This window comes from Rhizobium rhizogenes NBRC 13257 (assembly GCF_000696095.1).
Lineage (GTDB): Bacteria > Pseudomonadota > Alphaproteobacteria > Rhizobiales > Rhizobiaceae > Rhizobium > Rhizobium rhizogenes.
Genome location: NZ_BAYX01000021.1, coordinates 1 through 56,020, shown reverse-complemented (window position 1 = coordinate 56,020; position 56,020 = coordinate 1). Strand labels below are relative to the sequence as shown.

Here is a 56,020-nt window from a genome sequence, read left to right as displayed (position 1 = left end):
CATAGCTGGCAGACAGCAGGCAATCGTCGCCGACAAGGGCGCGGGCGGCTGCGATCCAGTCGCCCTCGGCATCCTCCATGCCCTCGACATACATGGCGCCATGCATGGCGAGATAAAGCCCGTCGAGCGGCAATAACGGCTTCAGGCGCTCGAGGAACTCCGCTTTGAAAGCCTCATAGGTATGGCGGGCGACCGGGCCGCCGGCAATCGCCCGGGCGTGGATCGTCGGTAGGAACTCGGCGTCGTAATCTCTCAGGAAAGCGAAATACGGCGCTGCAGTCAGCGCCTCGCCGCGCACGATGCGGAAATCTTTTTCTTCGGCCAGGACCGGATTATACGTGCTGCACTCGGTATGAATGCCGCCGACGGCGATACGCATGGGAAACCTCTAATTCGGGTTGGAACCAATCAGGAAATTATGGGCGGCGATGCTGGCGGCGCCTCGCGCCCAGACGTCACTGTCGACGCGCCGGGTGCGGATCGGCGTCTGGCCGGCATAGCGGGGCAGCACATTGGCTTCGATCGCCTGCTGCATGACGGTGCCGAACACGCCGTCGAAATTGCCTTCGACATGGGTGATCAGGATCAAGCCGGGATCATTGAACTGGATCAGGTGGGCGATCGCGAGGCCAAGTGCGCCGCCGGCGCGATGCAGGATGCGGATGGCGGTGGCATTGCCGACCGAAGCCTCTTCTTCCAGCTCGGTCAATGACGTGCAGGCAAGGCCTGCCGCCTTCGACATTTCCTTGATTGCCTTCATCGAGGCGACCGTGTCGAGGCAGCCGCGCTTGCCGCAGCGGCAGGGCGAACCCTCTAGCTCGATGGTGCAATGGGCGATTTCGCCGGCGCCGCCGTGATTGCCGCGATAAAGCTTGCCGCCGATGAAATGGGCGCAACCGATGCCATCGCCAAACGAGACGACGCTGAAATTCAGAATGTCGCGCGCGCTGCCAAACAGTTTCTCGCTGACGGCCACCGCCTTGGCATCGTTCTCGATGAAGGTCTCGATGCCGGTCTTCTCACGAATGATCCGGGCAAGCGGCACGTCCTGCCAGCCGAGCAGGGTGGATTGCACGCAATTGGCTTGCTTCTCGTCGACGAAACCGGAGAGGGCGACGCCGAGACCTGACAATTTGGCGGCCGCGTCCGGCTGCCCGGCAAGCAGTTTCGGTAGTGCATCGGCGACCAGGACCGCAATGATCTCCGGATCACGCGATAGCGGCATGGTCTCTCGTGCAATAATCTTACCGTTGAAGTCGCTCAAGACCATCGGCGCCGGGTCCTCGAGCAGCGAGATACCGACGAAAAAGGCGCCTTCCGGATACAGGTCGAGCAAGATCGATGGCCGGCCCTGGCCGTAGACCGTCTCGGTCTCATGGAGAACGCCGAGGCTGATCAGATCGCGGGCGATGCCGCTCATCGCCGCCTTGCTGAGCCCCATTGATGCGGCGAGAACCGTTCGGCTGAGAGGGCCGGATTCGCTGATGACGCGTAGAAGCTGCCGCTGCGAGGAGGTGAGCAATTCGATGTTCCGCCTGCGTATTTAGTCTGACAGTAAGTTCGGCAAGTGAACAAATCAATCGTAATAGCTTGCGCTGAGGACCTAAATCCATAGTGCGGCCGATGGGCGGGAGGCCTGCAGGGTGGGATTGATTTTCTACAAGAAACCCTCGGTCAAACTCATCATTGCCGCTATCGGCTCTGGTGGTAATACAAAATATTCACCCATATGGTTGACTATCGCGCATGATTTTGTATATTCAACCATATGGGTGAATAAATGGACGAAGACGCTCTGTCACGAATTCTGAAGGCCGCCGGCGATACCACCCGGCGACAAATCTTGACGCTGCTTGTTCAGGAGGGCGCGTTGAGAGTGACGGCGCTCGCCGCGCATTTCGAGATGTCCCTGAACTCCGTCTCCAAGCACATCAAGGTGCTGGAGGAGGCAGGTCTCGTCACCCGCAGGACCTTGGGCCGCGAGCATTTCATTGCCGCGGAGCTCGAACCGCTGAAGCTGACGGAGGGCTGGTTCGTGCAACTGAAGTCGATTTGGGAACTGCGCCTTGCGGCGCTGGAGAATCTACTCGTTTCGAAGGATGAAAGAGATGACTGAGCTTGAATTGACAGTGAACCGCACGATTGCGGCCCCGCGCGAGAAAGTGTTCAATGCCTGGCTTTCGCCTGAAATGCTGGCGAAATTCATGCGAACGCCGACGGGCGGTGAGGCGTCCAGGGTCAAGACCGATCCGGTCAAGGGCGGGCGTTTCTCGATCGTCATGATAACCGCCGAGCGGGAGATCCCGCATGCGGGCACCTATCTTGAGATCGCCCCCCATTCCCGCCTCTCCTTTACCTGGGAGTCGCCATACTCGCTCGACGACAGCGTGGTGACTATCGATCTCGCTGAACTGGGTCCCGATACAACGAAAATCACCTTGAAGCAGGTGAAATTCCGCAGCGAGGAGGCAAGGCAAGGCCATACGAAGGGTTGGAACGCGATCCTGGACAATCTCGAAGAAAGCATCGCCTGAGATCAATCCACGGTCGGGCAGTCGTTCTGCCCGGCCGTGGATTTCCGCGCGCTGCCCTGAATTAGCGACTTGTCAGCCGGATGAGCATCGCGCAAGTTGCGATATCGCGTTTCATCGCAGGGCAGGGACCATGACCGCACCTCTTAACGACGAAGTCTTTTTGCGCCGTTCCTTCGAGGTGGCGGCGCGGGCGCGGTTGAACGGCAACCATCCTTTCGGCGCCATTCTGGTCGGACCTGACGGCACCGTGCTGATGGAGCAGGAAAACGCCTATAATCCGACGCAGGATATGACCGGTCATGCCGAGCGCGTGCTGATGACCAGGGCGTCGCAGCAATACTCTCCGGGCTTTCTCGTACAATGCGCGATGTATACCTCCGCCGAACCCTGCGCCATGTGCGCCGGCGCCGCCTATTGGGCTGGCGTCGGCCGCGTCGTTTATGGTCTCAGCGAAAGCCAGCTCAAGGCGATCACCGGCAATCATCCGGAAAATCCCACGCTCGATCTGCCCTGCCGCGTCGTTTTCGAAGCGGGCCAGCGCAAGGTCGAGGTGGTGGGGCCGATGCTGTGCGAAGAGGCGACGGCGCTGCACGACGGTGTGTGGTGATCCGCCAACCTTTGTTAAACGGTTGACATCCGCAGGCGTAAGTATGCAATGCTTACCATAATGATTCAGCGGGCAATGCCCCTGGAGCTTCTAGCCCTCCGACGTCGATCTCAGGAATTTATCGTTCCCCCCATGGCCGTATTGACGGCCTATACGCGTCTGCGGTCGGGTGGACTTGTCAGAAAGGAATGTCATGTCCAGCACGGCCGATCGATCGAGACGTCCGTTGGTCATTGTTTCGATCATGCTGGCGACCTTCATGGTTGCGATCGAAGCAACGATTGTCGCCACAGCCATGCCGCACATCGTCGGCCAGCTCGGCGGCTTTACCTATTATAGCTGGGTCTTCTCCGCCTTTCTTCTGGCGCAGTCCACGACAACGGTGATCTACGGCAAGCTGTCGGATATTTTCGGCCGCAAGCCGATGTTGATCGGCGGCATTCTGATCTTTCTTGTAGGGTCAGCGCTGGCGGGCTTTGCCTGGTCGATGGCCTCGCTGATTGCCTTCAGGCTGCTGCAGGGCCTCGGCGCCGGCGCAATCCAGCCGGTAACGATGACCGTGGTCGGCGACCTCTACAAGCTGGAGGAGCGTGCCAAGGTGCAGGGGGCGCTTGCCAGCGTCTGGGCGGTGTCGGCCGTCGTTGGGCCGCTTGTCGGCGGCATCATCGTTGACAATGTCTCCTGGGCCTGGATCTTCTGGATCAACCTGCCGATCGGCGTGCTGACCATCATCGGCTTCACGTTCTTCCTGCATGAGCAGATCACGCCGCGTGAAGCGAAGATCGACTATCTCGGCACGATCCTGTTTTCGATCGCTATCATCTCGCTGCTGGTGATCCTCACCGAGACCGACTCCGGCCTCAGCGTCCTCGGGCCGCTTGCAGCAGTCTTCGTCGTCACCGGGGCGCTGTTCATCTGGCAGGAGCGGCGCGCCCCGGAGCCGATCATCTCGATCGAACTTTGGAGCCGACGGCTGATAGCGACCAGCAATGCGGTCACGCTTCTGGCCGGCATGGCGCTGATCGGATTGACGACCATCCTGCCGATCTATGTGCAGGGCGTGCTCGGCCGCTCGCCGCTGGTGGCGGGGTTTACGCTGACCATGCTGATCGTCGGCTGGCCGTTGGCCGTGATGCTGTCGAGCCGTTTCTTCCGCGCCTTCGGCATCCGCAGGACGCTGCGTGCCGGCAGTTTCATGTTCCCTTTCGGCGCGATTTTTCTCGTGTTTCTGACGCCGGAAAGCAGTCCGATCCTGGCCGGCCTCGGCTCTTTTCTGATGGGCTTCGGCATGGGTCTCATCAGCTTGACCAGTATCGTCTTGGTGCAGGAAAGCGTCGAATGGTCGATGCGCGGCAGCGCCACGGCGTCGATCATCTTTTCGCGCAGCCTCGGCAACACGCTCGGCGCGACCGCCCTCGGCGCCGTGCTCAATATCGGTATCGTTCATTTTGGCAGCGGCGATCTGGCCGCCAGGCTGCATGAGGTGTTGAACCAGCCGACCGGTCTTTCCGATCTCGCAGCCGATCCGGCGATCCGCGGCGTCTTCGACGCGGCGCTGCACTGGAGCTTTTGGGGTGTCGTCGTGCTCGCCATCCTCGCGTTTGCGACCACCTGGCTCATTCCGGTGGCGCATGATGCCGGCCGCCGGCAGATACCGAAGACAGATGCGCAGGAGGCGATGACGCATTAGCAAGGAATGAATGAGCGCTACGGCTCTTGCGACGGTTGCGCCTCAGAAATCGTAGTCGTTGCCGCCCCAGGAATCGAGCAGGTGATGCGAGGCCTTGAGTGCGGCCTCGGGGTCGCGGGCGGCGATCGCGTCGAGAATGGCCTTGTGGTAGGGCAAAGCCCGTTTTTGGCCTTCGGCCACTTCGTCATGGCTTGAAAGTGTGCGGTTGGCGTAGATCGCGATGGCGATCAGGTCGATGAGCTGCGCGTAGACCATGTTGTGCGTGGCGGCGAAGATCGCAGTATGAAAGCGCAGATCGGCATCGGCATTGATGTTGATGTCGCCGAGAGTGGAAACCATGTCCTCATAGGCGGCGGCGATAGCGGCAATATCCGCGTCACTGCCGCGTGTGGCGGCGCGCGCTGTTGCTTCCGGCTCCAGCACGCGCCGGAGGTCTCTGATCGAGCGCATGATCTCGGCCGATGGCCCGGTCTCGTAGTACCAGACCATGACGTCGGTATCGAGATGATGCCAGTTGGCGCGTTCCTTGACGCGGGTGCCGACGCGGGTCTTGATTTCCACCAGTCCCTTGCCGGCCAGGCATTTCATCGCCTCGCGGATGACCGTGCGGCTGATGCCGAACTGTTCCACGAGGTCGGGCTCGTTCGGGAGCGTCGCCCCGACCGGATAGCTGCCGCCGACGATGCGGCGGCCGAGCTCGTGGACGAAATAACCGAAGACGCCGCGGCGGGGGATGGTGCCGTACTTGCGGACATAGGCATCGAATGGCGATTGCGTGACGATCATTTTCGAAATCGGGGTCGCCGGAGCAATCATTGCATCAATGCCATGTTTCATTCGTTGGACTCTTATGTCTGATTGGAAGGCGATGCGAGTGAAATCGCCAACTTATAGTGGCTCTAGCTCATAGCGGCTCTAGCTGGCTTCACGCTGGTGCGTACAGGCTCGCTCGTGGTGGTTCCATAGTTGTTCGTTGTCGGTTTGGCCGTTCTCGTTGCGCCATATCTTGACGAAAACTTTACCATGTCTTGTATGGGCCTGCCTACTGGTCTCACATTGATCGGATTGTTCGATAAACGAGGGCGACGATGCGGGGGCATCGCGATCAAATTCTGATCCGGCGATTAAGCGAAATGTGATCGCTTCATCGAATGGTGTGACGATTTCAGCCTATCGGTAACGGCGGGAAACCGTTTAGATGGCTGGGGATACGAGGCGGATTCGGAGCAGTTTTGGAATGAATGATATGTCCACGCGCAAGCGGGAGGAGGCAATGCAGACCTCCGGCTCCCGACCGTTGTTGATTGCGCTGCTCGTGGCTGGCGCCTTTTTCATGGAAAACCTCGATGGCACCGTTATTGCCACTGCCCTGCCGCAGATGGCAGCGTCCTTCGGCGCCCGGCCCGTCGATCTCAATATCGGCATGAGCGCCTATCTCCTGACGCTTGGTATCTTCATCCCGATCAGCGGCTGGATCAGTGACCGGTTCGGCGCGCGCCTGGTGTTCACCACGGCTGTCGTCATTTTCACGCTCGCCTCCGTCCTATGTGGTCTGGCGAACGGTGTCGGTTCCTTCGTCGCCATGCGGATCCTGCAGGGTATCGGCGGCGCGATGATGGTGCCGGTCGGCCGGCTTGTGGTCCTCAACAACACGCCGAAGGACCAGTTGATCTCGGCGATTGCGACGATCACCTGGCCGGCGCTGGTGGCGCCCATTCTGGGGCCGCCGCTCGGTGGCTTCATCACCGACCATGCGAGCTGGCGCTGGATTTTCTATCTCAACCTGCCGCTCGGCATAGTGGCGTTCATCTTCGCGCTCGTATTGATCCCGGAAACGAAAAGTGCGGCCCGCCCTCCTTTCGACTGGATCGGCTTCGTCATCAGCGGCTTTGGCCTCGCGAGCCTGATGTACGGGCTGGAGCTTATCGGCCGTCCCGATCCGGTCTGGCTGGAAGCCTGGGCCTATGTCATTGCCGGCTTTGTGCTGCTTGCCGTCGCTATAGTCCACTTCCGCAGAAGCGAGCATCCGCTGATCGACCTCTCAGGATTGAAGCTGCCGACCTTCGCCGTGACCATCTGGGGTGGGTCGCTGTTTCGCACTGCTATCGGCGCGGTGCCTTTCTTGCTGCCGCTGATGTTCCAAGTCGGCTTCGGGTTGAGCGCCTTTCATGCAGGCATGCTGACCTTGGCGGTCTTTGCCGGCAATCTGGCGATGAAGCCGGGTACGACACCGATCCTGCGGCGTTTCGGTTTCAAGCCGGTGTTGATCGTCAACGGCATCCTCAATGCGATCTTCATCGCCGCCTGTGCGCTGTTTTCCCCGGATACGCCGATCTGGTTCATCATCCCCGTGCTGTTCATCGGCGGCATGCTCCGCTCGATGCATTTCACGGCGCTGAACACCATCGCCTTTGCCGACATCCCGCCGCGGCAGATGACGGGCGCCAATACGCTGTTCAGCACGGCCTTTCAGCTGACGATGGGAATGGGGATTGCCGTCGGCGCCATCGGCATCCGCATCGGCCAGGCCATCAGCGCGCCGCTCGGCATGAGCGGGATCACCGCCATCGAATTTCGCCTGGCTTTCCTCATGCTCGGCGTCATCGCGCTCTTGGCCGTTCTCGATTGCCTGCCGCTCGATCCGAAAGCTGGGGATAACGTCTCGCGCAAGCGGAAGCCGAACGCCAAAAGGGCCGCCTGATCAGGGGTGGCCAGCCGAAAGCAATCGTCGTCCGGCGACTCAATAAGGATACTGAATGAAGTTGTAATGCAGCAGTAAAACGGGGACTGTGATCAAAAAGAGAAGAAATAGTGCGATGCTCGCTGCGCGCAGCACCTTCGTCCGGCGGGTGCGCTGGCCGGTCCAGTCATATACCATTTGAGCGTCCTCCTGTTCCGTACCTGCTAAAAGGACAAGAAATGGAGCACTAGTCAATATTGCCAATATGATTAGTCCTGGGGCGTCTCTTTAAAATGATATTCTAATATTAATATACTAATGGGCGGTTCGCGCCATTTTCCCTCATATTGAGCCAAATTGGTCTGGTTTTCGCGGAAAGGTCATTTTGTGATGCAAGTCATGGCTATATAACGAATGAGGATGTCCTTGCGGCCGTGCGGGGGCGGAATGACTTCTGAAAGAGGAAAGACGTGATGAGCAAGGTGCGTGCCCTGGTACTGGAGCGTCAGCATGAGTTGGCGCTGCGCGACATCGACCTGCCACAGGAGGTCGGGCCGGGCGAAGTGAAGATCAAGATCCACACGGTCGGCGTCTGCGGATCGGATGTGCATTATTACACCCATGGCCGTATCGGCCCGTTCGTCGTCAATGCGCCGATGGTGCTTGGTCATGAGGCGGCCGGCACGGTGGTCGAAGTCGGTGCCGGTGTTTCTCATCTGAAGGTCGGCGACCGCGTCTGCATGGAGCCCGGCATTCCCGATGCCAATTCGAAGGCGAGCCGCCTCGGCATGTACAATGTCGATCCCGCCGTCACCTTCTGGGCGACGCCGCCGATCCATGGCGTGCTGACGCCCTTTGTCGTGCACCCGGCCAATTACACCTTCAAGCTTCCGGACAATGTCAGCTTTGCGGAGGGTGCGATGGTCGAGCCTTTCGCGGTCGGCATGCAGGCGGCGGCCAAGGCGAAGATTACACCCGGCGATACCGCCGTCGTGCTCGGCGCAGGGCCGATCGGCACCATGGTCGCCATCGCAGCCCTCGCCGGCGGCTGCGCCCGTGCTATCGTCGCCGATCTCGCCCAGCCGAAGCTCGATATCGCTGCGCAGTATCAGGGCGTGATCCCCGTCAACATCCGCGAGAAGAACCTGATCGAGGAGGTCAGGCGCCTGACCGACGGTTGGGGCGCGGATGTCGTCTTCGAATGCTCCGGTTCGCCGAAGGCTTGGGAGACCGTGATGGAGCTGCCGCGTCCGGGCGGCGTTATCGTCGCCGTCGGCCTGCCGGTCGCCCCGGTCGGCTTTGATGTCTCGACCGCCTCGACGAAGGAAGTCCGCATCGAAACGGTCTTCCGCTACGCGCATCAATATGAGCGCTCGATCGCGCTGATCGCCTCCGGCCGCGTCGACCTGAAGCCGCTGATCTCGGAGACGTTTACATTCGAGCAATCGATCGAAGCCTTCGATCGCGCCGTGGAAGCACGCCCGAGCGACGTCAAGCTGCAGATCGTTCTCGATCAGTAACCGCTGCTTTCGCCGTCGCCTTATTTCGGCAAGGCGGCGGTTTGTCTTTTGTTTCGCATGATCCCGTAGACGTCCCCGCAAATGCGATGCTAGCGTAGCGCGAAACAGCAGGAACACGGCGGCAACGCCGGAAAACGGGAAGGGTCGCGGTGCCGCACGACGTCGCATTGATAGCATTGATTGCCGCCGGTTTTGGCTTTGCCGCCATTTTCGGCTATCTCGCCGACCGGCTGCATTTGCCGCCGCTGGTTGGATACCTTGTCGCCGGTGTGATGATCGGCTCGGCGACGCCGGGCTTTGTCGCCGATATGGCGCTCGCTTCGCAATTGGCCGAGATCGGCGTCATCCTCCTGATGTTCGGCGTCGGGCTGCATTTTTCGGCGGCGGACCTGCTCGCCGTGCGCGGGGTCGCCATTCCAGGTGCGATCGGTCAGATCGCCATCGCCACGCTTCTGGGCATCGGTCTTGCGTCGCTGTGGGGCTGGGGCATCGGCGCCGGCCTGGTCCTCGGCTTGAGCCTTGCCGTCGCCAGTACCGTCGTGCTCCTGAAGGCACTGGAGGAGCGCAATCTGGTGAGTTCGACCAATGGTCGCGTCGCCGTCGGCTGGCTGATCGTCGAGGATCTGGCGATGGTGCTGGCGCTCGTCCTGCTGCCGGCCTTTGCAGGAGCGCTCGGGGGACATGCCGATGCGGGCGGCCATGCCGCCACGGGGTCGATCTGGCTGACCATCGGCATCACGCTCCTCAAGGTGGCCGCTTTTGCCGCCGTTGCGATCTTCATCGGCCCGAAGATCGTTCCCTGGCTGCTGACCTCGGTGGCGCGCACCGGTTCGCGCGAGCTTTTCACTCTGTCCGTTCTCGCCATCGCGCTCGGCATTGCCTTCGGAGCGGCGGAGATATTCGGCGTTTCCTTTGCACTCGGCGCGTTCTTCGCCGGCCTGATCATGAGCGAGTCCCATCTCAGCCACAGGGCGGCCGCCGATTCCCTGCCGTTGCAGAATGCCTTTTCAGTGCTGTTCTTCGTCTCCGTCGGCATGCTCTTCGATCCCTCGGTACTGGTGCGCGAACCGTTGATGATCATCGGCGTGCTCGCCCTCATCATTCTCGGGAAAGCGCTGATTGCCTTCTGTGTGGTGGTGCTGCTGCGCTATCCCGTTAGCATGGGCCTTGCCGTCGCCGCCGGGCTTGCCCAGATCGGCGAGTTTTCCTTTATCCTGGCGGGCCTCGGCGTTTCGCTGGGGCTGTTGCCGCGCGAGGGGCAGGATCTGATCCTTGCCGGCGCGATTTTGTCGATCACGCTCAATCAGTTGGTTTTCGCCGGCACTGGGAGGCTGGAGGCATGGATCTTTTCCCGATGGCCTGCCTTCGCGTCCAATTATGGCACGGCGAAGCATGATAGCCTGTATCGCGAATTGGCCGTCATCAGCGAGCAGCGCGAAGAGCGCGACCGGCAGCATCATCTCGAAATCGAGCAGTTGATCGAGACCTTTCCGATGTTCGCCGAGCTCGACGAGGGCGCGCAGGAGGAACTGCTGCTGCTCTTCCGGCCACGATCGGCATTGCCGGGCGATCGGGTTATCCGCACCGGTGACCGGGGCGACAGCATGTTCTTCGTTGCTTCCGGCGCGGTCGAAGTGCAGCTCGAGGACGAGGAAATCCCGCTCGACGCCGGCTCTTTCTTCGGCGAAATGGCGGTCTTGACGGGCGCGCGACGAACAGCCGATGTGGTCGCCGTCGACTTCTGTCAGTTCCTTGTCCTGGAACGTCGCGATTTCAACCTGTTCATGTCCCGCCACCCGCAACTGCGCGCCGCCGTCAGCAGCCTGGCGCAGGAACGGCAGGAGATGAACGTCTCGCGCAACCAGAGGCGGGACCAATCGCGCGACGCCGGCTGATCGATTTCGCCGAACAGCTCTATCCTCTCGTTTTGACGCAATTCCGGACGGAAACCGCTGCGTACTTTTCCTGGAATTGCTTTAGCGCCGCGTCAGCCAGCTCTTGGATACGCGGCAGGCCATGGTATAGGCCGGATCGAAGACATTGCCGACATCGTAGCGCACGACCTGGCCGAGCAGGTGGCTGGCGGCGGTCTTGTCGAGGCCGTAATCGGCTTCAAGCCAGCGCAGCATTTCGCTGGTCGCATGCTGTAGCGCCTGGTCGAGCGGCCGGGCGTTGCCGATGGTGAAAATATCATCCGCCGTCTCGCCGCGCGGCCAGACGATCGTTTTCTTCTTTTCGACGCTGAGCCGCACCGTCACCTCGAAGGTGGTTTCGATACCGGTCCCGACGATCTCGCCGTCTCCTTGTACCGCGTGGCAGTCGCCGAGAAAAAAGAGCGCGCCGGGTGCGGAGACCGGAAACCAGATGGTCGTGCCGGGGCTGAGCAGGCGATAATCCATATTGCCGCCGAACTCGCCACTGGTGGCGGTCGAAATGGCCTGGCCGAGGGATGGAGCAACGCCGAAGCAGCCGATCATCGGCGATAGCGGCAGCACGAAAGCTTCCAGACCGGCAACCGGCTCGGAAAGCCGGGTCGTCAAAGCTTCGCGATCGATCTGCCAGATCGCCTTGTCGCCTGCCGGCAATGTCCTGATGTCCGAGGGATCGACAACATTGCCGGCAACGACACTGCGGGTAAAACCTGTGTCGCGCGTCGGGACCATGCCAAGAATTTCGACCTTGAGAGAATCGCCCGGCTCCGCACCTTCAACGAAGATTGGGCCGTTCATCGGGTTGGGGCCCGGGGCCTGCCGAACCTCGTCTTTGTCATAGCCGGCGGCATCGATCGTCTCAGTGATGACGGTGTCACCATCGGCAATGCGCAATGCCGGGGAAAGGGAGCCGATGACATTGTGATAGGTGGTCGGAACGAAGCGATGCGTTGGCATGGAGCGTCAGCCTTGTCTGGAGTTCGGTCTCCTAACCTAGGCTGGGTTTAGTCCCTGTGAAAAGAGCGGAATGGCCGCAATTCCTCATGGTCCGACGAAATATCTCCGGCGCTTGGCTTTGTAGCTCCGTTCGTCGAACTGACCGCGCAGCCAGTCCTCCGGGTTCGCCTTCAGATATCCGGCATCCGGATCCTGCTTGTTGGCATCGGTGAGCTTCTTGACGACATAGCGAGCGTAGTGATGGTCGAAAATGCGCATGAATTCGCCGAAATATATATCGGCGACACGCGTATCGCCCCGAATGACGATCATGTTCTCGTCATTGATGCGCTGCGAGGGCTGGCTGAAATTCGCCGAGCCGCTGACGACAAGCGGGTCGTCGCTCAACGGATCGACCAGCATGAATTTGTCATGGATGTAGTCGTTGGTGTTGAGCGGGTTGTCGCGCTCGGCCAGAAAATTTGCCAGAGCACCAGCCTCCAGCCGTCCGCCGGCGGCGAACAGGACATCGCGGTCGCGGCCGATGATCTCGCCGTCACCAAGGTCGTCGTCCTTGACGATATAGCGCAGCACGTCATTGTCCTGGGCGATCACCTTGCTGAAGACCTTGTCGAGGTTGAAGGCGAGCGTGATGCAGGAAATCTCCTGCGCCTCGCCCATCCGGTCGGCATACCATTGCAGCGATTCGCTGCTGTCTTTCGCATCGCGGGCGCTAAAGACCGGCGTGACGCTGTTTGGCTGGGTGCGGCCAGGGGGAAGGGGCGTCAAGTCGCGATTTTTCGGCCGCAACTTGGTCGGCGTCAGGTTCTGCGACAGCAGCGTCCAGTATTCGAGATAGGTCTCCGCGATCGCCGGGCTCCAGACGATGTGGCCGACATTCGAGTGGCCGAAGATGCCGCCGTCGGAAATATTCGTTGACCCCGTCCAGACCGCGATCGGCTTTTCATCCTCAAGCAGGATGATGAACTTGTTGTGGCGGATGCCCTCGGTCACGGTGCGCGGGATGACTACCTTCATCTCGTCGAGCCGGGCATTGTGGATGACCGCTTCGTTTGCGGCCTTGTAGGTCTTTTCGTCGTCGAAGACGATCTTCACGTCGGCGCCGGCTTCCACTGCCTTGGCAAAGGTATTCGCGACCGGCTGATAGTGGAACTCATAGAGTGCGGCGCGAAGCCCGAAGCGATGATCCTCGGCAAGGCCGATGAACTTGATGAGCGCCTCGAAGAGCCCGCGCGACAGCCAGACCATTTCCTCGGCCATGGGATTGTCGGCGTTGGGCATGCGGTTGCCGAAACGGCGGGCATAGGCCTGCGAGCCGATCACGCCGCGATTGAAATAGACGTCGTGGCGCGCCTGGTCGTTTCTCTTGTCGGGATGGAGCAGATATTCCAGCTCGGTCGCGATTTCGAGGGTGACGGCCGAGGCGGTGTCGAGCTGCAGCATCTTCACCGTGCCGTAGACCGGGACGATCCGGTAGCGGTAGGTGTGATCGGTTTCCGCCGTATAGTCGGCCCATTGGAAGCTCTGCACCGGATGCTCCGCCGTGCTGACGGGCGTCCCCGGCGGCAGGCCTTTATCCTTGTCCTTGAAACGCTTGATGCCGGTCATCCAGTAGCGCTCGACAACAGCGCCGTCCTTCAGCTCCTCGCGTTGAATGGCGAAACCCATCAGCCCGGTTTTCTTGGCGTCCTGCCCGGCGACGAAGTCCCAGGCCAGGATGACCACATAGGTTCCCGCAACTGCCCGGGCGCGCAGAACCGTACTTGCCGCTATAACTCGCATGTCTCATCCCCCCAAATGGTCCGTTCGCCAGAGGGTCGATGCGCCTCTGAGGATCGGGCGTCCCTTAAGGACGCCGAGGCTGCGGGGCGGAAGCCGGACGCAAACCGGGTTCGGACTGCACATCAACTCTCATGCGAAGCACGACGAAAGAGCAGTACATCTTTTTAGCGAAGATAGTCTTTTACCATAACAACCGGATGAATGCTTGCATCGAAATGGCGGGATCTGTTTTGCCCGCATCTCGCCTTCGCCACGCCGCTGCGGAGGCACCGTTCAAACCATGCGCGGCAAACTTTTCGCCGATATGCCGCAGCGCGGAATAAATTTGCCCGGTGCTTCCGGATTCTGGCACGGCACGTTTTGTGCATAAAAACTATCGTCTTTATGATCATCCCCATCGAGGGAGCGTTGACTCACCTATTTTGACTGAGGGGACATAGATGAAACTTACCATCGCAAATCTGTTTGCGGCCGCCGTTCTGCTGCTTTCCACCCAGGCCTTCGCGGAGACGCTGAAGGTTGGCGTCGTGCCCGGCGTTTATGCCGATTCCATCGAGGCTCTGGTTCCGGAGGCCAAGGCCAAGGGACTGGATATCGAGATCGTCGAGTTCAGCGACTGGACGACGCCGAATGTCGCGCTGCAGTCGGGCGACATCGACGTCAATTATTTCCAGCACAAGCCCTTCCTTGACAACGCGATTAAGGAGCGCGGTTATGATTTTACCAGCGTCGGCCAGGGCGTGCTTGCCAATATCGGCCTCTACTCGCTGAAGCATAAGGACTTCGCCAGCATTCCCGAGGGCGGCACGGTCGCCATTGCTAATGATCCGGTCAACCAGGGCCGCGGTCTGCTGCTGTTGCAGAAGGCGGGCCTCGTCAAGCTGCGCGATGGTGTCGGCTTCAAGGGCACGCTGGATGACATCACCGACAATCCGAAGAAGCTGACCTTCAAGGAAATCGAAGGCCCGCAGCTTGCGCGTGTGACCGGCGACGTCGATCTGGCGCAGGGCTACCCGCATTTCATCGTCGCGGCCAAGACCTTCGATCCGTCTTCCGGCCTGCTTTATTCCGGCGTCGACGACAAGCAGTTCGCAATCGTCTTCGCCGTCCGCAAGGACAAGGCGGACAATCCGGCGCTGAAGGAACTGGTTGCCCTTTACCAGAATTCCACGGCAGTTCGCGACGCGATCAATAAGGCGTTCGACTCCGACAACAAGCTCTACACGCTGCCATGGCTGCCGTGATCGACAGCGATATCGCTCCGGCCACGGTCTGGCCCGTTCCGTGCGCGGAGCGCAGCCAGACGGTGCTCGAGGAGCAGGGCGCCGAGCCCGGGCAACGCCCGGGTTCCGTCGTCTTCGAGGGGATCGGCAAGACCTATACGTCTTCGGCGGGATCGGTGCAGGCGCTGCAGGACATCAGCCTGGATATACCGGCAGGCGCGATCTACGGCATTATCGGGCGCAGCGGTGCCGGCAAGTCGAGCCTGCTCAGGACGATCAATCGGCTGGAAAAACCGACAAGCGGCCGCGTTCTCGTCGACGGAGAGGATATCGGCGGATATGATGAGGATGCGCTGGTGGCGCTCCGCCGCCGGGTCGGCATGATCTTCCAGCATTTCAACCTGCTGTCCGCCAAGACTGTGTGGGGCAATGTCGCGCTGCCGCTGATCGTGGCGGGCGTGCCGCGCCGCCAGATCGAGGAGCGGGTCGCCGAGGTTCTCGCGCTTGTCGGGCTCGAGGACAAGCGCGACACCTATCCCTCACGCCTGTCCGGCGGGCAGAAGCAGCGCGTCGGCATTGCCCGCGCTCTGGTTCATCACCCGGAAATCCTGCTGTGCGACGAGGCGACATCGGCGCTCGATCCGGAGACGACGCTGTCCATCCTGCAGTTGCTGAAGGATATCAATCGCCGCCTCAACCTGACCATCGTGCTGATCACCCATGAGATGAGCGTCATCCGCGAGATCTGCGATCATGTCGTCGTCCTCGAGCAGGGCAGCATGGTCGAGTCCGGTCCGGTCTGGCGCGTCTTCGGCAATCCACAGCATGCCGCCACCCGCGCGCTGCTGCAGCCGCTGCATCGCGATATCCCCGAGGACGTGGCACGACGCTTGCGGTTGGAGGCCGATCCTGCCCGCCGCGAAGATGCGATCATCGCGTTGTCCTATACGGGCGAAGGCGGGTTGGAGCCGGATATTGCCGCCATTGCCGCCGCCATCGGCGCGCCGGTCCGGCTGCTGCAAAGTTCGCTAGACCGGATCGACGGCCATGTTCACGGTCGGTTGCTGATCGCCACGCGCCGACCAGAGAACCGCAGGCTGCCGGGGCTCGCCGGATTGGCGCATGAGACAAGGATATTGGGCTATGTCGACGTTGATGTATGAACGCCTGTGGCAGGCATTGCTCGACACCATCGTCATGGTCGGCGTCTCCGCCGTCTTCGCCCTTGCGATCGGTATTCCTTTAGCGGTATTCTTGGTGCTGTCGGGGCCGGGCGGCCTTATCCATGCACCGCGCCTCAACCGGGTGCTGGCGGCACTTATCAATGGCTTTCGCGCCACCCCCTTCATCGTGCTTCTGGTCGCCCTCTTGCCGCTGACGCGGTTGTTGACCGGCACCACGATCGGCGTCTGGGCCGCGATCGTACCATTGTCCATCAGCGCCACGCCTTTCTTCGCCCGCATTGCCGAGGTCAGCCTGCGTGAGGTCGATGCCGGGCTGATCGAGGCGGCGCAGGCGATCGGTTGCCGCCGCTGGCACATCGTTCGCCATGTGCTCCTGCCGGAAGCACTGCCAGGCATCGTCGGCGGCTTCACCATCACCATCGTCAGCATGATCGGCGCCTCCGCCATGGCGGGCGCCATTGGTGCCGGCGGCCTCGGCGATATGGCGATCCGCTACGGCTATCAACGCTACGACACGACCGTGATGGCCATGGTCATCGTCGTCCTCATCGCGCTCGTCTGCATCGTGCAGTTCACCGGCGACTATGCCGTTAGCCGCCTGCGGGCGCGCTGACGTTTTCTCAGGAGTTTTGCATGACCGATGCCTACCCCACGGGCTCGAACACTATATCCACCGAAAAGCCGGAGCCGCGCCGACCGGCACCGCCATGGCCGCCCCGGCTGATCGAAACCGACGATCAGGCGATCAAGGCCGCCGAGGCGCTGGTCGAAAAATTCCGGGCGGGGGCGTCCGAGCGCGACCGCGAACGGCGGCTCCCCTGGGAGGAGATCGATCTCTATACGGAAAGCGGCCTCGGCGGCATCACCGTACCGAACGCCTATGGCGGCGCCGAAGTTTCCCATGTCACGCTCGCCAAGGTCTTTGAGATCCTCTGTGCGGCCGATCCGGCGCTTGGGCAGATCCCGCAGAACCAGTTCGGCGTGCTGTCGCTGTTGCGCGAGATCGGCACGGAAGAGCAGAAGCGCCGTTTCTATGGCGATATTCTCCGGGGCTATCGTATCGGCAATGCCGGACCGGAGCGCGGCCGCAATGCCGTCAATGTCAGCACGACGCGTCTGCGCCAGACGCCTGACGGGCTGAGGCTCACCGGTCGGCGTTTCTATTCGACGGGAGCACTTTTCGCGCACTGGATCCCGACACGCGCCATCGACGATCAGGAGCGCCCGGTTCAGGTTTGGGCACCCTATGACGCTAGCGGCGTCAATGTTATCGACGACTGGTCCTCTTTCGGCCAGCGGACAACGGCGAGTGGTACTGTGGAATTCACCGATGTTGCCATTGGCAGCGAACAGGTTTTCCCCGTCTGGCAGCTTGCCGACCGTCCGGGCATCACCGGCCCTGTCTCACAACTGATCCAGGTGGCGATCGATGCCGGTATCGCTAAAGCCGCGATCGAGGATACGGTTACTTTCGTCAGGGACTATGCCCGTCCCTGGATGGATTCCGGTCTGCAATCGGCAAGCGACGATCCGACCATCATCCACGAGATCGGCCATCTCTACACCGAACTGCATGCCGCGCAGGCTCTGCTCTACGCCGCCGGTGAGGTGCTGGACGAGGTAGCGCGTGCGCCGATCACCGAGGCGTCCAGCGCGCGGGCGTCGGCAGCCGTTGCCGAAGCGAAGATCCTGACGACGGAGATCGCGCTCGAAGCAACCGAGAAGCTGTTCGATCTGGCAGGGTCAGCCGCAACCCGCGCCGGGCACAATCTCGACCGGCATTGGCGCAACGCGCGGGTGCATACGCTGCACGATCCAGTGCGTTGGAAATATCACCTGCTTGGTAACTACCAGCTCAACGGTGTCTTTCCCGCCCGTCATCAGTGGAATTAGGAGCGCGAAAGCGACATGACCGAGATCAACTCACCCAAGCCGGTTTCTCCCGCGCCGCCGCCAAGTCGCCCCGCCGATATCATCCGTGATGATGCGCAGGCACTTAAGATCGCGGAACGTCTTGCCACCGATTTTGCGGCAAGCGCCTCATCGCGGGATAGCGAACGGCTTCTGCCCTGGGCGGAACTCGACCAGTACAGCACCAGCGGCCTCTGGGGGATTACCGTTCCCCGTGAGTATGGCGGGGCCGGCGTTTCGGCAAAGACCGTCGCGCAGACGATCGTCACCATCGGTGCCGCGGACGGATCGCTGTCGCAGATTCCGCAGAACCATTACTACGCGCTGGAGGTGCTTCGCGTCGGTGGGAGCGCGGAACAGAAGGCTTTTTTCTACGAGCGCGTGCTGGCCGGCGAGCGGCTGGGCAATGCACTCGCCGAAATCGGTCAGCGCGATTTCAAGCGCCGCACCCGGCTCGTGCGCGATCCGGGTGGCTGGTATGTCGACGGAAAGAAGTTCTATTGCACGGGCGCGATCTATGCCCACTGGATTCCGACCCTCGTCGTTGCCGAGGAAGACGGCGCACCTGTCACCTATCTCGCCTTCGTGCCCCGGGACGCGCCGGGCGTCACCATCCATGACGACTGGGATGGCTTCGGGCAACGTGTAACCGGCAGTGGTACGGTGTTGTTCGAGCGGGTCAGGGTAGAGCCGGAATGGGTTGTGCCGTTCCAAACCTCCTTCGAGCGGCCGACGACCATCGGGCCATTCGCGCAGATCATGCATGCGGCCATCGATCTCGGCATCGGCTTCGGTGCCTATCAGGAGATGCTGCGCTTCATCCGTGAGCGCGCCCGTCCCTGGCTGGATGCCAAGGTCGATCGCGCTACCGAGGATCCTCTGACGTTGCATCAGGTCGGCAATGTCTGGCTACGGCTGCGGGCGGCGCAGGTGCTGCTTGATCGTGCCGCGGCGGAGATCGATGCAGTGCGGGCCGATATGACGGAAGAGAGCGTCGCGCGTGCGTCGATCGCCGTGGCGGAAGCGAAAATCCTGGCAACGAAGGCCGGGCTGCTCGCCGCCAACAAGCTGTTCGAACTGTCCGGCACATCCTCGACGCTGTCTGAGGACAATTTTGATCGCTACTGGCGCAATGTGCGGACACACACGCTGCATGATCCGGTGCGCTGGAAGTATCAGGCGGTCGGCAACTACTATCTGAACGGCAAGCTGCCGCCACGCCATGGCGCGATATAGGTCATCGATGTCATGAAAAAGCAGATACTCCTCAATGCCTTCAACATGAACTCCGTCGGCCATATCAATCATGGTCTCTGGACGCATCCGCGTGACCGATCGGATCAATACAAGACGTTGAACTACTGGACGTCGCTTGCCGAGACGCTGGAACGTGGCCTGTTCGACGGCATATTCCTTGCCGATATCGTCGGCGTCTATGACATCTATCAGAACTCCGTCGACCTGACGCTGCGCGAATCCATCCAGCTTCCGGTCAACGATCCGCTGCTCCTGGTGTCCGGCATGGCGGCGGTGACGCGCCATCTCGGTTTCGGCATTACCGTCAACCTCAATTCCGAAGCGCCCCATCTCTTCGCGCGCCGCATGTCGACGCTCGACCATCTGACCGGCGGCCGCGTCGGCTGGAACATCGTCACCGGCTACCTCGACAGCGCCGCACGCGCCCTCGGCCAGGATGGGCAGGCGGATCACGACTCGCGCTATGATCGCGCGGACGACTATCTGGAGGTGCTCTACAAGCTCTGGGAAGGAAGCTGGGATGACGATGCTGTGCGCGCCGACCGGCAGGCGCGTATTTTCGCCGATCCGGCCAAGGTTCGGCCGATCCATCATCGCGGACCTTTCTATCAGGTCGATGGCTACCACCTCTCCGAGCCGTCCATTCAGCGGACGCCGGTGCTCTATCAGGCCGGCACGTCGGGGCGGGGTCGCCAGTTTGCGGCGAGGCACGCGGAATGTGTGTTCATCACCGCGACCGACAAGACCGCGGCGCGGACCACATCGCGCATTCTGAGGCAGGCGGTTGTCGAGGCGGGGCGGCGGCCAGAGGACGTGAAGATATTTGTCGGGATTACCGTGATCCCGGACCACTCGCGGCAGGCGGCGCGAGAAAAATACGAAGACTATCTGCGCCATGCGAGCCCAGAAGCGGGACTGGCGCATTTCGCGGCCAGCACCGGCATCGATTTTTCCCGCTACGAGCTGGACGATCCGATTTCCTATGGCACCTCCAACGCCATCCAGTCGGCAACGCAGCTCGCACAGCAGCGCGGCTGGACGAAGCGGCAATTGCTGAAGGAGCTCGCCGTCGGCGGTCGCTATCCCGTTATCGTCGGCGATGCCACTGAGATTGCCGATGAGCTCGAAAGCTGGATCACCGAAGGCGAGATCGACGGGTTCAATCTGACGCGAACGGTGACGCCGGAGAGCTACGAGGACTTCATCGACATCGTCGTGCCTGCCTTGCAGGATCGTGGTCTCTACAAAACAGCCTATGCAGAGGGATCGCTGCGAAACCGGATCTTCCGCGAGGGCGACCGATTGCCGGCTCGCCATGCCGGCGCGGCATTTCGCGGCGGCTCGCGTTGAAACGCCAGGCCGCTCCTAGCGAAAGGGGCGGCTGATCCGATAGAGCACATGCGGGCGCAGGACGTGTCCGACGGGAACGGTCGTATCCTCAAAATCGGCGTCTTCCATATGCACCATGCCGATCTTTTCCATAGCGCAGCGCGAGGGAGTGTTGATGGTCGAGGTGTAGCCGATCACCTCTTTTATCTGCAATTCCTTCCACACGAAGTCGAGGCAGCAATGGCTAGCTTCCGTCGCATAGCCCTGTCGCCAGTAGGAGCGTCCGAGAATCCAGCCGATCTCGAGGGGAAAGTTGCCGGGAACTTCGGGGCCGGGACGCGATAGACCGGCCCCACCGATCAAGACGCCGTCCGCCTTGCGCTCGACGGCAAGAAAACCAAACCCTTCGCTCGCCAATTGTTCATTGGCCTCATCGATCATTGCGTCCGTTTCCGCAGGCGTGAGCAGGCTTGGATAATAATACTGGCGCGTCTCGGGATCGGCATTGATGGCGGCGAATGGTGCGCGATCCCGGTCTTGCCAAGGACGGAAGATCAGCCGTGAGGTTTCCAAGGTAAGCATGGCGTCCTCTGATCAGGAAGGGTTAATCGCAGGCTTTGTCAGGCGAGGCAAATGCCTCAATGCGAGTTCATATCGTGCGGCTAAACTACCCGAAATGATCACGAAAGGCTTGCGGCGTAGTGCCAAAGCTTCTCAGAAAGCCTCGCCGCAGGGTTTCCTCTGAACCAAAGCCGCAGCGCATGCGTGCCTGGCGGACGGAAAGGCCCTGTTCCAGAAGCCGGCGCACGGCCTCGACGCGAATATCTTCGACAGCCCTGGCCGGTGTACGTCCCGTCGCCTGGCGATAATGCCGCGAGAAGCTGCGTGCGCTCATGTTGGCCTGATCGGCAAGGGCCGGCAGCGAGAGGTCCGCGCGCAGATTGTCCATGATCCATCCGTGCAAGCGATCGAAGCGCTCGCCGCCCTCCTGCAGCGTCAGCATGGTGCTGAACTGCGCCTGGCCGCCTGGCCGCTTGAGGAAGACGACGAGCTCACGTGCAACGGCCAGTGCCAGTTTCCGGCCGAGATCCGCCTCGACCAGCGCCAAGGTCAGATCGATACCGGCGGTTACGCCCGCCGACGTCCATATCTCTCCATCCTGAATGAAGATCGGATCGGGTTCCAGCTTCACATTCGGAAAGCGCTTGGAGAACTCGGTGCAACGATGCCAATGCGTCACAGCGAGTTTGCCCTCCAGCAGGCCCGCTTCGGCGAGAAGAAAGGCACCGCTGCAAACCGATGCCGTCCGCCGCGCCCTTGCCGAACGCCGGCGGATCCAGTCGATGAGAGCGACGTCCTCACACGCCTTGTTCACGCCCCGGCCGCCTGCGACGATCAAGGTATCGATCTCGATATCATCGTCGGGCAGTGGTGCGGTCGCAAGTGACAGACCCGAGGTCGTCCCGGTCTGTGGGCTCGTTGCGACCGTGATCGCGTCATAGGGTCTTGGCAGACCCGCTGCGAGAGCTGCTTCATTGGCACTTGTAAACACCTGCAGTGGCCCGGTTACGTCGAGCAGCTGGGCGTTTTCGAAGGCGAGAATTTCGATGCGGCGCATAGTTTGGCTCAAAATGAGGGTACATTGGCAAATACGCCAGATAGTGATCGCGTAAGCTTGCTGAAGTCAATCTTTGGAGATGAATATGACGATCCGTTTCGGCCTGCTCACCTTTCCCGGCGTTCAGCAACTCGATCTGACAGGGCCTTACGAGGTCTTCGCCTCGACGGAAGGCGCGGAGGTCCATCTGGTCTGGAAGGATGTCGCGCCGATAGTAGCCTCAACGAAACTGGTGTTGCAGCCGACGACGACTTTCGAAGATTGCCCTCAACTCGACGTTATCTGCGTGCCGGGCGGCGCTGGCGTGAACGCGTTGCTCGAAGATGAGGTTGTCTTGTCCTTTATCCGCGCACAAGCGGCGCAAGCGCGTTTCGTGACCTCGGTTTGCACTGGCTCCCTCGTTCTCGGCGCGGTCGGGCTGCTCAAGGGCAGGAAGGCAACGACGCATTGGAATGCCCATGATTTTCTCGCCCATTTCGGGGCTATCCCGACCGCGGGCCGCATCGTTCAAGACGGCAATCTCATCACGGCCGGCGGGGTAACGGCCGGTATCGACTTCGGGCTGGCTGTCGTCGCAGCCCTGCGCGGCCAGGAGGAAGCCGAGATGATCCAGCTCTCGCTGGAGTACGCGCCGGCGCCGCCGTTCCATTCGGGGACACCAGAAGAGGCGACAGCCGAGGTGCTTGCCAGGGTGAAGCAGCGTTTGGCCGGCTCGCGGGCGGCGCGAGAAGCCATCCTCGCCCGCCTGGCCTCGATCTAACCTCAGCCGGCTGAGAATTGCGTTGGTCGCTGCGGGCTCCCGGTGTTTGATCCGGGGGCTCGCGCTTTAACATGCCGACCATCGCCAGGCATTAAATTCATTATCTTGTGGACGTCGCCCAGCATATGCCGCAATGCTCACGCGTTCCTCATCAGGATCGTTATGCTCTCGCGAATCGCTTTATGCCAGTTCCCGCGAATGGCAGGTGATCGCGATTGAAATTGATTCAAGGGGACCTTCATGGCCGACATCCGCACATCATTATCCGAAGTGATACCGAAGATTTCCATCGTCGGTGTCGGTGGCGGCGGCGGCAACGCGATTAACAATATGATCGCGGAAGAGCTTCAGGGCGTTGAATTCATTGCGGCAAACACGGATGCGCAGGCGCTCGCGATGTCGAGCGCAGCGCGGCGCATTCAGCTCGGGACCCAGGTGACCGAAGGTCTCGGCGCTGGCTCCCTGCCGGAAATCGGACGCGCTGCCGCCGAGGAATCCATCGATGAAATCATGGACCACCTCCGGGGCACGCATATGTGCTTCATCACGGCCGGTATGGGTGGCGGCACCGGCACGGGCGCGGCTCCGATCATCGCTCAAGCGGCGCGCGAGGCGGGGATTCTCACGGTGGGCGTCGTCACCAAGCCCTTCACGTTCGAAGGCAACCGACGCATGCGGACCGCCAACGAGGGTATCGAGCGCCTGCGTGAAAGCGCGGACACTGTCATCGTTATTCCAAATCAGAATCTGTTTCGCATTGCGGATGCCACGACCACCTTCGCGAACGCTTTTGTGACCGCCGACCGGGTCCTGTTTGCCGGTGTTAGCTGCATCACGGATCTGATCGTCAAGGAAGGCCTCATCAACCTTGATTTTGCCGACGTCAAATCCGTCATGCGCGGAATGGGCCGAGCCATGATGGGAACCGGCGAAGCGAGCGGAGAGGGCCGGGCGCTGAGGGCGGCAGAGGCTGCCGTCGCCAACCCGCTTCTTGACGATATGAGCATGAAGGGCGCGCGGGGCGTGCTGATCTCCATTTCCGGCGGCACGGACATGACGTTGTTCGAAGTGGATGAGGCCGCCAGCCGCATACGCGACGAAGTCCTCGATGATGCCGATATCGTTGTCGGAGCGATCTTCGACAGAACCCTTGATGGGGTGTTCCGGGTATCGGTCGTTGCAACGGGTCTCGATGGGTTCGCAGCCTCGGGCAATCTCTCCGAGGCTATGAGAAGCCAAAGCGCTCAGTAAAGATTACTTCGGACTGTTCGAGGCGAGAGATAGGAAGAGGAGAAACCTCGGGTGGCGTATCCGGGGGTGGAGAGCTGTGCCTTCAGCCATTTTACGATCATCAAGCTATTCTCTCTGGCTGAGACGGGGCGCCCCCGCCTGTCATGCTGCTTTGAAAAATAGACGGTATCCAGAGCTGAAGACAGACGAAGCTGTTGGCAGTTGCAACCGAACAGAGCAATATTGCCTTCAGGCTGGGTAGCGGAAAGGTCAATCGTGTGAATGGGCGTCGGTCATTTCTCTTCATGCTCCCTTTCTTGACGAGGTTGATGGCAGCGCTGGCGGTGACCGTCCCCCTGGTGCTGCTTGGTTCACCCGCCCAGGCTCTCGATCCGGTGCCACCGATGCAGGTCTCGAACGATCAGATCGATAAGCTGATCGCGACACTGCATCAAACCTACGACGGCATACAGGACCTCCGCCAGCGGCGCGGCGCCTTCGAGAGGTTGATGGCATCGACGCCGGATCCGACGCGCGTCCAGATCCGTCATGCGGATGTCAACGGAGTTGAGGCCGATCTGATCTGGCCGGCGCGGCTGCATCATCCGCTCGGCCGGCGGGCGATCCTCTATCTCCATGGCGGTGGCTTCTATAGCGGTTCGTTGAGGACGCATCGCAATATTGCGGGCTCTCTTGCGAAGGCTGCGTCCGCCGATGTGCTGCTGATCGACTATCGTCTCACACCGGAACACGGTTTTCCCGCCCAGGTCGATGATGCGCTGGCATCCTATCGCTGGCTTCTCGCCTCCGGATATCGAGCGGAAAACATTGTGGTTGCCGGCGAATCCGTCGGCGGGACCCTGGCGATCGAGGTCACCCTCAGGCAGCTCCGGCTCAAGGGGCCTTTGCCGGCCGCCGTGGTGGCGATGAGCCCGGTGACCGATTTTGCCATAACAGGCGCCTCGATGACCGCGAATGCCGGGAGCGATCCTTTCATGGGCAAGGGCGAGCTGGAGCTGATACGCAACGCCTATATCGGCGATCGTTCCCCGGTGAATTGGGAGAGGTCACCGCTTTATGCGAATATGACCGGCTTTCCGCCACTGCTGCTGCAGGTCGGTTCGCGTGAGACGCTGCTGGACGATACGCTGCGCCTGGAGGACAAGGCGCGTCAGGCAGGGGTCAATGTCACCGTCGAGATCTGGCCGGGCATGATCCACCAATGGCAGGTCTTCCCGTTTTGGCTTGACGACGCGAGGAAGTCGAACGCAAAGGTGGCTGAATTCGCCATCGCGCATTTTGCGGACAAGCCCGCACAGTAGTCATCGTCATCTGACACAATCAGCCGCATCTTTCAGACCAAGTGTATCGCGCAGGGGCTGGACCCGATGATTCCATGCGTTCAGTCGTTCAGGTGTCATGCCGAAGTGCTGGTTGCCGCTCAATTTATTATTGCACGATAAGATATTGCGATAAATTTCTTATGGACAGCAATTCGAATTGGCTCTACATAGATAAATATCGCAATAACAAATCGTGCGATATATAAATGATTGGAGATTGAAATGAGCAACTCGATCAATCAAGCTACCCGCCGGGGCGTTATGACGGCCGGATTAGGTCTGGCCGCCACGGCGGCTGTCATGCCCTTCGCTCAACCCGCACAAGCCTCTGCAACAAAGCAGTCTTCGAAAGGGAAGGATACCACTATGAGCAGCAACACCATTACGACCAAGGACGGAACCCAGATTTTCTACAAGGATTGGGGAACGGGTCAGCCGATCGTATTCCATCACGGTTGGCCGCTGAGCGCCGACGACTGGGATGCTCAGATGCTGTTTTTCCTCGATAAGGGTTTCCGCGTCATCGCCCATGATCGCCGCGGCCACGGCCGCTCGAGCCAGACGGCAACCGGCAACGAGATGGATACATATGCCGCCGATGTCGCGGCATTGGCCGAGCACCTCGACCTGAAGGGCACCATTCATGTGGGACATTCGACCGGCGGCGGCGAAGTTGCCCGCTACGTCGCGCAATATGGCGGCCATGGCCGCGTCTCCAAGGCGGTGCTGATCGGTGCCGTGCCGCCGATCATGGTGAAGTCGGAGAAGAATCCGGGCGGCCTGCCGCTCGAGGTCTTCGACGGTTTCCGTTCGGCACTGGTTGCCAACCGCGCCCAGTTCTTCCGCGATATTCCGGCTGGCCCGTTCTACGGCTTCAATCGTCCGGGTGCTAATGTCTCCCAGGGCGTCGTCGACAATTGGTGGCGCCAGGGCATGATGGGCGGCGCCAAGGCCCATTACGATTGCATCAAGGCCTTCTCGGAAACCGATTTCACCGAGGACCTGAAGAAGATCGATGTGCCGGTTCTCGTGATGCATGGTGACGACGACCAGATCGTGCCGATCGCGGATTCCGCTCTTCTGTCCGCCAAGCTGCTCAAGAAGGGCACGCTGAAGGTCTATAAGGGCTTCCCGCACGGCATGGCCACCACCCATGCGGATGTCATCAACGCCGATCTGCTTGAATTCTTCAAGGCATAACGATCTCTAGAAAAAACAGAGCGCCCGCTGGAAGGCGGGCGCTCTGCCGCCGACAATCTTAACCGGGCGGCTTATCGTTACTTCTGACCTTTTGCGCATCCAGATAGCCGTGGTCGAATGCTTTGGCGCTGCTACTATCTTCGGGATAGGGGTTCTTGTCGGTGGCAGCTTCCCGTTTTCCGGCCTCGAAGCCGCGGGCATAGGCAATCGAGTCATCATCCCTGGCGATCTTCGGCGGTTCCACCGAAGGCGGCTGAAGGGGATTTGGAAGGCCAGTTTCCGGAGCCGGGATCGGCGGCAATGTCGGGTCATGCTTTGCCATGGCTTTCTCCTCTTCTGAGAAAACGTCATGGCGGGATCGTGGTTCCCTTGGGAACACCAATCTCTACCTGTTAGGCCCAGATCGGTGGTGACATCATCGATCCAGCTTGAGCGAAAGCTGCACGGCGCGCGGCAAGGGCGGTAGCGGCCGGCTGATGTCGACGCGGCGTTTCCACGCGGCGAGCCGTTCCTGCTCGCGTTGCCGCAAGGCTTTCGAAACTGCGACGAATGTCATGGCACGCTCTATGACTTGTTGTGTGTCAGTCATGGATATCTCCATATGTTCACTTTATGTTCTCATATTGAGCATAGATTGTCAAGCCGGTGGGTGCCGGCCTATCTCATGGGCACTTTGTCGCGCCTCGGGCGAGGCACTTGCGGGGCGAAGGAGGCGGCTCTTATTCGGCCGCGGCTGCGAGGCATTCGTCGATGATTCCACGGATCTCCGCGCGGCAAGAGCCGCAATTGGTACCGGCATTCAGCGTTCTGCCGACCGCCTCGACGCTGTGGCAACCGTTACGGACTGCACCGACGATCTGATTGACGCCGACGCCGAAACACGAGCAGACGGTTGCTCCAGGATCGGGCGTGTCGGCACCCGGCCGTCCGGCAACGAGCGCGAAGCGTTTGCGCAGATCGCTATGGGACGCGGCGAGCTGGGCGATAGCCCAATTGCGGGCGACAGCGACAGGCTGGCGAGCGAGGAACAGCGCCGCGAGCAATCGTTCGCCGTCGAAGAAGGCGAGACGAAAGTCGCCGGTCGTTCGATCGGCATAGCGGAGCGGTTCGATATGCGCGGGGATATCGAAAGTGGCGCGACACCAGCTTGCCCAATCCTCCTCCGTGTCATCGAAGGCAAGTTCCACCCGCCAACCACCATCGGCTTTGGCGAGCGCCCAATAGGCGCTATCCAGCCACTGCGGCCTTGCCATGGAAACGGCAAAGCCATAACGCGCCGCCTTGAAGGGGCGGGCAGCGACAGCGACATTCTTCGACGCGGGCTGGCCGGAAATGGGGTCGGTCAAGGGCGTGACGACAGCGTCGATACGCGCCTTTGCGGCGAACCGGTCGTTCCAGTGCATCGGCACGAACAGGCTGCCGCGCGCCTGCCGCTCTGTCACCAAGGCGCGCACGATCACCTTGCCATGCGGGCTTTCGATCTCGACCAGACTAGCGTCGCCGACGCCGATCTCGATCGCGTCGCGGGGATGGATCTCAGCAAAGGGCTCGGCGATATGTGATGACAGGCGGGCACTCTTGCCGGTGCGGGTCATCGTATGCCACTGGTCGCGAATGCGGCCGGTATTGAGCGTGAACGGAAAGTCTGTGTTGGTGCGGTCTGATTCTGGAGCCTTGACCGGCACGAAGCGGGCCTTACGATCGGGATGAAAGAACCCGCCTGCTGCGAAGAAGCGTGACGTCTGCCGCGCTGATCCCGCGGGCTGTGGCCATTGGAACGGCGAAAGCGAGTTATAATCGTCGATCGCGATTTGCCCATAAGCGCCGATATCGAAATCCCGGCTGCTATCATTTTCGAAGCTGGAAAGGGCGGCGTGTTCGGAAAAGATTTCGGCGGGCGACCTAAAGGCAAAGGCGTCGCCAAATCCCATGCGACGGCCGACTTCGGCCATCTGCCACCAGTCTGATTTCGCGTCGCCCGGAGCGGGGAGATACTTGCGCTGCCGGGAAATGCGGCGTTCGGAATTGGTGACCGTGCCGTCCTTCTCGCCCCAGCCGAGAGAGGGCAGCAGGACATGGGCGTGCCGCGTCGTGTCCGTCTCCTTCAGGACATCGGAAACGACGACGAAGGGACAGGCCTTGATGGCCGCCTCGACGGCATCGGCATCCGGCATCGAAACCACAGGATTGGTCGCCATGATCCACAATGCCTTGATGCGGCCATCGGCGACCGCACGGAACATATCGACCGCTTTCAGCCCCGGCGGCTCGGCAATTGTCGGCGCTTTCCAGAAGCGCTGCACCCGGTCACGATCCTCGGCATTTTCGATCGCCATATGGGCAGCCAGCATGTTGGCAAGGCCGCCGACCTCTCGCCCTCCCATGGCGTTCGGCTGGCCGGTGAGCGAGAAGGGCCCCATTCCGGGCCGGCCGATGCGCCCGGTCGCCAGATGGCAATTGATGATGGCGTTGACCTTGTCGGTGCCGGAGGAGGATTGGTTGACGCCTTGGCTGTAGCAAGTCACCACCTTTTCCGTTGTTTCGAACAGACGGAAGAACTCGCGCAGCTGCATCGCCGGCAGACCGGTCTTGTCGAGCAGATCGCTGAAGCTCAGCGCAGACGCTTCGGCAAACGCGTCCGCAAAACCCTCGGTATGGAGCGCGATGAAATTCTGGTTGATGGCGGCGCTCTGGGCAAGCTGGGCGAGGAGGCCCATGAACAAAGCGACATCGCCATCAGGGCGGATCGCCAGATGCAGATCGGCAATGTCGGAGGTCATCGTTCGGCGCGGGTCGATGACGACGACCTTCATTCCCGGCCGCGCAGCCTTGGCGGCGGCAAGGCGCTGGTAGATGACCGGATGGCACCAGGCAAGGTTTGAGCCGGTCAGAATCACCAGATCGGCAAGCTCGATATCCTCGTAGGTGCCGGGCACCGTATCCGAGCCGAAGGCGCGACGATGGCCGGCAACGGAGGATGACATGCAAAGCCGCGAATTGGTGTCGATATTGGCTGAACCGATGAAGCCTTTCATCAGCTTGTTGGCGACATAATAGTCTTCGGTCAGAAGCTGCCCGGAGACGTAGAAGGCGACGGAATCGGGGCCGTGTTCCGCGATGGTTTCTGAAAAGCGAGCGGCGACGAGATCGAGCGCTTCGTCCCAATTCGCCCGTTGGCCCTGAATCTCCGGATAGAGGACGCGGCCGTCGAGATCGATGGTTTCGGCCAGCGCCGACCCCTTGGAACAGAGCCGGCCGTAATTGGCCGGATGCTCCGGATCGCCTTTAACGAAGACCTTGCCGTGGTCGTCGACACTGGCGATGACGCCACAGCCGACGCCGCAGTAAGGGCAGGTGGTTTTGGTCTCAACGGACATGACTGCTCCGGTCACTCCGCCGCCATCATCAAACTATCGAGAGCAATCGACAGGGCTCCGTTCTCGTTGCGCACCGGAATGGTCCTGACCGAACCCTTGTCTGCCCCGAGCGCCTCGCCGGTTTCGAGCGAGATCACCCAGTTGTGCAGCGGGCAGGTGACCGCAGCGCCATGGACGATTCCTTGCGAAAGCGGGCCGCCCTTGTGTGGGCAATGGTCCTCGATGGCGAAGACCTGGTTTTCGGCGGTGCGGAAGACGGCGATCTTGCCCTGCGGGGTCTTCACGCAGCGCGCGCCGCGCAGCGGGATATCCGAGATGTCGCCGATTTCTACCCAGTTCATGTCCATCTTCTCACTCCGCCGCCTGATGGAAGCCGACCGTCGCCATCGGCCGGAATTCATGCTTGTCCTTGCCGGAGACGCGCTCCGACCAGGGATCGACCTGTGCGAATTTCTGGCTAAAGACGAAGCGGTCGTAATAGGCCTTGCGCTTGTCGGCATCTCCCATGATCTGCCGGCGGATCTCGTCGAGGCCGATGCGCTTTGCCCATTTGTAGATGCGTTCGAGATAGCGGCCCTGTTCGCGGTACATCTGTGTCAGCGCCACGATATGCTCCAGTGCCTCATCCTCGGTCTTGACGAGGCCGAGCACTTCCGTGCCCTTGATGTCGAGGCCGGCTGCGCCAGCGAAATGAATCTCGAAGCCTGAATCCACGCAGATGACACCGATGTCCTTGCAGGTCGCCTCGGCGCAGTTTCTCGGACAGCCGGACACCGCCATCTTGAGCTTTGCCGGCGTCCAGGAGCCCCACATGAATCTCTCGATGCGGATACCGAGGCCGGTCGAATCCTGGGTGCCGAAGCGGCACCAGTCGGAGCCGACGCAGGTCTTCACCGTGCGCAGACCCTTGGCATAGGCCTGACCGGAGATGAAGCCGGCCTTGCCGAGGTCGGCCCAGACGGCGGGTAGATCCTCCTTCTGGATGCCAAGCAGGTCGATGCGCTGACCGCCGGTCACCTTCACCATCGGGATTTCGAACTTGTCGACGACATCGGCGATGGCGCGCAGCTCACCGGAATTTGTAACGCCACCCCACATGCGCGGCACCACGGAATAGGTACCGTCCTTCTGGATGTTGGCGTGGACGCGCTCATTGATGAAACGTGACTGGTAATCGTCGGCATATTCGTCCGGCCAGTCGCAGACGAGGTAATAGTTCAATGCCGGCCGGCATTTGGCGCAGCCGCAGGAGGTCTTCCACTCCAGTTCCTGCATAACCGCAGGAATGGTCTTCAACCCCTTGGCTTTTATGAGCCTTCTGACATCATCATGCCCAAGCTCGGTGCAGGTGCACATCGGCTGCACGGCAGCGGGGTTGTAGCTGTCACCAAGCGTGATCGACATCAGCTGTTCGACAAGGCCGGTGCAGGAGCCGCAGGAGGCTGACGCCTTTGTATGGGCGCGCACATCGTCGAGCGATGTCAGCCCCTTGGCGGTGATTGTTGACGTGATCTTGCCTTTGCAGACGCCGTTGCAGCCGCAGATTTCCGCATCATCCGGCAAGGCTGCAACGGCCGCCATAGGGTCCAGCGGCGACCCTCCCTGGTAGGCCTGTCCGAAGATCAGCGTCTCGCGCATCTCCGAGATATCGGTGGCCTTCTTTTTCAGATCGTTGAACCAGGCGCCATCGGCGGTTTCGCCGTAGAGCACAGTGCCGATGATGCGGTTGTCCTTGAGCACAAGGCGCTTGTAGATGCCAGCCGAGGCATCACGCAGGACGATCTCCTCGCGATCGTCGCCATCGGCGAAGTCTCCGAGCGAAAACAGATCGATGCCGGTGACCTTGAGCTTGGTCGGGGTGTCCGAATGCACGAAGCCGGCCGATGTTTCGCCGGCCAACTGCGCGGCGACAACACGCGCCATTTCGTACAGCGGCGCCACCAGGCCGTAGACTTGGCCACCGACTTCCGCGCATTCGCCAAGTGCGTAGATATCGCCGTCCGATGTGCTCATGCCGGCATCGACGACGATGCCCCTGTTGACGGCAAGCCCGGCCTCCTTGGCGAGCCCGGCGCTCGGGCGAATGCCGACCGCCATCACTACCAGCGTTGCCGGAATGATGGTGCCGTCGGCCAGTTCGACCCCTTCGACCTTGCCGTTACCGACGATCGCCTGGGTGTTGGCGTTGGTAATAACCTTGATTCCGCGCTCCTCGATCGCCTTTTCCAGCAGGTAGCCTGCGGCCGGGTCGAGCTGGCGTTCCATCAGCGTCGAATTGACGTGCAATACGGTGACATCCATGCCGCGCAGATTGAGGCCCGCCGCAGCTTCGAGACCCAGCAGGCCGCCGCCGATGACGACCGCCTTGGCACGGGACTGGGCGGCAAGCAGCATGGCATTGACGTCATCAAGATCGCGATAGCTCAGGACGCCCGGCAGGTTTGCTCCGGGAACGGGGATGATGAAGGGCACAGAGCCGGTGGCGATCACCAGCTTGTCGTAACTTTCGGTGACGCCATGATCGGAGGTGACGGTCTTGGCAGCGCGATCGATGGCGACGATCTTGTGGCCCTTGTAGAGGGTGATGTTGTTCTTGATGTACCAGCCATCGCCATGGATGATGATCTGCTCGTAATCCTTCTCGCCTGAAAGGACCGGCGACAGCATGATGCGGTCGTAGTTGACGCGCGGTTCGGCGTTGAAGATCGTGACCTGATAGAGGTCTGGCGCCTTTTCGAGAAGATGTTCCAGCATGCGGCCGGGCGCCATGCCGTTGCCAACGATGACAAGTTTCTGGGTCATGGGCTTACTCCGCGGCTTCGACGAAGCGGTGGCGTTCATAAAGGAACTTCAACACGGCTTCGCGGCATTTGAGGTAGGTTCGATCGGCGGCAAGCTCGAGGCGGTTACGCGGCCGGGCGATCGGCACGTCGAGCACATCGCCGATATAGGCGGCCGGACCGTTGGTCATCATCACGATACGGTCGGAGAGCAGCACGGCCTCGTCGACATCATGAGTGATCATCACCATGGTGCTGCCGAGGCGGGCATGGATATCCATCACCGCATCCTGCAGATGCGCGCGCGTCAGCGCGTCGAGCGCGCCGAAGGGCTCGTCCAGCAACAGGATCTTCGGTTCCATGGCGAGTGCCCGGGCGATGCCCACGCGCTGTTTCATGCCGCCGGAGATTTCCGAAGGGCGCTTGTCCTTGGCATGCGCCATCTGCACCAGGTCGAGATTGCGCATCACCCAATCATGGCGCTCGGCCTTGGTTTTCGTGCCGCGGAACAGTTTCGAAACGGCAAGGTTGACGTTTTCATAGACGGTCAGCCAGGGCAGCAGGCTATGGTTCTGGAAGACGACGGCACGCTCGGGGCCTGGTGCATTGACCTCCCGGTTTTCCAGGAGCACCGCACCGGCCGAGACCGGCGTCAGGCCGGCGATCAGGTTAAGCAGGGTCGACTTGCCGCAACCGGAATGGCCGATGATCGAGACGAACTCGCCTTTTTCGATGACGAGGTTGACACCCTTCAATACCTCGGCCCGCTGACCGCCGCGGTCGAAATATTTGTCGATGTGATCAAGCTTGAGATAGGAGCTGGTCATCATGCTTTCCTTAATTGGCCGTGGCGCCGCGGGTGACAAAGGCGCCGATCGCGGCGACCAGCTTGTCGAGGATGAAACCGGTGATGCCGATATAGGTGAGGGCGACGATGATGTCGGGCAGGCGCGAAGAGTTCCATGCATCCCAGATGAAGAAGCCGATGCCGACGCCGCCCGTCAGCATTTCGGCCGCGACGATGGCAAGCCAGGACAGGCCGATGCCGATGCGCAGGCCCGTAAAGATATAGGGGGCGGCAGCGGGCACCATGATGCGGAAGAAGAACTCGATCTGGTTCAGCCGTAGCACCCTGGCGACATTGCGGTAATCCTGCGGGATGTTGCGTACACCGACGGCGGTGTTGATGATCACCGGCCAGATCGAGGTGATGAAGATCACGAAGATCGCCGATGGGCTCGAGTTCTGGAAGGCGGCGAGCGACAGTGGCAACCAGGCGAGCGGCGGCACGGTGCGCAGGATCTGGAAAATCGGATCGAGGCCACGCATCGCCCAGATCGACTGTCCGATCAACGCGCCGATCAAGACGCCGGCAATGGCGGCAAGACCGAAGCCATAGGCGACGCGCTGCAGGGAAATGAGCACGCGCCAGGCCAGGCCGATATCCTGGGGACCGTTATAGAAGAAGGGATAGGCGATGAGATCGTAGCTCTCCTGCCAGACCTGGGACGGCGGCGGCAGACTGGCGCCGGGCTGCTCACAGAGGAGCTGCCAGACGCCGAGCAGGATGATGAGCACCACCAGCGGCGGCACGACGGCACGCAGGATTGCCAGAGCGATGAGCTTGACATCAATGCGGCGAACGGGACGAGCGGAGAGTTTCACGACGCGGCTTTCGTCTTGAGGTGCGGCCGTCGCGATGACTTCCTGTTTGCGGGCTGTTGCAGACATGAATCAGGTCCTTGAATCTTGCGCGACGCGGAGAGTGCGGAGCTCTTGAGGCGTGACACCGATCATCACGACGCCACCTTGATGGAGAGGCTTTCGAGATAGGCGGAAGGGTTCTCCGGGTCGAAGACCTTGCCGTCGAAGAAGGTTTCCTTGCCGCGTGAGGTCGAGGCCGGAATATCGGCAGCAGCAACGCCAAGATCCTTGGCGGCGTCGCGCCAGATATCCTGGCGGTTCACTTCGCCGACCAGTTTCTTGACGTCGGTATTTGGCGCGAACTTACCCCAGCGCATGTTCTCGGTGATGAACCAGGCGTCATGGCTCTGGAAGGGATAGGAAACGCCGCCCTTCCAGAATTTCATGTAAAGATCGGTTCCGTTGGCGACGCGCCCATTGCCGTAGTTGATGTCGCCCTTGAGACGCCCAAGAATATCCTTGGGCGGCACGTTGAACCACTGCCGCTTGCCGAGGATGGTTGCCATCTCGTCCTTGTTGTCCATGCTGTCGCACCATTGCTGGGCTTCCATGACGGCCATCAGCAGTGCCTTGGCGGCATTGGGATTCTTCTCGATCCATTCGGCGCGCATGCCGAGCGCCTTTTCCGGATGGCCTTTCCAGATCTCGCCGGTGGTACAGGCGGTGAAGCCGATGCCCTGGTTGACGAGCTGCTCGTTCCAGGGTTCGCCGACACAGAAGACATCCATGTTGCCGACCTTCATGTTCGCCACCATTTGCGGCGGCGGCACGACGATGGTCGAGACGTCCTTGTCGGGATCGATGCCGCCCGCGGCGAGCCAATAGCGGATCCAGAGGTCATGCGTGCCGCCGGGGAAGGTCATGGCGGCCTTGATTTCCTTGCCGGCCGCGCGCTTGGCATCGAAGGCTGCCTTCAGCTTGGAGGCATCCAGTTGAACGCCGGTATCGGCATATTCCTTGGCGACGGAGATGGCCTGGCTGTCGTAGTTGAGGCGCGCCAAGAGGGCCATCGGTACGGGCTGGTTGTTCTGCGTGACCTTGCCCGTGTGCATGAGATAGGGAAGCGGCGAGAGGATATGCGCGCCATCGATGCCGTTGGCAGCGCCGCCGAGCACGAGATTGTCGCGTGTCGCGCCCCAGGATGCCTGCTTTTCAACGTCGACATCCGGCAGGCCATGTTTTGCAAACAGGCCTTTCTCCTTGGCGATGACCAGCGGCGCTGAATCGGTGAGCGCGATGAAGCCGAGCTTGGCGCCGGAGACTTCCGGTCCGCTCGTGGCCGCAAAGGCGCCGGAGGGAAAGGCAGTCTTGACCGCACAGATAAGGGCTGCGGTGCCGGAGGTCTTCAATAGGCTACGGCGCGTAACGCTGCCGGACAGGATCTTCTTCATATGCGGGCCCCTCTGCTGGTGTCTGACGGATTTTTGGGAATAAAAAAACGCCGCTCGGTTAATGCAGCCCGGGACTTGGGAGAGTCCCTCGGGGCAAAAACCTTGCGACGTCAATGTCACTGCGAGCGCATTTCTCGCGCTCGGCTTACCTCGATCGCCGTTGACCGAAGCAATGTTTACTAGGCAAGCGGCGTGCCAGTTTGGTGGTTGTTCCCTATCTTTATGAAATTATTTGGATATTTCCCACTCGGCCGCGTTTGCTTGTTTTTAGATCGAGGTTGAGTTCTGCAAATATTTTGAGCGTCTGCAGTTGAGGGGGCACGACGAGCTGCGCCGATTTTGTGCAACGCAACGTTCAGACGTTGTCAGATCTCTTCGCCTGAAGATGCTATCCGCGTCTTTGCCTTGACTGCAAATCCCGCCACATAGGAGGCCATGTCCGAGGGATCGAAGACGAACCCGTCCATGAAGCGATCGCCTTCGCTGTCGCCTTCCACGCGGATATCCGCATCGGCGGGGGCGGCGTCATTGCCGAGCGCCAGCCGGTAGAGGTCGGGCCGATAGGCGGAGGCGGCCATGCGTATATTGTGTTCGGAGAGGGCACTCTGGCCCCAGCGCACCATCTGGCTGAGGATCCACAGCGCCTGGCTGGGGCGTGGATAATTGGCGAAGCCGGCATGGAAGCTGAAGTATCTGTCGATCACCCGGCGATTGCCCTTGGCATCGAGGCCGAACTCGCCGGCAAGCACGTTGCGGATAATGCCGACGGGAGCCGCGATATAGCGCTGATCGGCGAGCGCTTCTGCGAGTGCATCGTGGCTTTCCGGCCGATCGCACCAGCGTGCCGCCGCATCGAGTGCCACGAGCAAGCGAGAGACGGTTTCGGGGTGACTTTCCGCCCAGTCTGGCCGCATGCCGATGACCTTCTCCGGGGCGGATGGCCAGATATCCTGCTTGGCGGCGACGATGCGGCCGACGCCTCGCTCCGAGGCGACCATGTTCCACGGCGCGCCGACGCAGAAACCGTCGATGGCACCAGCCGCCAGCGCGTCGGATGTCAGCGGCGGTGGCACGACGACGAGCTTCACATCCTGATCGGGATCGATGCCGCCGGCGGCAAGCCAGTAGCGGAATTCGTAATTGTGCGAGGAGAAGGGGTAGGTCATGCCAAGCGTCGGCGGTTGCTCGCCACGCGCCTTCATCTGCTTTGTCACAGTCGCCAACGCCCGGGCATTTTCCAAGGCACTCGCCAGGTCCGATAAGCCCGTTTCCTCACGCATGCGGTCGAACAGCCGCGTCGACAGCGTGATGGCATTGCCGCCGCTGCCGAGCGAGAAGGGCGTGATGGTCGGGGAGGGGTTGGAGCCGAGCCCCAGCATGGATGCGACCGGCATCGGCGACAGCATATGGGCGATGTCGAACTGACGGAAGGCGAGGCGGTCGCGGACATTGGCCCAGGAGACATCCTTGACGAGGTCGAGCGTGATGCCTTCCTTCCGTGCAAAGCCGAATTCCGCCGCCGCGATCAGGACGGAGGCATCGACGAGCGGGATGAATCCCGCGCGTAGAACCTTCGGCCCTTCGCCTGTCAGGCGGAACGGCGATGCGAGATTGCTGCCGGAACTGCTGCTGTTCATCATATCCACTCCGGTTTCCTCCGGAAACTTCCGCTATCGCGTATCGGCATCACATCAACAGGCCTGCGGCCGTGACGACGCTTTGCGCGATATCTGAAATCTTCTTCTTCTCGTTCATCGCCGTCTGCCGGAGGAGCGTGAAGGCTTCCTCTTCCGACAGGCCGCGCATCTTCATGAGAATGCCCTTGGCACGCTCGACGATCTTGCGCTCTTCCAGCGCCGATTTTGCGTCGGCAAGCTCGCGTTGTAGCCGGCTGAAGGCATTGAAGCGACTGACGGCCATGTCGAGGATCGGCTTCACCCGCTCCTTCTTCAGCCCGTCGACGATATAGGCTGAAACGCCAGCATCGACAGCCGCCTCGATCGAAGCCGTGTCGGAGCGATCGACGAACATGGCAATCGGGCGTCCGACCGTCCGCGTCAGCTGGAACAGATGCTCCATCATGTCGCGGTTCGGGTTCTCGATATCGATGATAATCACATCGGGCTTGAGTGTTTCGATCGTGCGGGCCACGCCATGGACCTCGTGGATGACCGTCACGCGCGCATGACCGGCCTCCCGCAGCCCCTCTTCGATGATCGAAGCGCGGATGGTATTTTCGTCGATCACAAGAATGGTCAGATCCAGGCGGCTCATGCCGCCTTTATGGCGCAACGCAACAAAGCGGGCAAGCCATGCGCCAAAATATTAGGCGATGCCATGCGTGCCTAAAAAATATTCAATCCCGTCGTTCTGTGGCGAAGCCTAGGTTGCGGTCCTCGACGCCAAAGCCGTGCAGAGATTTCCCGAGGCAATAAAAGCACATCGTCTTATGCGTAATTAAGCGACATCAACTTGAAATTTCTCCCTTCTTCCGCCACCTCTTCGGCGCGACTTTTAATATTCCCAGGAGACGAGACGCACATGACGACAACCACCGCAGAAAATCCCGCCGAAAGCCATGTTTTTGAGGCCGATGTTGCCCGTCTTCTGCATATGATGGTTCACTCGGTTTATTCCGATAAGGATGTATTTCTACGCGAGCTGATTTCGAACGCGGCCGACGCCTGTGAGAAGCTTCGATACGAGGCGATCGCCACGCCTTCGCTGCTGGCAAGCGATCCGGACAGCCGTATCCTGCTGACGCTGGATGAGGAGGGCAGCCGGCTTGTTGTCGAGGACAACGGCATCGGCATGAGCCGCGACGAGATGATCGAAGCACTCGGAACGATCGCCCGTTCCGGTACGCGCGCCTTCATGGAGCGCATCGAGGCGAACAAGCAGGGCGAGGGCGCGCAGCTGATCGGTCAGTTCGGCGTTGGCTTCTATTCCTGCTTCATGGTCGCCGATCGCGTCGATGTCGTCTCGCGCCGCGCCGGCACGGATGATGCCTGGCTCTGGTCCTCCGACGGCAAGGGCGGCTACAGCGTCAGCCCGATCGATGTCAGCGAGGCGCCGGCCCGCGGCACGCGCATCACTCTGCATCTGATGGAGGATGCCAAGAGCTACGCGTCCCGCTGGACCGTCGAGCGGATCGTCAAGGCACAATCGGGTCATGTGCCCGTACCGATCACGATCGCCGAAAAGCCCGGTGCGGAGGCGACGCAGCTGACTGACGGCTCGGCGCTCTGGACGAAATCGAAAAACGATATCACCACCGAGGAATATACCGATTTCTATCGCGGAATTTCGGGCCAGTATGACGAGCCGGCGCTGACGGTGCATTTCCGCGCCGAAGGCCGCCACGAATATTCCGCGCTTGCCTTCATTCCCGGTTCCCAGCCTTTCGACCTCTTCGATCCCGATCGTAAGGGCCGGATGAAGCTCTATGTGAAGCGCGTCTTCATCACCGATGAGGCCGAATTGCTGCCGCGCTATCTCCGTTTCGTGCGCGGTCTTGTCGACACCTCCGATCTGCCGCTGAACGTCTCGCGCGAAATGATCCAGGAAAGCGCCATCCTCTCGGCGATCCGCAAGGGCGTCACCAACAGGATCGTTACCGCCATCGAGAAGCTTGCGGAAAGCGACAATGATGCTTTCCTCAAACTCTGGGAATCGTTCGGAAGCCTGATCAAGGAAGGCATTTACGAGGATTACGAGCGGCGCAGCCAACTGGTCGCGCTGTCGCGCTTCCGCACGACGGCATCCGGGGAGGGCTATCGTTCTCTTGCCGACTACGTCAAGGATATCAAGGAAGGCCAGCAGGCGATCTATTATCTCGCCGGCAACAGCCTCGAACAGCTGAAGGCATCGCCGCAGCTCGAAGGGTTTCGTGCCCGCGGCATCGAGGTGCTGCTGCTCTCGGATTCCGTCGACAGCTTCTGGGTGACGAACGCGCCGGAGTTCGAAGGCAAGGCGTTCAAGTCGATCACGCAAGGGTCGGCCGATCTCGCCCAGTTCAGCAAGGTCGAGCAGGACGCGACCAAGGACGAATCAGCGCCGGCGGAGGTTCAGGCTTTCATCGATTTCGCCAAGGATAAGCTCTCGGATCAGGTTTCCGATGTTCGCGCATCGGACCGCCTGATCGAAAGCGCCGTCTGCCTGGTCGCCTCCGAACAGGGCTACGACCGCCAGCTCGAAAAAATCCTGCAGGGCGCCGGGCAGCTGCAATCCGCTGCAAAGCCGATCCTGGAAATCAATGGCGATCACCCGCTCGTCAAGGCCATTGCCGCCAAGGGCGACCAGTCGTCCCTGCGCGACGACGCGGCATTCCTGCTGCTCGACCAGGCGCGTGTCCTTGATGGCGACAAGCCGGCCGACCCGCGTGCCTTTGCCGAGCGGTTGGTGCGCGTGATGGAAAAGGCTTTACAGTAGAGCTCTGATTGCTCGCGGCATAATCTCAAGCAGACGGATACGACGGCGAAGCTTCGCCGTCGTGAGGCCACATAGGTCTATTCCGCACGGGGCTTGTAGGGCTGATAGAAATGCGCACCAGCCCAAGGCTCGATGATGGCTTCCTCGCGGTCACCGCGCGTGTAGCTGGTTACCAAGTTCGGATCGCCCTTACCGTTGTACTTCGTGGTGTAAGGATAGGGGTAGACAGGGCGTGACCGGACAACCTTGTTGGCGGACTGCTCGGCTGGCTTTTTGGCCGCGTCTTTGGGCGGCGCACCGCTCGGCTGTCCAAAGCCGCTGGCGTCGTCGCTCGCCGTCTGCCGGGCGACAATCTCTTGCGGAGCGGCACCCTTCTCGACCCAGTTCAGCATCGGGGTCAGCAGGTCGATCTTGTTCGGACCCTCGCCGCCCTCGCAATGATACATGCCCGGAAAGAGGTAAAGCCGCGTGAACTGAGCGGCGCGCTTGGCGCCCAGGAGCTTCTCGACCGCTTGATAGTAGGCAATGGTGTTGATCGGCGAGATATGCTGATCGGCAAGGCCATGCCAGAGGATCAGCTTGCCGCCGGATTTTTCGAAGGCCGAGAGATCGGGGTTGGTGGCGTCATAAAGCGAATGTAGCGGACGCAGCCGATCGAAATACGCCCTGTCAAATGTGACGTTGGCGAGTTTGTAATCCGCGGGCGGATTTGTTTCGAAGTTGAGATTGAGGATTGTGCCCATCGCAATGATCTCGCTGAAGATCGGCTCGTTCAGCCCGCGCGGCACGAAGACGCCGGCCCAGGCGAGTTCCGATCCCGGCAGCGGCCCGCCGATCGTCAGGCGCTCGCCCGTCGCGGGGTCTCTCGGGCCGTTGTAGAGGCGACGCACAGTATCCACTTCCGCTGCTGTCAGGCAGCTATCGGTGTTCTTTTCCGCCGCGGAGCAGAGCAGCGTACCCGGATCGAAATGGCATTTCAGCGGATCGGATATCAACCCGTCGACCTGCCCGTCCAGCGCGTCGCAGGCGGCGACGACCGCTTTGTGCAGGAGCGGCAGCCGCGCCGCCGTCAGGATTGCCTTGCCGTCGGCGCCGGTATTCGAGCGCGCCTGCCAGGCATGGTAGAGGCCATTCTGAACCTGGAAGTTCATCGCGGGTGCACCGGCGATGATGCCGTCGAAATCATCCGGATAGCGCTGCGCTTCCATCAGCGCCTCGCGCCCACCATCGGAGCATCCGTTGAAATAGGAATGGCTGGGGCCGTGGCCATAATAGGCTTCGATCAGCTTCTTGGCTGTGACAGCGGTGAGGTGAACGGAGCGGTAGGCGAAGTCCTGGCGCTTCTGCGGATCGCGGCCGAACTCGCCGCCCATGCTGTCATGTCCCATATCCGTGCTCGCGGTCACGAAGCCGTTGCTATCGAGCACGGCGCATCCGTCGGCGGCACCCGCTTCCAGCGAAATGTGGCCGCAAAGGCCGCCGCAGCCGATCTGCAGATATCGCTGTGTCCAGGTGGATGTCGGAAGTTCGACCTTGAAGGTGATCGTCGGGGCAAGGATGCCTTCTACGGCGCATGTCGTGATCGCTCCCTTGGTGGTCTCAGCGGCCTTGACCACATGGCTGCCCGCACCGCCGATGGCCGTCAAATCGGTCTGTGCCAGGCTCGCGCATGATACCGTCGGCTTGACGATGCCAATCGGATCAGCCGCCCATACAGGGCTAGGCTGCATGGTAAAAGCCAGCAGCGCGCCTGCGATCACGGCGCGAAATGCACGATTCTTCTTCATTCGATGGCCTCCCTGGATCCATTGAGCGGCCGTTCGCCGCATTGTAAGGCAGCCTGGCTGCGTGCGACCTCCGCCCGGATCGGCGGGGCAAGCATGCTTGTCTTCGATGCGTGCTCCCATTCAAAAATGGGTGATTGATCATAAGAAAAAGCTATAGTGCCGTTGCTGAAATTCTCTAAAGTCATTTGGAAACAGTGCCTTGCAGCGAATAATGCTCGCGCTGCGGATATCACCGAATTTCCATCGAGTCCGTTGCATTCGGCGTGTCGTTCTTCTATAGCGAAACCGGAAATGGTCAGGCATCGCCTTGCCACGTAAGCGTTAACGTCACTCAACGCGTATGATCGAACGGCTCTGCGGCTTCGATCTGCGCGACTGTGTCATGCGGATCGAGGTTTTAGAGCCTTGAAAGGACACAGATGAGCAATCCTCAAATTCCAACTGCGGTTTCCGCGGCTCCGAAAATAGAGCGCGTGCGGCACGATCTGAAGCGACGCTTGCTGACAGTGGCCCATGTCGAAAACATAACGCCCGGTATGCTGCGCATCCTCTTCGGGGGAAATGATCTTTCCGATTTCATCAGCATGGCGCCGGACGACCACATCAAGATATTCGTCCCTATGACCGATGGAACGGAGGAGCGGCGCGACTATACGCCTCGCCGTTACGACGCTGCTGCCCGCACGCTTGCAATTGATTTCGCGGTTCATGAGGCCGGGCCGATCACCCAATGGGCCATCAATGCCCGTCCGGGCGATACGCTCGCAATCGGCGGCCCGCGGGGTTCCGCAGTCATCTCCGATATCAAGCAATGGTTGCTGATCGGCGACGAGACGGCGCTCCCGGCAATCGGACGCAGGATCGAGGAGGCGGGCGGGGAGGCGCGCATCACGGCCGTCATGGCGGTCGCCAACCCAGCCGAGCATCAGACATTCAAGACCAATGCCGAATTAATATGCCATTGGGCGCATCGTCCTCTGTCCGAAGCGACCGATGCGTCGGCGCTGCTTTCGGTCTTGAGATCGGTCGATATTGCACCTGAAACTTTCGTCTGGGTCGCGGCGGAGGCATCCGTGACGCGCGCGATAAGGGTGCATCTCGTCGAGGAACGCGGCTATCCGCTGAGCTGGATTAAGGCCTCCGGCTATTGGGTCAAGGGCAAGGCCGATGCGACGGAGAAGTTCGAGTAGGCGTATTGCGGTGCGCGGTCGGGCAGGAGCGATCTCATCATCCTGCTGAATGGACTCTGTCTTTCTCGCCGATTGACAGAGTCACACGGCAGCTCGGATGTTCCGAAAGCCCAGTTCGATAGCAAACCTAATATCCGTCGCAGGCCCGCCTAGTTTCCGATCGTAAAGACCGTGCGCCGATTGCTGTCGTCGAGCGGCCAGGCCTTCTCGACCTCGGAAAGTGGAGCGATCGTCGTGGCAATTTCGAAGCCTCCGGGGACGGTTGCCTGGAACAGTTCGGCGATCGCGTTGACAAGGCGGTCAAGAGAGATGCTGCCTATGCCGCTGCCCATCAGGGTAATGGCGGATGATCGCAGCACGGCCCCTGGAAGGCTGATGTCGGCACCGCTGATTGCGCCGATCTGGACGTAGCGGATCGGCACGGCATCCTTGCCGGCCTTTGCGGCAGAGCTAAGGAGGCTTTCCGCGCTTTCGCCCCACAGGTAATCGAGAACAACATCCACGCCGCCGGCGAATTGTTCCTTGAATGCGGCTTCCAGGGTCGGTTTGTCCTGGGTGAGGGGAATGGTCACGTCCGCGCCGAGCCTTTCGAGGGCCTTGAGACTGTCGGCGTTCCGGCCCGTCGCGATGACTTTGGCAGCGCCCCGATATTTAGCGATCTGGATGGCGAGCCGGCCTGACGTTCCGGTTGCGCCATTGATCAGAACGGTCTCGCCTGGCTCTAGCCTCGCACGCTCTCTAAAGGCCGCCCAGGATGACATTCCCGGGTTGGCGATGGCCGCCGCTGTCACATCGTCCAGATCGTCCGGCAGCGCAATGCAGCGGTTGGATGGCACGGGTGCCACGTCCGCCATGCTGCCATAGGGCGCACGCGGCAGAACAAAGTAAACCCTCCTGCCGTCTTCCAGTCGCCCTACGCCGTCGATTCCGACCACGAAGGGGAATTGATTGGCGGAACTGTAGTGCGCGCCTGACGCCCGGCTCTTGACGATCTGGCTGATGGCAGCGGCGCTCACATGCACCAGGTTCTCGCCAGCCGATAGAGCAGGCTTCTCGAAATCTTCATAGGCAGGCTGTTGGCCGGCTCCTCGCACGATGGCTGCCTTCATGGCATATCTCCTTTTCGATCATGCAAATTACGTGTATAATGCACACGTAAAGGAGATCGTTGGTGATGGCAAGAAATAATGTGCAAAATACACATATTAAGTCCCAGTTTCGGAAGCTTCATGCAGCGGTGCTGGATATCGTTGCCGTGATAAACCGGCCTCAGGGTGACGAGGCGCTGATCAGGGAGGCCGGAATTCCGCTCGATCGGGCGCTTTTCCCGCTGCTGGTTCTGATCGAGCGTTTGGGTCCGATCGGTGTCGTCGATCTGGCGGATCGTGTCGGCCGTGACCACACGACCGTCAGCCGGCAGGTGGCGAAGCTGGAGAGCCTAGATCTCGTGGTGCGCCAGGCCTCCGCCGTGGATCGCCGCGTACGCGAGGCTATTATTGCGCCGAAGGGAAAGATCATGACGGATGCGGTAGACGGCGCGCGTGACAGGATCGGTGGCGCAATCCTTGAATCCTGGGATGTCGATGATATCGATGATCTCGTCCGGTTGATGCGGAAGTTTGCCGATGCGTTGAATGGCGATTTGTCCGCGGCGTCGCAGCAGGCAGCCAAGAAAAAATAGCGCCAATAGTATTTTCGATATATCTAATATTATAATGCTCTTGCGGCAGCTTGCCTGACAATAAATATCTTATCGTCGAACACGCCAATTGTGCCGGGAAAGGAGAAGAACGCGATGATCCGAAGATATCTCAGCAAGCATGACCATCCCCTGGATTCGTTGGATCTGGACCTTTGTCAGCGCGCTTTTGATGCTCTTTTAGTCGAATTGAAGCTAGCGAAAGACAGTGAGGAGGCGGAGCGAGTAGCGGCGCTGATCATCGAATTATATCGCCAAGGGATACACGACGAGCGCCAGCTTGCCATTCTGGCAGGAGGGGCTAGTAGAAAAATCTGAGGCCGCGATGTGCGGATTGCGGGGGACTAGCTTTCTCAAATCGTCGCGAGGTCGTTTTTCTAAGCAATTTATTGTGATCAAGAAGGTCGGGAACGGCGTGGCATCAACAGCATTAAACGACGACCATCCGAAATTGCCCTAGCGGGCAATTGAGTCTAATCTTGCACTGCAAATCTCATGAAAGGAACGACCAATGAAATGGCATGCTCCGAAATTCGTAGAGGTAAGCTGCGGCATGGAAATCAACCGGTATGCGCCGGCCGATGGTTCCGAGCCGATCCTGTTCTGATCGCTGATCATCTGAAAGCAACAGATTGACTGTTCGATTTCTTGTGCTCGGCGCCGCCGCCGGAGGGGGCTTGCCGCAGTGGAACTGTGGCTGCCCAAACTGTGCGGCGGCACGCCAGGGCGCTCTCGTTCCGCAGACGCAATCATCTCTGGCTATCAGTGTCGATGGCCGCAACTGGTTGGTCGTGAATGCATCTCCGGATATCCGCCAGCAACTATGTGACCGGTACGCTCTATGGCCGAAAGAATTGCGCGACAGCCCGATCAAGAGCGTTGTGCTGACGAATGGCGATGTCGATCACGTCGCGGGTCTTCTGACGTTGCGGGAAAAGCAACCCTTTCAACTTCTCGCAACAAGGGCGTTGCTGGAGACGCTGGAAGAGAATCCGATTTTCAAGGTTCTCGATCCCGCCCACGTTAAGCAAAAGCCGATCGAACTCGAAACACCGTTCTTTCCGCTGGATGGCCTTGAAACAATGCTCTTTGCCGTTGCCGGCAAGGTTCCGCTTTATCTTGAGAAAGGCGAGCCGGAGCTTGGGCTCGAAGGCGAGCAGACCGTCGGCATGGAGTTTCGCGTCGGCGACAGGCGTATCTTCTACATTCCGGGCTGTGGGGCGATCAGCCCCGCTTTGGCGGATCGAATCGCCGGCGCGGATCTGCTGTTCTTCGACGGTACGGTCTTCACCGATGACGAGATGATCAGGACGGGCACCGGCCAGAAGACCGGCCGGCGGATGGGGCACATGCCCATCAGCGGCCCCGACGGCAGTCTCGAGGCATTGTCTCGCCTGTCGATCGGGCGGAGCATCTATATTCATATCAACAATACCAACCCGATCTGGCGGGCTGGACCGGAGCGCGCCGAGCTTGAGCGACACGGCTTCGCGGTCGGCTATGACGGAATGGAGATCACGCTTGCAACAGGCAGCCAATAGAGAAGCGTTCGAAGCGCGCCTGCGCGCGGTCGGCGAGGCGCGCTATCACGACAAGCACCCGTTTCATCAGCAATTGCATGGCGGCCAGTGCAGCATGATCCAGGTGCGGGCCTGGGTCATCAACCGCTATTATTATCAAAGCCGTATTCCGATGAAGGATGCCGCTTTCCTGTCGCGTTGCGAGGATCCGCAGCTGCGGCGGGCATGGCGCAATCGCATTGAGGATCACGACGGCGGTGTTGACGAAGGCGGCGGGATACGCCGCTGGCTGAAGCTCGCCGAGGCGGTGGGGCTTGATCCGGACTATGTCGCTTCGACACGCGGCGTGCTTGCCGGCACGCGGTTTGCGGTCGAGGCCTATGTTCATTTCGTCCGCGAAAAGCCGATGCTGGAAGCGGTTGCCTCCTCGCTGACGGAGATGTTCGCTCCGGCCATCCACGCCAACCGTATCGCCGGGCTGATCGAGCATTACGCCTTTGCCAATGACAGCGCGCTTGCCTATTTCCGCCAGCGCCTCAACGAAGCGCCGAAAGAGGTGGCGTTCGGCCTGAACTACGTTCTCGACCATGCCGACACGCTGGAAAAACAGGATGCTTCCGTTGCTGCCCTGACCTTCAAGACCGATGTCCTCTGGTCGCAGCTTGATGCGCTTTCCCACGCCTATGTTAGCCCCGGGCTTATCCCGCCTGGCGGCTGGGATGGGCGCGAAGGGGTGATATCATGAGTGATGACGACGCCCTCAAGATCGACGGCCAGACCATTGCCAAGCTCGCACGCGGCGTCAGGCTGCGCGAGGATGCGGCTCGCGGACAGACGATCCTGCTTGCGCCCGAGCGCGCGCTTGCATTGGATGAGATCGCTGTGGCGATCGTCAGAGCCCTCGATGGGGTGAGAACGCTGGACGACATCGCCGCCGGATTCGCGTTGCAGTTCGAGGCGCCGAAGGAGGAGATCCTCAATGACGTGATCGCCTTCATCCGCGATTTTTCCAGCCGCCGAATGCTGGAGCTGAGCCGGTGAGCGAGCATCTTGAAACCAGCAATGGCAAGGAGCGCCGCATCGCCGCGCCGCCGCCAATAGCCATGCTGGCGGAATTGACGCATCGCTGCCCGCTTGCCTGTCCCTATTGCTCCAATCCGCTGGAGCTGACCCAAAGCCGCGACGAATTGACGACCGAAGAATGGCTATCCGCCTTCCAGCAGGCGGCCGAGCTGGGTGTCCTGCACCTGCATCTGTCCGGCGGAGAACCGGTCGCGCGCCGTGATCTGGCTGCGCTGACCAAGGGTGCCGCCTCCTATGGCCTCTACACCAATCTCATCACCTCCGGCATCGGGTTGACGCAACCGCGTCTCTTGGAACTGGCGGATGCCGGATTGGATCACATCCAGCTTTCGATCCAGGGTGCGACACCCGAAATGGCGGATCATGTCGGCAATTATAAAGGCGGCTATGCCCGCAAGCTGGCGGTTGCCGGCTGGATCCGCGAGAGCGGCATTCCGCTGACGGTCAACGCCGTTTGCCACAAGCAGAACATGGATCAGATCAGCGACATGATCGCCACTGCGGTCGAACTCGGTGCGCGCCGGATCGAGATCGCAACCGTGCAGTTCCATGGTTGGGCCGAGAAGAACCGTGCCGCACTGATGCCGACGCGGGCGCAGGTCGAGCGGACGACGGCGCTGGTCGAGGAGGCGCGCAAGACACTGGACGGCATTCTGGTCATCGACTATGTGCCCGCCGATCACCATTCCCGCTATCCGAAGGCCTGCATGGGAGGCTGGGGTCGCACCGGGCTCAATATCACGCCATCGGGGCGCGTGTTGCCTTGCCATGCCGCGGAGACGATTCCATCGCTTGCCTTTGACAATGTGCGGGACAAGCCGCTCGCGGACATCTGGTATCACGGCAGCGCCTTCAACGCCTATCGCGGTGACGACTGGATGCAGGAGCCCTGCCGCAGTTGCGCGCGAAAGCATGTCGACCACGGTGGCTGTCGTTGCCAGGCCATGGCGCTTGCGGGCAGCGCGGAAGCAACCGATCCCGTCTGCATCCATTCGCCGTTTCATCAGGCTATCGCGACTCGCGCCGAAGAAGACGGCCTCAGCGAACCGCCCGCTTTTGTCTATCGGGGTCGCGCCTGATCAGCCCGCGACGCCGGGCTTTAGCCGCCATCAAGCAACTGCGGCAAATGTGCACCGCAGCAAAAAACTTGAACCCAGAGGGTTTACAAGCCGTCCCGCGGATGGGATCGTTTTAGTGAGAGTTGGCTGATATGCGGGGTGTCTCTTCCTCGCGTGGTGCGATGCAGGTGCCTGATGGGTGCCGATATGCATCGCCGGATCGGCACCTAACAACCAAATCAAGCCGAGGCCGAATGCGGTTTTTCGCATCGCGTTCGGCTGTCGGTGCCGCACTTCGGCGCGCTGGCGTTGATACAAACGCTAATTGGGCTTTTGTGATGAGACTTGTTTTAACGCGCGTTTTTCTTGGCGCCTTTGTCGGCACAGCGTCGTTTTCACAGGCGGCTTACGCCAGCGATCTGTTGATCTGGACGCCGGTCAAGGTTGCTCCTCGGACCTATCAGACAACGATCGGCTTTCGGTTGCCGATGGCGTGGGAAATGAGCGCGGGCGCGGATATCGGCCTTGGAAGCGCGCCCGGCGGAAAGATCCTGAGTGGTTCCGAACTTGCCACGTTCTGGGGAAGGGCAGTGGACGACAGCCGTAACTTTGCCAGCAAGTCGCGTCGCGAAATCGCGCTGCGAATAGACACACTGAGAGGGAGCGGAACGCTGTATCTTAGCCGTTCGCGAAACTGGATCGTTTCGAAAGATCTCGATATGCAGACGACACGCGCGCTGAATGTGAATTATGTGGGCGCGCAGAGCCAGCCGGCATCCGTCACCGCCTCGCAGGGCGTGACGATGATTTTTCCCTGGACCGGCACATCGATCTCGGCGAACGGTGCGGTGACGGACCTCAAGGGTACCGTCTCAAGCACGGTGGCTTTCAATCAGCCGATCGCGCCCAACCTTAACTTCACTGCATCCGTCGTCGATCCGCTGGCTTTAACGCCAGCGGGCAACGTGAATGTGAATTATCGCATCAAATGGTAGGATTTTGTCAGCGCGCCGGCGGTGCCTTCCGCTTGGGGCCGGGAATCAGCCCTTCGCGCTGCATCTGCTTGCGCATCGCTTTGCGATGCCGGCTGATGGCCTGCGCCTTTTCCCGGACGCGGCGTTCGGACGGCTTCTCATAGGACTGCCGTGCCTTCATTTCCCGGAACAAACCCTCGCGCTGCATCTTCTTTTTCAGAACCCTGAGCGCCTGTTCGATATTGTTGTCTCTGACCAGAATGTGCATTTGTTCTCCTTGTTGTTGATGTTGATAAAATCGTTGCCCCGTCAGCCGAGTTGTTCGGCGACCAGCTTCTCAAGCTCTTTGCGCGTGAGAAGGCAGGGGTAGGGTTTCCAGTTCTTGTCGGGCCGGTTGACGGCCTCGTTGCGTTCATGCGGCTTCACCACCGCAAGCGCGGCAGCGATATTCGTATTGTTCAATAAATTTCCTCTGCTGGTCATTCGACCAGCGTCAATGACAATGGATAGTGGGAGCGCCGTCACGCGAGAGTGCGGAGGGCACGGGAGCTACGGTTCAAAAAATTGCAGCGGCTAGTTTCAAGCTACGGCTTCGAGGCGCTACGGATAGTAACGCGGGATCGCAGTCCTCGTTGCGGTATATAGGGATCGCGCAACGGTGTTGCAAGCGAGAACATCAAAGCGTGTCTGTGCTTCGACGTTTCGGCCCAACCGATTGGCATGATGGGCTATCATGTTCATACGGGCTCAAACCCATTCCGTTCCAAGATTCGCTGACCATCGCTGGACAACAGAAAATCCCTGAGTTCCGCAGCTTCTGCGCCAGCGCCTTGGCGAATCGTCACGCCATATTCGATGATCGGCGAGAATTCTTCCGGAAGCGCGACGACACTGAATGCTGGATCACTCTTCAAAAGGCGGGCATTCGAATAATAGCTCAGGGAGAGGTCGGCTTCACCATCGGTTATCAGCCAACCGGCGCCCTTGCCGGGCGGCGTCGGCGGCGAGTTTCGCCCGCCGACCAATTGCCGGACGCGGGACTTGAGCGGTTTGCCAAGGCCAGAATGCTTAGCTTCGATCAGGTCGAAGACCTCGAAGGCATAGTCGCCGGCGGGGTCATCCCCTGGCGTCGACGTACCGATCTTGATCCTGGGATCGGTGATGACGCCGAGAAGGTTCGCAGTCGTCAAGCCGAGGTCGCTGCGCGCGAGTACGCAAAGCCTGTTGCGGGCGAAACAGACCGCATCGTCGGTGATCCCCTGTGCCGCCAGATGGCGGGGATGCGCCATGTTGGCCGAGGCGAAGAGATCGAAATACGCGCCCGCCTCGATGCGCTCCCGCAGCAGACCGGCGGGGCCGAGGGTCAAGGATATAGGGACATCGTTCAACTCGCCGAATGCCGCGATGATCGCCGGGAAAGCGTACCGCATGCTGCCTGCGGATAGGATGCTTAGCGGCTGAGCAGGCTTGGTCATGGATTTCTTCCTTTCCGATCCCTTTGCCGGAATAGCGGTACGAAAGAGGCAATTTCCTGGCTGTCGCCCAGGCGTGCGGAGCGCACCGGAATGCCGTAGAGATCCTCGAGATTGGCCTCATTGAGGACCTCGTCCGTTGCGCCGACGATGATGCGCGCCCGATCGAGCATCAGCAGTGAGCGGTCGGCGACCGCCAGCGCGTGGTTCGGCTGATGCGTGGTGAAGGCGATGGCGAGATCGTCGCGATCCGCCAGTTCGCCGAGCAGCGAAAGCACGACGTCCTGGTTCTTGAGGTCGAGCGCCGAAGCCGGTTCATCGAGAAGCAAGACGACGTTTTCGCCGGCGAGTGCGCGGGCAATCAGAACGAGCTGCCGTTCACCGCCGGAGAGCGTGTTGATGTTGCGTGATGCGTAATCCGCCATCCCGGTGGTGCGCAGTGCCTCCATCGCCTTTTCGATATCGGTTTTGCGTGGCGTCTGGAACAGCGCGATGTGCCGGGCGCGGCCCATGAGCACCACGTCCAGCACTGAATAGGCAAAGGAGCCGGAGAACTCCTGCGGTACGAAACCGGTGCGCGTATTCAGCCCCAGCTTGCCGGAGGTTGGCTTCAGAAGGCCGGCCAGTACCCGCAGCAGCGTCGACTTGCCCCGGCCGTTGGGACCGAGAATGGCGACGATCTCTCCCGCCTTCAGACCGAGGTCGAGGTCGCGGAATTGCCAGCGCATGCCGTCATAGGATTGGCTGGCGGCTTCGATCCGCAACATTGCCTGATCAGATGCCACGGATGCCTCTCTGGGTTTGCCACAGAACGAGCACGAAGATCGGCGTGCCGATCAGCGCGGTGAGAATCCCGAGCGGGATTTCCGTGCCGGTCGCGGTGCGCGCGATATCGTCGATGACAAGCAGGTAGAGCGCGCCGATGATCAGCGACGCGGGCATCATCGCCCGATGGTCGGAGCCAACAAGCATCCGTGCCATATGCGGCACGATGAGGCCGACCCAGCCGATAATGCCGCTGACGGCCACCTGCGCCGCGACGATCGCGGAGACGAGGATGAGGATCAGCCAGCGCAGTGGCTCGACGCGGACGCCGAGGGCGCGCGCCTCTTCGTCGCCGATCGATAGAAGATTGATACGCCAGCGCAAGCCCAAAAGCAGGATGCTGCCGATGAGGACCGGTCCGGCGATGAGGGAGAGCTTTTCCCAATTGGCCGTTGCGAAACTGCCGAGCAGCCAGAAGACCATGGCCGGCAGCTTGTCTTCGGTGTCGGCCACATATTGGACGAGGCTGACGAGTGCGCCGAAGAAGCCACTGATCACCACACCAGCCAACACCAGCGCCAGAATGTTGCGCCGTGCCACGACGCCGTTCAGCGCATAGACGAGGACAAGAGCCGAAAGCCCGAAGGCGAACGATGTGGCGAGCAGGCCGGCCCGCGAGAGGCTCAGGAGGATGGCGAGCGTGCCGCCGAAGGCCGCGCCTGAGGAAACACCCATGACCTGCGGGCCGACCAGCGGATTACGAAAGACGCCCTGCAGCGTCGCGCCGGAGAGCGCCAGGCCCGCGCCCGACAGCAGCGCAAGCAGGATGCGCGGCAGGCGCACGGTGAAGACGACGTTCGCCTCGGTCGGAGTTACGGGCATTTCAGGTGGAAAGACTGGTACCAGCAGGATCTGCACCACTCGGGCGAAGGAGATGTCATAGCGACCGACGCCGAGGGAACCGATCGCCACGATGACGAGCATGGCGGTCAGGATAGCTATGGCCACCCGAGGCGAGCGGGGCGAAAACACGTCCCGGCTCATTGGCCCGGGCGATAGTCTGTGCGGTAGAATTCCTTGTAATAGGCGTCCGCCTGTGCCTGCATATCGATATCCGCAAAGCGGTCGGGATAGAGCGTCTTCGCCATCCAGAGTTCACCGAGCGCCATGGCTTCCGGCATCGGATACCCCCAGGCCTTGGCATATTCGGGCATCAGATAGATTTTCCCGGTCTTGACGGCATCGATCGTCTGCCACGGTGCCGCCGTCTTGATCTCGTCGACCACGGCGGGATAGCGCTCCTGCACGAAGATTACGGCCGGGTTCCAGGTAAGCACATCCTCCATCGACACCTGCTTGAAGCCGGTGATCCCGTTGGCGACGTTCCTGGCGCCGGCGCGCTCCATCATCAGGCCGGTATATTTGCCGTGGCCGTAGGTGGTGAGGTCGGGATTGGCCATATAGACCGGCACGCGCTTGTCGTCAGGAAGATCGGCGAGGCGATCGGCGATGAGCTTGCGGGTCTTCTTGGTGGCCGTGAGCATCTCCTCGCCCTTGTCCTTGCGGTCAAGAATATCGGCGATGAGCCGCACGCCCGTCGCAAACCCGGCATCGATCGCGGCGGGTTCGTCCTTGACGCTGGGATTGAGCTTCACCGCTTCCTGCGGCGGCACGTCGAGAAGCGAGATGGCGACGACCGGCAGGCCGGCATCCTCGATCTGCTTTATCATGTCGGCCGGCGCGTAATTGGTGACGAAGACCACGTCGGGCTTGAGCTTCAGCAGTTCCTCGATGTTCACCTTGGTGAGGCCGCCGGGCATGGCAAGCTTCGGAAGTTGCGGTGCGAGCCGCACATAGTTGGCGCCGAGCTGCTTCTTCCACTCATCGAGCACCCCGACCACCTTGTCCATCGCATCGAGCTGGACGGTGATATTGAGCGTCTGGTGCTGCAGGATGACGACCCGGTTGACGGTATCCGGGACATGCACCTGGCGGCCGATCTGGTCGGTCACGACGCGATCCGCAAGGGCGGGAGTCGCAAGCAATAAGCTGCTGATCGCAAAGGCGATTTTAGTGATGAAGGCGATACGGCTGCGGCTCAAGACGAGGTCCTCCTGGAAGAGGTCGACCGCTAGCATGATATCCGGACGGATACAACGACGTTATATCCCAATGAATATCTCGCTGGTCGTGAAGATGGAGATGGGTAGATGATATATTCCATCATTCATGAGATGAGAATTTGATGTTTTTTGATAGATTCAATCACGCTTGCATTGAGACTGACGTAAACCCGGCCTATCCTTCGAGCCAAGAGGTAGGACACGCATCTTGCGTATTGCGGGAGGCTGGAATGATCGAAATGAGGAAGGGAGACCGCTGCCTGTGTACGGCCACCGTGTCCGTTACCTTTTTGCATACATCGCGGGACGCGCAATCGCCGCTTGCCGTGTGAATGGCCCATCTCTTTCCGAGGAAAATTCCATGAAAAAACACAGTCGCGCGACCGTCGCCGATCTCCTGGCGATGAAAGGCAGCAGACAGCTCACCATGTTGCGCGTGACGTCGCTGGCTGAGGCTGAAGCGGCCGAGAAGGCGGGGATCGATATTGTGTCCGTCCCTCCGTCGCTGCTCGGTCCGGCTTTCCGCGAGGCCGCCCCCACGCCCTTTGCCATTCCCGGTCTCGAATATGGCGATTACGTTTCGGCGGAAGAATATATGCGCGAGGCTTTCAAGGTGCTGAAGGCAGGCGGCGATGCGGTCTATTGCGCCGCCGGCTTGCCGACGATCCGACGGATGCGCGAGGAAGGCATTCCGGTCTGCGGCCATATCGGTCTTATTCCATCCAAGGCGACCTGGACGGGCGGTTTCCGCGCTGTCGGCAAGACGGTGGCAAGCGCCCTCGAGGTCTGGCGGCAGACCAAAGCGCTGGAGGAGGCCGGCGCCTTCGCCGTGGAGATCGAGGTGGTGCCGGCTGGCGTCGCTGAAGCCATCAGCCGGAATACGTCGATGCTGATGATCTCGATGGGGGCGGGAAGCGGCTGCGATGCGCAGTATCTTTTTGCGGACGATGTGCTCGGCAGCCATGGCGGCCACTATCCGCGTCACGCGAAAAAATATCGCAACTTTGCCGTCGAGTATGAGCGGTTGCAGCGTGAGCGCATTGCCGCATTCAGCGAGTTTGCCGCGGATGTCCGGTCTGGTGCCTATCCGGAAAGGCAACATCTCGTTTCAATCGAGGATGGGGAACTGCAGGCTTTTCTGCGGCTTCTGGCCGATGGCGACCGGTAGGGATGCAACCAGCAACCCTCCACAACATGTCGATGAATTTCAAGCAGATGAGAGTAGAATGACGCATTATGTACTGAGGGTCACCTGTACATCCAGGCGCGGGATTGTCGCAGCGATCGCCAACTATCTGGCGGATCAGGGCTGCAACATCGTCGACTCCAGCCAGTTCGACGATCTGGATACCGGCAAGTTCTTCATGCGGGTGAGCTTCATCTCCGAGCAGGGGGTGGGCCAGGAGGCGCTGGTCGAGGGTTTTAAGCCGATCGCTGCCAAGTTCGAGATGGAAACCGAGATCCACGACACCCAGAAGCGCATGAAGGTGCTGCTGATGGTGTCGCGCTTCGGTCATTGTTTGAACGACCTGCTCTACCGCTGGAAGATCGGCGCACTGCCGATCGACATCGTCGGCGTCGTCTCCAACCATTTCGATTATCAGAAGGTGGTGGTCAACCACGATATCCCCTTCCACCATATTCCGGTGACCAAGGCCAACAAGCCACAGGCGGAAGCCCGGATCATGGAGGTGGTGGAGCAGACCGGCACGGAGCTGATCGTGCTCGCCCGCTACATGCAGATCCTGTCGGATTCCATGTGCCAAAAGATGTCGGGGCGGATCATCAATATCCACCACTCCTTCCTGCCGAGCTTCAAGGGCGCCAATCCCTACAAGCAGGCCTATGAGCGCGGTGTAAAACTGATCGGGGCGACGGCGCACTACGTCACCGCCGATCTGGACGAGGGT

General features: G+C 60.6%; 55 protein-coding genes (1 of these 55 cut by a window edge). 29 read left to right on the top strand and 26 right to left on the bottom strand.

Features of this window, described 5'->3' with window-relative positions; genetic code table 11:
* Both RRH01S_RS28940 and RRH01S_RS28935 read right to left on the bottom strand, forming a co-directional pair.
* A protein-coding gene (locus RRH01S_RS28940) for a M81 family metallopeptidase (RefSeq protein ID WP_042476359.1) crosses the window boundary here: on the bottom strand, positions 1-379 show its 5' end (the start). 1,064 nt of this gene lie to the left of the window's left edge; 379 of the gene's 1,443 nt are visible here — the first part of the coding sequence; it begins with the start codon at positions 377-379; its stop codon lies beyond the left edge, outside the window.
* 9 nt (positions 380-388) lie between these two features.
* Entirely contained in the window at positions 389-1,522 is a 1,134-nt protein-coding gene (locus tag RRH01S_RS28935) for an ROK family transcriptional regulator (protein ID WP_042476356.1), read from the bottom strand.
* A 258-nt stretch (positions 1,523-1,780) separates the two neighbouring features.
* On the opposite strand from RRH01S_RS28935, the gene RRH01S_RS28930 reads away from it, so the two are divergent.
* From RRH01S_RS28930 to RRH01S_RS28915, 4 genes are all read left to right on the top strand, one after another.
* Positions 1,781-2,116: an ArsR/SmtB family transcription factor gene (locus RRH01S_RS28930; RefSeq protein ID WP_007694346.1), complete on the top strand. Its 336-nt coding sequence runs from the start codon at positions 1,781-1,783 to the stop codon at positions 2,114-2,116.
* On the top strand, positions 2,109-2,534 hold the full coding sequence (locus RRH01S_RS28925; RefSeq protein ID WP_042476353.1) for an SRPBCC family protein: 426 nt from the start codon (positions 2,109-2,111) through the stop codon (positions 2,532-2,534). Before RRH01S_RS28930 ends, RRH01S_RS28925 begins: the two co-directional genes overlap by 8 nt.
* 130 nt (positions 2,535-2,664) lie before the next feature.
* Complete coding sequence (locus RRH01S_RS28920) at positions 2,665-3,141, top strand: nucleoside deaminase (protein WP_007694341.1); 477 nt, start codon at positions 2,665-2,667, stop codon at positions 3,139-3,141.
* A gap of 193 nt (positions 3,142-3,334) precedes the next feature.
* A complete protein-coding gene (locus RRH01S_RS28915; RefSeq protein ID WP_042476350.1) occupies positions 3,335-4,831 on the top strand; it encodes an MDR family MFS transporter in 1,497 nt (498 codons plus the stop codon).
* A 42-nt stretch (positions 4,832-4,873) separates the two neighbouring features.
* Here RRH01S_RS28915 and RRH01S_RS28910 read toward each other — a convergent pair whose 3' ends face one another.
* Entirely contained in the window at positions 4,874-5,668 is a 795-nt protein-coding gene (locus RRH01S_RS28910) for a FadR/GntR family transcriptional regulator (protein ID WP_007694337.1), read from the bottom strand.
* 400 nt (positions 5,669-6,068) lie between these two features.
* Here RRH01S_RS28910 and RRH01S_RS28905 point away from each other — a divergent pair, with 400 nt between their 5' ends.
* Positions 6,069-7,532 carry a DHA2 family efflux MFS transporter permease subunit gene (locus RRH01S_RS28905; protein ID WP_198929707.1) on the top strand — a complete coding sequence of 488 codons (1,464 nt, stop codon included), beginning with the start codon at positions 6,069-6,071 and terminating at the stop codon, positions 7,530-7,532.
* Positions 7,533-7,571: 39 nt separating this feature from the next.
* Here the strand turns inward: RRH01S_RS28905 and RRH01S_RS34570 are convergent, their stop codons facing one another.
* The gene (locus tag RRH01S_RS34570; RefSeq protein WP_007694332.1) at positions 7,572-7,709 is read right to left on the bottom strand and encodes a hypothetical protein; all 138 of its coding nucleotides are present in this window, start codon (positions 7,707-7,709) and stop codon (positions 7,572-7,574) included.
* Between the two features lie 275 nt (positions 7,710-7,984).
* Between RRH01S_RS34570 and RRH01S_RS28900 the strand changes: the two genes are divergently transcribed.
* Complete coding sequence (locus tag RRH01S_RS28900) at positions 7,985-9,031, top strand: NAD(P)-dependent alcohol dehydrogenase (RefSeq protein ID WP_012650149.1); 1,047 nt, start codon at positions 7,985-7,987, stop codon at positions 9,029-9,031.
* A gap of 149 nt (positions 9,032-9,180) precedes the next feature.
* Positions 9,181-10,926 carry a cation:proton antiporter domain-containing protein gene (locus RRH01S_RS28895; protein ID WP_042476347.1) on the top strand — a complete coding sequence of 582 codons (1,746 nt, stop codon included), beginning with the start codon at positions 9,181-9,183 and terminating at the stop codon, positions 10,924-10,926.
* An 81-nt stretch (positions 10,927-11,007) separates the two neighbouring features.
* On the opposite strand, the gene RRH01S_RS28890 is transcribed toward RRH01S_RS28895, so the two are convergent.
* Entirely contained in the window at positions 11,008-11,919 is a 912-nt protein-coding gene (locus RRH01S_RS28890) for an acetamidase/formamidase family protein (RefSeq protein ID WP_042476344.1), read from the bottom strand.
* Positions 11,920-12,003: 84 nt separating this feature from the next.
* Positions 12,004-13,701, bottom strand: coding sequence for a phospholipase D-like domain-containing protein (locus RRH01S_RS28885; protein ID WP_042476342.1), 1,698 nt, complete (start codon positions 13,699-13,701; stop codon positions 12,004-12,006).
* Between the two features lie 440 nt (positions 13,702-14,141).
* On the opposite strand from RRH01S_RS28885, the gene RRH01S_RS28880 reads away from it, so the two are divergent.
* From RRH01S_RS28880 to RRH01S_RS28855, 6 genes are read left to right on the top strand one after another with little or no spacing between them, the layout of a single operon-like run.
* Positions 14,142-14,945: a MetQ/NlpA family ABC transporter substrate-binding protein gene (locus RRH01S_RS28880; protein ID WP_042476339.1), complete on the top strand. Its 804-nt coding sequence runs from the start codon at positions 14,142-14,144 to the stop codon at positions 14,943-14,945.
* Positions 14,933-16,087: a methionine ABC transporter ATP-binding protein gene (locus RRH01S_RS28875; protein ID WP_042476335.1), complete on the top strand. Its 1,155-nt coding sequence runs from the start codon at positions 14,933-14,935 to the stop codon at positions 16,085-16,087. Before RRH01S_RS28880 ends, RRH01S_RS28875 begins: the two co-directional genes overlap by 13 nt.
* Positions 16,068-16,721 carry a methionine ABC transporter permease gene (locus RRH01S_RS28870; RefSeq protein ID WP_042476332.1) on the top strand — a complete coding sequence of 218 codons (654 nt, stop codon included), beginning with the start codon at positions 16,068-16,070 and terminating at the stop codon, positions 16,719-16,721. Before RRH01S_RS28875 ends, RRH01S_RS28870 begins: the two co-directional genes overlap by 20 nt.
* Positions 16,722-16,741: 20 nt before the next feature.
* On the top strand, positions 16,742-18,001 hold the full coding sequence (locus RRH01S_RS28865; protein WP_007694316.1) for an SfnB family sulfur acquisition oxidoreductase: 1,260 nt from the start codon (positions 16,742-16,744) through the stop codon (positions 17,999-18,001).
* 15 nt (positions 18,002-18,016) lie between these two features.
* A complete protein-coding gene (locus tag RRH01S_RS28860) occupies positions 18,017-19,255 on the top strand; it encodes an SfnB family sulfur acquisition oxidoreductase (protein WP_042476328.1) in 1,239 nt (412 codons plus the stop codon).
* Positions 19,256-19,267: 12 nt separating this feature from the next.
* Complete coding sequence (locus RRH01S_RS28855; protein WP_042476324.1) at positions 19,268-20,626, top strand: LLM class flavin-dependent oxidoreductase; 1,359 nt, start codon at positions 19,268-19,270, stop codon at positions 20,624-20,626.
* 15 nt (positions 20,627-20,641) lie between these two features.
* On the opposite strand, the gene RRH01S_RS28850 is transcribed toward RRH01S_RS28855, so the two are convergent.
* Together RRH01S_RS28850 and RRH01S_RS28845 are read right to left on the bottom strand one after the other, a co-directional pair.
* Positions 20,642-21,187: a GNAT family N-acetyltransferase gene (locus tag RRH01S_RS28850; protein WP_042476320.1), complete on the bottom strand. Its 546-nt coding sequence runs from the start codon at positions 21,185-21,187 to the stop codon at positions 20,642-20,644.
* Positions 21,188-21,272: 85 nt separating this feature from the next.
* Positions 21,273-22,223 (bottom strand): GlxA family transcriptional regulator, encoded by a 951-nt coding sequence (locus RRH01S_RS28845; protein ID WP_042476317.1) that lies wholly within the window; start codon positions 22,221-22,223, stop codon positions 21,273-21,275.
* 85 nt (positions 22,224-22,308) lie between these two features.
* Between RRH01S_RS28845 and RRH01S_RS28840 the strand changes: the two genes are divergently transcribed.
* From RRH01S_RS28840 to RRH01S_RS28825, 4 genes are all read left to right on the top strand, one after another.
* On the top strand, positions 22,309-22,983 hold the full coding sequence (locus RRH01S_RS28840; protein WP_042476314.1) for a DJ-1/PfpI family protein: 675 nt from the start codon (positions 22,309-22,311) through the stop codon (positions 22,981-22,983).
* 240 nt (positions 22,984-23,223) lie between these two features.
* A complete protein-coding gene (gene ftsZ, locus RRH01S_RS28835; RefSeq protein WP_042476311.1) occupies positions 23,224-24,234 on the top strand; it encodes a cell division protein FtsZ in 1,011 nt (336 codons plus the stop codon).
* A 308-nt stretch (positions 24,235-24,542) separates the two neighbouring features.
* Complete coding sequence (locus RRH01S_RS28830; protein ID WP_042476308.1) at positions 24,543-25,535, top strand: alpha/beta hydrolase; 993 nt, start codon at positions 24,543-24,545, stop codon at positions 25,533-25,535.
* Between the two features lie 387 nt (positions 25,536-25,922).
* Complete coding sequence (locus RRH01S_RS28825; protein WP_110924674.1) at positions 25,923-26,756, top strand: alpha/beta fold hydrolase; 834 nt, start codon at positions 25,923-25,925, stop codon at positions 26,754-26,756.
* A 58-nt stretch (positions 26,757-26,814) separates the two neighbouring features.
* Here RRH01S_RS28825 and RRH01S_RS28820 read toward each other — a convergent pair whose 3' ends face one another.
* The 10 genes from RRH01S_RS28820 to RRH01S_RS28780 all read right to left on the bottom strand — a co-directional run bounded on the left by RRH01S_RS28820 (position 26,815) and on the right by RRH01S_RS28780 (position 38,282).
* A complete protein-coding gene (locus tag RRH01S_RS28820) occupies positions 26,815-27,078 on the bottom strand; it encodes a hypothetical protein (RefSeq protein WP_042476303.1) in 264 nt (87 codons plus the stop codon).
* A 93-nt stretch (positions 27,079-27,171) separates the two neighbouring features.
* Positions 27,172-27,345, bottom strand: a complete 174-nt coding sequence (locus RRH01S_RS34565) for a hypothetical protein (RefSeq protein ID WP_007692823.1) — start codon at positions 27,343-27,345, stop codon at positions 27,172-27,174.
* Between the two features lie 130 nt (positions 27,346-27,475).
* A complete protein-coding gene (locus RRH01S_RS28815) occupies positions 27,476-30,133 on the bottom strand; it encodes a nitrate reductase (RefSeq protein ID WP_042476299.1) in 2,658 nt (885 codons plus the stop codon).
* A gap of 11 nt (positions 30,134-30,144) precedes the next feature.
* Positions 30,145-30,480: a nitrite reductase small subunit NirD gene (nirD, locus tag RRH01S_RS28810; protein WP_007692821.1), complete on the bottom strand. Its 336-nt coding sequence runs from the start codon at positions 30,478-30,480 to the stop codon at positions 30,145-30,147.
* 4 nt (positions 30,481-30,484) lie between these two features.
* On the bottom strand, positions 30,485-32,935 hold the full coding sequence (gene nirB / locus RRH01S_RS28805) for a nitrite reductase large subunit NirB (protein ID WP_042476295.1): 2,451 nt from the start codon (positions 32,933-32,935) through the stop codon (positions 30,485-30,487).
* 4 nt (positions 32,936-32,939) lie between these two features.
* Positions 32,940-33,740: an ABC transporter ATP-binding protein gene (locus tag RRH01S_RS28800; protein WP_007692819.1), complete on the bottom strand. Its 801-nt coding sequence runs from the start codon at positions 33,738-33,740 to the stop codon at positions 32,940-32,942.
* Between the two features lie 10 nt (positions 33,741-33,750).
* A complete protein-coding gene (gene ntrB, locus RRH01S_RS28795) occupies positions 33,751-34,644 on the bottom strand; it encodes a nitrate ABC transporter permease (RefSeq protein WP_007692817.1) in 894 nt (297 codons plus the stop codon).
* A gap of 65 nt (positions 34,645-34,709) precedes the next feature.
* Entirely contained in the window at positions 34,710-36,008 is a 1,299-nt protein-coding gene (locus RRH01S_RS28790; RefSeq protein WP_042476292.1) for a CmpA/NrtA family ABC transporter substrate-binding protein, read from the bottom strand.
* A gap of 365 nt (positions 36,009-36,373) precedes the next feature.
* Positions 36,374-37,645 carry a CmpA/NrtA family ABC transporter substrate-binding protein gene (locus tag RRH01S_RS28785; protein ID WP_012650166.1) on the bottom strand — a complete coding sequence of 424 codons (1,272 nt, stop codon included), beginning with the start codon at positions 37,643-37,645 and terminating at the stop codon, positions 36,374-36,376.
* 49 nt (positions 37,646-37,694) lie between these two features.
* Entirely contained in the window at positions 37,695-38,282 is a 588-nt protein-coding gene (locus RRH01S_RS28780) for an ANTAR domain-containing response regulator (protein WP_007692813.1), read from the bottom strand.
* Positions 38,283-38,549: 267 nt separating this feature from the next.
* Here RRH01S_RS28780 and htpG point away from each other — a divergent pair, with 267 nt between their 5' ends.
* On the top strand, positions 38,550-40,439 hold the full coding sequence (gene htpG / locus RRH01S_RS28775) for a molecular chaperone HtpG (RefSeq protein ID WP_042476290.1): 1,890 nt from the start codon (positions 38,550-38,552) through the stop codon (positions 40,437-40,439).
* A 77-nt stretch (positions 40,440-40,516) separates the two neighbouring features.
* Here htpG and RRH01S_RS28770 read toward each other — a convergent pair whose 3' ends face one another.
* Positions 40,517-42,226 carry a tannase/feruloyl esterase family alpha/beta hydrolase gene (locus RRH01S_RS28770; protein ID WP_052365353.1) on the bottom strand — a complete coding sequence of 570 codons (1,710 nt, stop codon included), beginning with the start codon at positions 42,224-42,226 and terminating at the stop codon, positions 40,517-40,519.
* Between the two features lie 419 nt (positions 42,227-42,645).
* Between RRH01S_RS28770 and RRH01S_RS28765 the strand changes: the two genes are divergently transcribed.
* The gene (locus RRH01S_RS28765) at positions 42,646-43,416 is read left to right on the top strand and encodes a siderophore-interacting protein (RefSeq protein WP_042476287.1); all 771 of its coding nucleotides are present in this window, start codon (positions 42,646-42,648) and stop codon (positions 43,414-43,416) included.
* Between the two features lie 149 nt (positions 43,417-43,565).
* On the opposite strand, the gene RRH01S_RS28760 is transcribed toward RRH01S_RS28765, so the two are convergent.
* On the bottom strand, positions 43,566-44,525 hold the full coding sequence (locus tag RRH01S_RS28760) for a quinone oxidoreductase family protein (RefSeq protein WP_042476283.1): 960 nt from the start codon (positions 44,523-44,525) through the stop codon (positions 43,566-43,568).
* 62 nt (positions 44,526-44,587) lie between these two features.
* Here RRH01S_RS28760 and RRH01S_RS28755 point away from each other — a divergent pair, with 62 nt between their 5' ends.
* The 8 genes from RRH01S_RS28755 (at position 44,588) to RRH01S_RS28720 (ending at position 49,771) form a co-directional block, all read left to right on the top strand.
* Positions 44,588-45,097, top strand: coding sequence for a MarR family winged helix-turn-helix transcriptional regulator (locus RRH01S_RS28755; RefSeq protein ID WP_374188774.1), 510 nt, complete (start codon positions 44,588-44,590; stop codon positions 45,095-45,097).
* A gap of 114 nt (positions 45,098-45,211) precedes the next feature.
* The gene (locus tag RRH01S_RS28750) at positions 45,212-45,433 is read left to right on the top strand and encodes a hypothetical protein (protein WP_042476277.1); all 222 of its coding nucleotides are present in this window, start codon (positions 45,212-45,214) and stop codon (positions 45,431-45,433) included.
* Between the two features lie 193 nt (positions 45,434-45,626).
* Positions 45,627-45,722, top strand: a complete 96-nt coding sequence (pqqA, locus tag RRH01S_RS28745; RefSeq protein ID WP_007692844.1) for a pyrroloquinoline quinone precursor peptide PqqA — start codon at positions 45,627-45,629, stop codon at positions 45,720-45,722.
* Positions 45,723-45,747: 25 nt separating this feature from the next.
* A complete protein-coding gene (gene pqqB / locus RRH01S_RS28740; RefSeq protein ID WP_042476273.1) occupies positions 45,748-46,656 on the top strand; it encodes a pyrroloquinoline quinone biosynthesis protein PqqB in 909 nt (302 codons plus the stop codon).
* The gene (gene pqqC, locus RRH01S_RS28735) at positions 46,616-47,380 is read left to right on the top strand and encodes a pyrroloquinoline-quinone synthase PqqC (RefSeq protein ID WP_034522778.1); all 765 of its coding nucleotides are present in this window, start codon (positions 46,616-46,618) and stop codon (positions 47,378-47,380) included. Before pqqB ends, pqqC begins: the two co-directional genes overlap by 41 nt.
* On the top strand, positions 47,377-47,676 hold the full coding sequence (gene pqqD, locus RRH01S_RS28730) for a pyrroloquinoline quinone biosynthesis peptide chaperone PqqD (RefSeq protein WP_012650173.1): 300 nt from the start codon (positions 47,377-47,379) through the stop codon (positions 47,674-47,676). Before pqqC ends, pqqD begins: the two co-directional genes overlap by 4 nt.
* Positions 47,673-48,797: a pyrroloquinoline quinone biosynthesis protein PqqE gene (pqqE, locus tag RRH01S_RS28725; RefSeq protein WP_042476268.1), complete on the top strand. Its 1,125-nt coding sequence runs from the start codon at positions 47,673-47,675 to the stop codon at positions 48,795-48,797. The genes pqqD and pqqE overlap by 4 nt, the downstream gene beginning before the upstream one ends.
* 317 nt (positions 48,798-49,114) lie before the next feature.
* Positions 49,115-49,771 (top strand): hypothetical protein, encoded by a 657-nt coding sequence (locus tag RRH01S_RS28720; protein ID WP_034522915.1) that lies wholly within the window; start codon positions 49,115-49,117, stop codon positions 49,769-49,771.
* A 7-nt stretch (positions 49,772-49,778) separates the two neighbouring features.
* On the opposite strand, the gene rpsU is transcribed toward RRH01S_RS28720, so the two are convergent.
* From rpsU to RRH01S_RS28695, 6 genes are all read right to left on the bottom strand, one after another.
* Complete coding sequence (rpsU, locus tag RRH01S_RS28715; protein WP_007692858.1) at positions 49,779-50,018, bottom strand: 30S ribosomal protein S21; 240 nt, start codon at positions 50,016-50,018, stop codon at positions 49,779-49,781.
* Between the two features lie 41 nt (positions 50,019-50,059).
* The gene (locus RRH01S_RS34560; RefSeq protein WP_007692860.1) at positions 50,060-50,212 is read right to left on the bottom strand and encodes a hypothetical protein; all 153 of its coding nucleotides are present in this window, start codon (positions 50,210-50,212) and stop codon (positions 50,060-50,062) included.
* Positions 50,213-50,487: 275 nt separating this feature from the next.
* A complete protein-coding gene (locus RRH01S_RS28710) occupies positions 50,488-51,225 on the bottom strand; it encodes a molybdate ABC transporter substrate-binding protein (protein WP_042476263.1) in 738 nt (245 codons plus the stop codon).
* Positions 51,222-52,007 carry an ABC transporter ATP-binding protein gene (locus RRH01S_RS28705; protein WP_234711780.1) on the bottom strand — a complete coding sequence of 262 codons (786 nt, stop codon included), beginning with the start codon at positions 52,005-52,007 and terminating at the stop codon, positions 51,222-51,224. Before RRH01S_RS28705 ends, RRH01S_RS28710 begins: the two co-directional genes overlap by 4 nt.
* A complete protein-coding gene (locus tag RRH01S_RS28700; RefSeq protein WP_042476258.1) occupies positions 51,997-53,031 on the bottom strand; it encodes a FecCD family ABC transporter permease in 1,035 nt (344 codons plus the stop codon). Before RRH01S_RS28700 ends, RRH01S_RS28705 begins: the two co-directional genes overlap by 11 nt.
* A complete protein-coding gene (locus tag RRH01S_RS28695; protein ID WP_042476256.1) occupies positions 53,028-54,125 on the bottom strand; it encodes an ABC transporter substrate-binding protein in 1,098 nt (365 codons plus the stop codon). Before RRH01S_RS28695 ends, RRH01S_RS28700 begins: the two co-directional genes overlap by 4 nt.
* 346 nt (positions 54,126-54,471) lie before the next feature.
* On the opposite strand from RRH01S_RS28695, the gene RRH01S_RS28690 reads away from it, so the two are divergent.
* Positions 54,472-55,278 carry a 3-methyl-2-oxobutanoate hydroxymethyltransferase gene (locus RRH01S_RS28690; protein ID WP_042476253.1) on the top strand — a complete coding sequence of 269 codons (807 nt, stop codon included), beginning with the start codon at positions 54,472-54,474 and terminating at the stop codon, positions 55,276-55,278.
* Between the two features lie 58 nt (positions 55,279-55,336).
* Positions 55,337-56,020 (top strand): formyltetrahydrofolate deformylase (locus RRH01S_RS28685; RefSeq protein WP_042476250.1); only part of this gene is annotated, 684 nt, incomplete at its 3' end.

What these genes read in the sequence shown, in the direction of transcription:
- RRH01S_RS28930 (WP_007694346.1), top strand. Translation starts at nt 1,781, where the DNA reads ATGGACGAAGACGCTCTGTCACGAATTCTGAAGGCCGCCGGCGATACC.
- RRH01S_RS28925 (WP_042476353.1), top strand. Translation starts at nt 2,109, where the DNA reads ATGACTGAGCTTGAATTGACAGTGAACCGCACGATTGCGGCCCCGCGC.
- RRH01S_RS28920 (WP_007694341.1), top strand. Translation starts at nt 2,665, where the DNA reads ATGACCGCACCTCTTAACGACGAAGTCTTTTTGCGCCGTTCCTTCGAG.
- RRH01S_RS28915 (WP_042476350.1), top strand. Translation starts at nt 3,335, where the DNA reads ATGTCCAGCACGGCCGATCGATCGAGACGTCCGTTGGTCATTGTTTCG.
- RRH01S_RS28910 (WP_007694337.1), bottom strand. Translation starts at nt 5,668, where the DNA reads ATGAAACATGGCATTGATGCAATGATTGCTCCGGCGACCCCGATTTCG.
- RRH01S_RS28905 (WP_198929707.1), top strand. Translation starts at nt 6,069, where the DNA reads ATGAATGATATGTCCACGCGCAAGCGGGAGGAGGCAATGCAGACCTCC.
- RRH01S_RS34570 (WP_007694332.1), bottom strand. Translation starts at nt 7,709, where the DNA reads ATGGTATATGACTGGACCGGCCAGCGCACCCGCCGGACGAAGGTGCTG.
- RRH01S_RS28900 (WP_012650149.1), top strand. Translation starts at nt 7,985, where the DNA reads ATGAGCAAGGTGCGTGCCCTGGTACTGGAGCGTCAGCATGAGTTGGCG.
- RRH01S_RS28890 (WP_042476344.1), bottom strand. Translation starts at nt 11,919, where the DNA reads ATGCCAACGCATCGCTTCGTTCCGACCACCTATCACAATGTCATCGGC.
- RRH01S_RS28885 (WP_042476342.1), bottom strand. Translation starts at nt 13,701, where the DNA reads ATGCGAGTTATAGCGGCAAGTACGGTTCTGCGCGCCCGGGCAGTTGCG.
- RRH01S_RS28880 (WP_042476339.1), top strand. Translation starts at nt 14,142, where the DNA reads ATGAAACTTACCATCGCAAATCTGTTTGCGGCCGCCGTTCTGCTGCTT.
- RRH01S_RS28875 (WP_042476335.1), top strand. Translation starts at nt 14,933, where the DNA reads ATGGCTGCCGTGATCGACAGCGATATCGCTCCGGCCACGGTCTGGCCC.
- RRH01S_RS28870 (WP_042476332.1), top strand. Translation starts at nt 16,068, where the DNA reads ATGTCGACGTTGATGTATGAACGCCTGTGGCAGGCATTGCTCGACACC.
- RRH01S_RS28865 (WP_007694316.1), top strand. Translation starts at nt 16,742, where the DNA reads ATGACCGATGCCTACCCCACGGGCTCGAACACTATATCCACCGAAAAG.
- RRH01S_RS28860 (WP_042476328.1), top strand. Translation starts at nt 18,017, where the DNA reads ATGACCGAGATCAACTCACCCAAGCCGGTTTCTCCCGCGCCGCCGCCA.
- RRH01S_RS28855 (WP_042476324.1), top strand. Translation starts at nt 19,268, where the DNA reads ATGAAAAAGCAGATACTCCTCAATGCCTTCAACATGAACTCCGTCGGC.
- RRH01S_RS28850 (WP_042476320.1), bottom strand. Translation starts at nt 21,187, where the DNA reads ATGCTTACCTTGGAAACCTCACGGCTGATCTTCCGTCCTTGGCAAGAC.
- RRH01S_RS28845 (WP_042476317.1), bottom strand. Translation starts at nt 22,223, where the DNA reads ATGCGCCGCATCGAAATTCTCGCCTTCGAAAACGCCCAGCTGCTCGAC.
- RRH01S_RS28840 (WP_042476314.1), top strand. Translation starts at nt 22,309, where the DNA reads ATGACGATCCGTTTCGGCCTGCTCACCTTTCCCGGCGTTCAGCAACTC.
- ftsZ (WP_042476311.1), top strand. Translation starts at nt 23,224, where the DNA reads ATGGCCGACATCCGCACATCATTATCCGAAGTGATACCGAAGATTTCC.
- RRH01S_RS28830 (WP_042476308.1), top strand. Translation starts at nt 24,543, where the DNA reads ATGGCAGCGCTGGCGGTGACCGTCCCCCTGGTGCTGCTTGGTTCACCC.
- RRH01S_RS28825 (WP_110924674.1), top strand. Translation starts at nt 25,923, where the DNA reads ATGAGCAGCAACACCATTACGACCAAGGACGGAACCCAGATTTTCTAC.
- RRH01S_RS28820 (WP_042476303.1), bottom strand. Translation starts at nt 27,078, where the DNA reads ATGGCAAAGCATGACCCGACATTGCCGCCGATCCCGGCTCCGGAAACT.
- RRH01S_RS34565 (WP_007692823.1), bottom strand. Translation starts at nt 27,345, where the DNA reads ATGACTGACACACAACAAGTCATAGAGCGTGCCATGACATTCGTCGCA.
- RRH01S_RS28815 (WP_042476299.1), bottom strand. Translation starts at nt 30,133, where the DNA reads ATGTCCGTTGAGACCAAAACCACCTGCCCTTACTGCGGCGTCGGCTGT.
- nirD (WP_007692821.1), bottom strand. Translation starts at nt 30,480, where the DNA reads ATGGACATGAACTGGGTAGAAATCGGCGACATCTCGGATATCCCGCTG.
- nirB (WP_042476295.1), bottom strand. Translation starts at nt 32,935, where the DNA reads ATGACCCAGAAACTTGTCATCGTTGGCAACGGCATGGCGCCCGGCCGC.
- RRH01S_RS28800 (WP_007692819.1), bottom strand. Translation starts at nt 33,740, where the DNA reads ATGACCAGCTCCTATCTCAAGCTTGATCACATCGACAAATATTTCGAC.
- ntrB (WP_007692817.1), bottom strand. Translation starts at nt 34,644, where the DNA reads ATGTCTGCAACAGCCCGCAAACAGGAAGTCATCGCGACGGCCGCACCT.
- RRH01S_RS28790 (WP_042476292.1), bottom strand. Translation starts at nt 36,008, where the DNA reads ATGAAGAAGATCCTGTCCGGCAGCGTTACGCGCCGTAGCCTATTGAAG.
- RRH01S_RS28785 (WP_012650166.1), bottom strand. Translation starts at nt 37,645, where the DNA reads ATGAACAGCAGCAGTTCCGGCAGCAATCTCGCATCGCCGTTCCGCCTG.
- RRH01S_RS28780 (WP_007692813.1), bottom strand. Translation starts at nt 38,282, where the DNA reads ATGAGCCGCCTGGATCTGACCATTCTTGTGATCGACGAAAATACCATC.
- htpG (WP_042476290.1), top strand. Translation starts at nt 38,550, where the DNA reads ATGACGACAACCACCGCAGAAAATCCCGCCGAAAGCCATGTTTTTGAG.
- RRH01S_RS28770 (WP_052365353.1), bottom strand. Translation starts at nt 42,226, where the DNA reads ATGAAGAAGAATCGTGCATTTCGCGCCGTGATCGCAGGCGCGCTGCTG.
- RRH01S_RS28765 (WP_042476287.1), top strand. Translation starts at nt 42,646, where the DNA reads ATGAGCAATCCTCAAATTCCAACTGCGGTTTCCGCGGCTCCGAAAATA.
- RRH01S_RS28760 (WP_042476283.1), bottom strand. Translation starts at nt 44,525, where the DNA reads ATGAAGGCAGCCATCGTGCGAGGAGCCGGCCAACAGCCTGCCTATGAA.
- RRH01S_RS28750 (WP_042476277.1), top strand. Translation starts at nt 45,212, where the DNA reads ATGATCCGAAGATATCTCAGCAAGCATGACCATCCCCTGGATTCGTTG.
- pqqA (WP_007692844.1), top strand. Translation starts at nt 45,627, where the DNA reads ATGAAATGGCATGCTCCGAAATTCGTAGAGGTAAGCTGCGGCATGGAA.
- pqqC (WP_034522778.1), top strand. Translation starts at nt 46,616, where the DNA reads ATGACGGAATGGAGATCACGCTTGCAACAGGCAGCCAATAGAGAAGCG.
- pqqD (WP_012650173.1), top strand. Translation starts at nt 47,377, where the DNA reads ATGAGTGATGACGACGCCCTCAAGATCGACGGCCAGACCATTGCCAAG.
- RRH01S_RS28720 (WP_034522915.1), top strand. Translation starts at nt 49,115, where the DNA reads ATGAGACTTGTTTTAACGCGCGTTTTTCTTGGCGCCTTTGTCGGCACA.
- rpsU (WP_007692858.1), bottom strand. Translation starts at nt 50,018, where the DNA reads ATGCACATTCTGGTCAGAGACAACAATATCGAACAGGCGCTCAGGGTT.
- RRH01S_RS28710 (WP_042476263.1), bottom strand. Translation starts at nt 51,225, where the DNA reads ATGACCAAGCCTGCTCAGCCGCTAAGCATCCTATCCGCAGGCAGCATG.
- RRH01S_RS28700 (WP_042476258.1), bottom strand. Translation starts at nt 53,031, where the DNA reads ATGAGCCGGGACGTGTTTTCGCCCCGCTCGCCTCGGGTGGCCATAGCT.
- RRH01S_RS28695 (WP_042476256.1), bottom strand. Translation starts at nt 54,125, where the DNA reads ATGCTAGCGGTCGACCTCTTCCAGGAGGACCTCGTCTTGAGCCGCAGC.
- RRH01S_RS28690 (WP_042476253.1), top strand. Translation starts at nt 54,472, where the DNA reads ATGAAAAAACACAGTCGCGCGACCGTCGCCGATCTCCTGGCGATGAAA.